Source organism: Paenibacillus xylanexedens (assembly GCF_017874615.1).
Classification (GTDB): domain Bacteria; phylum Bacillota; class Bacilli; order Paenibacillales; family Paenibacillaceae; genus Paenibacillus; species Paenibacillus xylanexedens.
Window position 1 is genome coordinate 57,672 of the sequence record NZ_JAGIKV010000003.1, and the last position, 57,671, is coordinate 115,342.

General features: G+C 46.2%; 57 protein-coding genes (2 of these 57 cut by a window edge). 44 read left to right on the top strand and 13 right to left on the bottom strand.

What is annotated here, in order from left to right; genetic code table 11:
- From J2Z28_RS04735 to J2Z28_RS04775, 9 genes are all read left to right on the top strand, one after another.
- Nucleotides 1-75 carry the final stretch of a carbohydrate ABC transporter permease gene (locus tag J2Z28_RS04735; RefSeq protein WP_211081405.1) on the top strand. Its footprint begins 807 nt before the window's first position, so 75 of the gene's 882 nt are visible here — the last part of the coding sequence; the start codon falls outside the window, past its left edge; its stop codon occupies nucleotides 73-75.
- A 17-nt stretch (nucleotides 76-92) separates the two neighbouring features.
- Nucleotides 93-989: a carbohydrate ABC transporter permease gene (locus tag J2Z28_RS04740; protein WP_235200745.1), complete on the top strand. Its 897-nt coding sequence runs from the start codon at nucleotides 93-95 to the stop codon at nucleotides 987-989.
- A 179-nt stretch (nucleotides 990-1,168) separates the two neighbouring features.
- Entirely contained in the window at nucleotides 1,169-1,639 is a 471-nt protein-coding gene (locus J2Z28_RS04745; protein WP_211081406.1) for a hypothetical protein, read from the top strand.
- 140 nt (nucleotides 1,640-1,779) lie between these two features.
- Complete coding sequence (locus J2Z28_RS04750; RefSeq protein WP_211081407.1) at nucleotides 1,780-2,328, top strand: glutathione peroxidase; 549 nt, start codon at nucleotides 1,780-1,782, stop codon at nucleotides 2,326-2,328.
- A 65-nt stretch (nucleotides 2,329-2,393) separates the two neighbouring features.
- Nucleotides 2,394-3,257 (top strand): AraC family transcriptional regulator, encoded by an 864-nt coding sequence (locus J2Z28_RS04755; RefSeq protein WP_036609035.1) that lies wholly within the window; start codon nucleotides 2,394-2,396, stop codon nucleotides 3,255-3,257.
- A 136-nt stretch (nucleotides 3,258-3,393) separates the two neighbouring features.
- Nucleotides 3,394-3,648, top strand: coding sequence for a hypothetical protein (locus tag J2Z28_RS04760; RefSeq protein WP_211081408.1), 255 nt, complete (start codon nucleotides 3,394-3,396; stop codon nucleotides 3,646-3,648).
- A gap of 146 nt (nucleotides 3,649-3,794) precedes the next feature.
- The gene (locus J2Z28_RS04765; protein WP_211081409.1) at nucleotides 3,795-4,394 is read left to right on the top strand and encodes a nitroreductase family protein; all 600 of its coding nucleotides are present in this window, start codon (nucleotides 3,795-3,797) and stop codon (nucleotides 4,392-4,394) included.
- A gap of 94 nt (nucleotides 4,395-4,488) precedes the next feature.
- Nucleotides 4,489-6,120, top strand: a complete 1,632-nt coding sequence (locus J2Z28_RS04770) for an S-layer homology domain-containing protein (RefSeq protein ID WP_342357473.1) — start codon at nucleotides 4,489-4,491, stop codon at nucleotides 6,118-6,120.
- A gap of 181 nt (nucleotides 6,121-6,301) precedes the next feature.
- Nucleotides 6,302-7,219 carry an NAD(P)/FAD-dependent oxidoreductase gene (locus J2Z28_RS04775; RefSeq protein WP_211081410.1) on the top strand — a complete coding sequence of 306 codons (918 nt, stop codon included), beginning with the start codon at nucleotides 6,302-6,304 and terminating at the stop codon, nucleotides 7,217-7,219.
- A gap of 116 nt (nucleotides 7,220-7,335) precedes the next feature.
- Here the strand turns inward: J2Z28_RS04775 and J2Z28_RS04780 are convergent, their stop codons facing one another.
- Nucleotides 7,336-7,551 (bottom strand): hypothetical protein, encoded by a 216-nt coding sequence (locus J2Z28_RS04780; RefSeq protein WP_036670540.1) that lies wholly within the window; start codon nucleotides 7,549-7,551, stop codon nucleotides 7,336-7,338.
- Between the two features lie 244 nt (nucleotides 7,552-7,795).
- Between J2Z28_RS04780 and J2Z28_RS04785 the strand changes: the two genes are divergently transcribed.
- The 5 genes from J2Z28_RS04785 (at nucleotide 7,796) to J2Z28_RS04805 (ending at nucleotide 11,260) form a co-directional block, all read left to right on the top strand.
- Nucleotides 7,796-8,149 carry a DUF3243 domain-containing protein gene (locus J2Z28_RS04785; protein ID WP_211081411.1) on the top strand — a complete coding sequence of 118 codons (354 nt, stop codon included), beginning with the start codon at nucleotides 7,796-7,798 and terminating at the stop codon, nucleotides 8,147-8,149.
- A gap of 612 nt (nucleotides 8,150-8,761) precedes the next feature.
- Nucleotides 8,762-9,328: a hypothetical protein gene (locus tag J2Z28_RS04790; protein ID WP_036609022.1), complete on the top strand. Its 567-nt coding sequence runs from the start codon at nucleotides 8,762-8,764 to the stop codon at nucleotides 9,326-9,328.
- A 157-nt stretch (nucleotides 9,329-9,485) separates the two neighbouring features.
- On the top strand, nucleotides 9,486-10,343 hold the full coding sequence (gene cyoE, locus J2Z28_RS04795) for a heme o synthase (protein WP_047842615.1): 858 nt from the start codon (nucleotides 9,486-9,488) through the stop codon (nucleotides 10,341-10,343).
- A gap of 195 nt (nucleotides 10,344-10,538) precedes the next feature.
- A complete protein-coding gene (locus tag J2Z28_RS04800) occupies nucleotides 10,539-11,021 on the top strand; it encodes a tetratricopeptide repeat protein (RefSeq protein ID WP_211081412.1) in 483 nt (160 codons plus the stop codon).
- Nucleotides 11,022-11,053: 32 nt separating this feature from the next.
- Complete coding sequence (locus tag J2Z28_RS04805) at nucleotides 11,054-11,260, top strand: hypothetical protein (protein WP_211081413.1); 207 nt, start codon at nucleotides 11,054-11,056, stop codon at nucleotides 11,258-11,260.
- Nucleotides 11,261-11,300: 40 nt separating this feature from the next.
- Here J2Z28_RS04805 and J2Z28_RS04810 read toward each other — a convergent pair whose 3' ends face one another.
- The gene (locus tag J2Z28_RS04810; protein WP_211081414.1) at nucleotides 11,301-12,176 is read right to left on the bottom strand and encodes a LysR family transcriptional regulator; all 876 of its coding nucleotides are present in this window, start codon (nucleotides 12,174-12,176) and stop codon (nucleotides 11,301-11,303) included.
- Nucleotides 12,177-12,341: 165 nt separating this feature from the next.
- On the opposite strand from J2Z28_RS04810, the gene J2Z28_RS04815 reads away from it, so the two are divergent.
- From J2Z28_RS04815 to J2Z28_RS04860, 10 genes are all read left to right on the top strand, one after another.
- Nucleotides 12,342-13,289: a DMT family transporter gene (locus J2Z28_RS04815; RefSeq protein WP_211081415.1), complete on the top strand. Its 948-nt coding sequence runs from the start codon at nucleotides 12,342-12,344 to the stop codon at nucleotides 13,287-13,289.
- 189 nt (nucleotides 13,290-13,478) lie between these two features.
- Nucleotides 13,479-14,510: a LacI family DNA-binding transcriptional regulator gene (locus tag J2Z28_RS04820; protein ID WP_211081416.1), complete on the top strand. Its 1,032-nt coding sequence runs from the start codon at nucleotides 13,479-13,481 to the stop codon at nucleotides 14,508-14,510.
- 247 nt (nucleotides 14,511-14,757) lie between these two features.
- Nucleotides 14,758-17,307, top strand: a complete 2,550-nt coding sequence (locus tag J2Z28_RS04825; RefSeq protein ID WP_211081417.1) for a beta-mannosidase — start codon at nucleotides 14,758-14,760, stop codon at nucleotides 17,305-17,307.
- 166 nt (nucleotides 17,308-17,473) lie between these two features.
- Entirely contained in the window at nucleotides 17,474-18,007 is a 534-nt protein-coding gene (locus tag J2Z28_RS04830) for a hypothetical protein (RefSeq protein WP_211081418.1), read from the top strand.
- 77 nt (nucleotides 18,008-18,084) lie between these two features.
- The gene (locus J2Z28_RS04835) at nucleotides 18,085-18,789 is read left to right on the top strand and encodes a response regulator transcription factor (RefSeq protein WP_074094715.1); all 705 of its coding nucleotides are present in this window, start codon (nucleotides 18,085-18,087) and stop codon (nucleotides 18,787-18,789) included.
- On the top strand, nucleotides 18,786-19,826 hold the full coding sequence (locus J2Z28_RS04840; RefSeq protein ID WP_017688949.1) for a sensor histidine kinase: 1,041 nt from the start codon (nucleotides 18,786-18,788) through the stop codon (nucleotides 19,824-19,826). Before J2Z28_RS04835 ends, J2Z28_RS04840 begins: the two co-directional genes overlap by 4 nt.
- A gap of 34 nt (nucleotides 19,827-19,860) precedes the next feature.
- Nucleotides 19,861-20,586 (top strand): cytochrome c biogenesis CcdA family protein, encoded by a 726-nt coding sequence (locus J2Z28_RS04845; RefSeq protein WP_342357477.1) that lies wholly within the window; start codon nucleotides 19,861-19,863, stop codon nucleotides 20,584-20,586.
- 18 nt (nucleotides 20,587-20,604) lie between these two features.
- On the top strand, nucleotides 20,605-21,174 hold the full coding sequence (locus J2Z28_RS04850) for a redoxin family protein (protein ID WP_211081420.1): 570 nt from the start codon (nucleotides 20,605-20,607) through the stop codon (nucleotides 21,172-21,174).
- 16 nt (nucleotides 21,175-21,190) lie between these two features.
- Nucleotides 21,191-22,279, top strand: a complete 1,089-nt coding sequence (gene msrB, locus J2Z28_RS04855) for a peptide-methionine (R)-S-oxide reductase MsrB (protein WP_211081421.1) — start codon at nucleotides 21,191-21,193, stop codon at nucleotides 22,277-22,279.
- Nucleotides 22,280-22,515: 236 nt separating this feature from the next.
- Nucleotides 22,516-24,426 (top strand): AraC family transcriptional regulator, encoded by a 1,911-nt coding sequence (locus tag J2Z28_RS04860; RefSeq protein WP_211081422.1) that lies wholly within the window; start codon nucleotides 22,516-22,518, stop codon nucleotides 24,424-24,426.
- A 138-nt stretch (nucleotides 24,427-24,564) separates the two neighbouring features.
- Here the strand turns inward: J2Z28_RS04860 and J2Z28_RS04865 are convergent, their stop codons facing one another.
- The gene (locus J2Z28_RS04865) at nucleotides 24,565-25,236 is read right to left on the bottom strand and encodes a hypothetical protein (RefSeq protein WP_211081423.1); all 672 of its coding nucleotides are present in this window, start codon (nucleotides 25,234-25,236) and stop codon (nucleotides 24,565-24,567) included.
- 44 nt (nucleotides 25,237-25,280) lie between these two features.
- Nucleotides 25,281-25,802, bottom strand: coding sequence for a zinc metalloprotease (locus tag J2Z28_RS04870; protein WP_211081424.1), 522 nt, complete (start codon nucleotides 25,800-25,802; stop codon nucleotides 25,281-25,283).
- Nucleotides 25,803-26,030: 228 nt separating this feature from the next.
- On the opposite strand from J2Z28_RS04870, the gene J2Z28_RS04875 reads away from it, so the two are divergent.
- The 5 genes from J2Z28_RS04875 (at nucleotide 26,031) to J2Z28_RS04895 (ending at nucleotide 30,059) form a co-directional block, all read left to right on the top strand.
- Nucleotides 26,031-26,708 carry an SOS response-associated peptidase gene (locus tag J2Z28_RS04875; RefSeq protein WP_211081425.1) on the top strand — a complete coding sequence of 226 codons (678 nt, stop codon included), beginning with the start codon at nucleotides 26,031-26,033 and terminating at the stop codon, nucleotides 26,706-26,708.
- Nucleotides 26,709-26,895: 187 nt separating this feature from the next.
- Entirely contained in the window at nucleotides 26,896-28,026 is a 1,131-nt protein-coding gene (locus tag J2Z28_RS04880; RefSeq protein WP_211081426.1) for an NADH-dependent flavin oxidoreductase, read from the top strand.
- 137 nt (nucleotides 28,027-28,163) lie between these two features.
- Nucleotides 28,164-28,931, top strand: coding sequence for a DeoR/GlpR family DNA-binding transcription regulator (locus tag J2Z28_RS04885; protein ID WP_036608860.1), 768 nt, complete (start codon nucleotides 28,164-28,166; stop codon nucleotides 28,929-28,931).
- 20 nt (nucleotides 28,932-28,951) lie between these two features.
- The gene (locus J2Z28_RS04890; protein WP_211081427.1) at nucleotides 28,952-29,410 is read left to right on the top strand and encodes an OsmC family protein; all 459 of its coding nucleotides are present in this window, start codon (nucleotides 28,952-28,954) and stop codon (nucleotides 29,408-29,410) included.
- A gap of 58 nt (nucleotides 29,411-29,468) precedes the next feature.
- The gene (locus tag J2Z28_RS04895; RefSeq protein ID WP_211081428.1) at nucleotides 29,469-30,059 is read left to right on the top strand and encodes a DUF2062 domain-containing protein; all 591 of its coding nucleotides are present in this window, start codon (nucleotides 29,469-29,471) and stop codon (nucleotides 30,057-30,059) included.
- Here J2Z28_RS04895 and J2Z28_RS04900 read toward each other — a convergent pair.
- On the bottom strand, nucleotides 30,037-30,966 hold the full coding sequence (locus tag J2Z28_RS04900) for an AEC family transporter (protein WP_211081429.1): 930 nt from the start codon (nucleotides 30,964-30,966) through the stop codon (nucleotides 30,037-30,039). The two genes, J2Z28_RS04895 and J2Z28_RS04900, sit on opposite strands and share 23 nt — an antisense overlap.
- A gap of 214 nt (nucleotides 30,967-31,180) precedes the next feature.
- Here J2Z28_RS04900 and J2Z28_RS04905 point away from each other — a divergent pair, with 214 nt between their 5' ends.
- Together J2Z28_RS04905 and J2Z28_RS31755 are read left to right on the top strand one after the other, a co-directional pair.
- On the top strand, nucleotides 31,181-32,263 hold the full coding sequence (locus J2Z28_RS04905) for a lactonase family protein (RefSeq protein ID WP_211081430.1): 1,083 nt from the start codon (nucleotides 31,181-31,183) through the stop codon (nucleotides 32,261-32,263).
- 254 nt (nucleotides 32,264-32,517) lie between these two features.
- Nucleotides 32,518-32,712, top strand: coding sequence for a DUF6199 family natural product biosynthesis protein (locus J2Z28_RS31755; RefSeq protein ID WP_415841532.1), 195 nt, complete (start codon nucleotides 32,518-32,520; stop codon nucleotides 32,710-32,712).
- Nucleotides 32,713-32,964: 252 nt separating this feature from the next.
- On the opposite strand, the gene J2Z28_RS04910 is transcribed toward J2Z28_RS31755, so the two are convergent.
- Nucleotides 32,965-33,858: a hypothetical protein gene (locus J2Z28_RS04910; protein WP_211081431.1), complete on the bottom strand. Its 894-nt coding sequence runs from the start codon at nucleotides 33,856-33,858 to the stop codon at nucleotides 32,965-32,967.
- A gap of 377 nt (nucleotides 33,859-34,235) precedes the next feature.
- On the opposite strand from J2Z28_RS04910, the gene hxlA reads away from it, so the two are divergent.
- The 12 genes from hxlA to J2Z28_RS04970 all read left to right on the top strand — a co-directional run bounded on the left by hxlA (nucleotide 34,236) and on the right by J2Z28_RS04970 (nucleotide 48,827).
- Nucleotides 34,236-34,868 carry a 3-hexulose-6-phosphate synthase gene (hxlA, locus tag J2Z28_RS04915; protein WP_036670570.1) on the top strand — a complete coding sequence of 211 codons (633 nt, stop codon included), beginning with the start codon at nucleotides 34,236-34,238 and terminating at the stop codon, nucleotides 34,866-34,868.
- A 4-nt stretch (nucleotides 34,869-34,872) separates the two neighbouring features.
- Nucleotides 34,873-35,436 carry a 6-phospho-3-hexuloisomerase gene (gene hxlB / locus J2Z28_RS04920; RefSeq protein ID WP_047842632.1) on the top strand — a complete coding sequence of 188 codons (564 nt, stop codon included), beginning with the start codon at nucleotides 34,873-34,875 and terminating at the stop codon, nucleotides 35,434-35,436.
- A 267-nt stretch (nucleotides 35,437-35,703) separates the two neighbouring features.
- On the top strand, nucleotides 35,704-36,063 hold the full coding sequence (locus tag J2Z28_RS04925; protein ID WP_062833989.1) for a winged helix-turn-helix transcriptional regulator: 360 nt from the start codon (nucleotides 35,704-35,706) through the stop codon (nucleotides 36,061-36,063).
- 527 nt (nucleotides 36,064-36,590) lie between these two features.
- Complete coding sequence (pepF, locus tag J2Z28_RS04930; RefSeq protein WP_211081432.1) at nucleotides 36,591-38,393, top strand: oligoendopeptidase F; 1,803 nt, start codon at nucleotides 36,591-36,593, stop codon at nucleotides 38,391-38,393.
- A 110-nt stretch (nucleotides 38,394-38,503) separates the two neighbouring features.
- Nucleotides 38,504-39,019, top strand: coding sequence for a DUF2500 domain-containing protein (locus tag J2Z28_RS04935; RefSeq protein WP_244988124.1), 516 nt, complete (start codon nucleotides 38,504-38,506; stop codon nucleotides 39,017-39,019).
- Nucleotides 39,020-39,254: 235 nt separating this feature from the next.
- Nucleotides 39,255-40,748: a rhamnulokinase gene (locus J2Z28_RS04940; RefSeq protein ID WP_211081433.1), complete on the top strand. Its 1,494-nt coding sequence runs from the start codon at nucleotides 39,255-39,257 to the stop codon at nucleotides 40,746-40,748.
- A gap of 1 nt (nucleotide 40,749) precedes the next feature.
- Nucleotides 40,750-41,511, top strand: a complete 762-nt coding sequence (locus tag J2Z28_RS04945) for a DeoR/GlpR family DNA-binding transcription regulator (RefSeq protein WP_211081434.1) — start codon at nucleotides 40,750-40,752, stop codon at nucleotides 41,509-41,511.
- 113 nt (nucleotides 41,512-41,624) lie between these two features.
- The gene (locus J2Z28_RS04950; protein ID WP_211081435.1) at nucleotides 41,625-42,353 is read left to right on the top strand and encodes a (Fe-S)-binding protein; all 729 of its coding nucleotides are present in this window, start codon (nucleotides 41,625-41,627) and stop codon (nucleotides 42,351-42,353) included.
- Nucleotides 42,350-43,870 carry a LutB/LldF family L-lactate oxidation iron-sulfur protein gene (locus J2Z28_RS04955; protein ID WP_211081436.1) on the top strand — a complete coding sequence of 507 codons (1,521 nt, stop codon included), beginning with the start codon at nucleotides 42,350-42,352 and terminating at the stop codon, nucleotides 43,868-43,870. The genes J2Z28_RS04950 and J2Z28_RS04955 overlap by 4 nt, the downstream gene beginning before the upstream one ends.
- Nucleotides 43,860-44,585, top strand: coding sequence for a LutC/YkgG family protein (locus tag J2Z28_RS04960; RefSeq protein ID WP_211081437.1), 726 nt, complete (start codon nucleotides 43,860-43,862; stop codon nucleotides 44,583-44,585). Before J2Z28_RS04955 ends, J2Z28_RS04960 begins: the two co-directional genes overlap by 11 nt.
- 214 nt (nucleotides 44,586-44,799) lie before the next feature.
- Nucleotides 44,800-45,354: a glutathione peroxidase gene (locus tag J2Z28_RS04965; protein ID WP_211081438.1), complete on the top strand. Its 555-nt coding sequence runs from the start codon at nucleotides 44,800-44,802 to the stop codon at nucleotides 45,352-45,354.
- Between the two features lie 299 nt (nucleotides 45,355-45,653).
- Nucleotides 45,654-48,827 carry a bifunctional cytochrome P450/NADPH--P450 reductase gene (locus tag J2Z28_RS04970; protein WP_211081439.1) on the top strand — a complete coding sequence of 1,058 codons (3,174 nt, stop codon included), beginning with the start codon at nucleotides 45,654-45,656 and terminating at the stop codon, nucleotides 48,825-48,827.
- 199 nt (nucleotides 48,828-49,026) lie between these two features.
- On the opposite strand, the gene J2Z28_RS04975 is transcribed toward J2Z28_RS04970, so the two are convergent.
- Complete coding sequence (locus J2Z28_RS04975) at nucleotides 49,027-49,449, bottom strand: hypothetical protein (RefSeq protein WP_211081440.1); 423 nt, start codon at nucleotides 49,447-49,449, stop codon at nucleotides 49,027-49,029.
- Nucleotides 49,450-49,572: 123 nt separating this feature from the next.
- On the opposite strand from J2Z28_RS04975, the gene J2Z28_RS04980 reads away from it, so the two are divergent.
- Complete coding sequence (locus J2Z28_RS04980; protein WP_211081441.1) at nucleotides 49,573-49,917, top strand: hypothetical protein; 345 nt, start codon at nucleotides 49,573-49,575, stop codon at nucleotides 49,915-49,917.
- A 73-nt stretch (nucleotides 49,918-49,990) separates the two neighbouring features.
- Here the strand turns inward: J2Z28_RS04980 and J2Z28_RS04985 are convergent, their stop codons facing one another.
- The 6 genes from J2Z28_RS04985 to J2Z28_RS05010 all read right to left on the bottom strand — a co-directional run.
- Complete coding sequence (locus tag J2Z28_RS04985) at nucleotides 49,991-51,646, bottom strand: MGH1-like glycoside hydrolase domain-containing protein (RefSeq protein ID WP_211081442.1); 1,656 nt, start codon at nucleotides 51,644-51,646, stop codon at nucleotides 49,991-49,993.
- Between the two features lie 30 nt (nucleotides 51,647-51,676).
- A complete protein-coding gene (locus J2Z28_RS04990) occupies nucleotides 51,677-53,005 on the bottom strand; it encodes an ABC transporter substrate-binding protein (protein ID WP_211081443.1) in 1,329 nt (442 codons plus the stop codon).
- A 38-nt stretch (nucleotides 53,006-53,043) separates the two neighbouring features.
- Nucleotides 53,044-53,883 carry a carbohydrate ABC transporter permease gene (locus tag J2Z28_RS04995; protein WP_169482835.1) on the bottom strand — a complete coding sequence of 280 codons (840 nt, stop codon included), beginning with the start codon at nucleotides 53,881-53,883 and terminating at the stop codon, nucleotides 53,044-53,046.
- Nucleotides 53,884-53,888: 5 nt separating this feature from the next.
- Nucleotides 53,889-54,803: a carbohydrate ABC transporter permease gene (locus tag J2Z28_RS05000; RefSeq protein ID WP_211081596.1), complete on the bottom strand. Its 915-nt coding sequence runs from the start codon at nucleotides 54,801-54,803 to the stop codon at nucleotides 53,889-53,891.
- A 116-nt stretch (nucleotides 54,804-54,919) separates the two neighbouring features.
- Nucleotides 54,920-56,476: a response regulator gene (locus tag J2Z28_RS05005; RefSeq protein WP_211081444.1), complete on the bottom strand. Its 1,557-nt coding sequence runs from the start codon at nucleotides 56,474-56,476 to the stop codon at nucleotides 54,920-54,922.
- Nucleotides 56,451-57,671, bottom strand: the 3' portion of a protein-coding gene (locus tag J2Z28_RS05010) for a sensor histidine kinase (protein WP_211081445.1). It continues 597 nt past the right edge of the window; 1,221 of the gene's 1,818 nt are visible here — the last part of the coding sequence; its start codon lies beyond the right edge, outside the window — the gene reads right to left on this strand; the stop codon is at nucleotides 56,451-56,453. The genes J2Z28_RS05005 and J2Z28_RS05010 overlap by 26 nt, the downstream gene beginning before the upstream one ends.

Below are 57,671 nucleotides of genomic sequence, written 5' to 3' on the forward strand. Positions count from 1 at the left end.
TGGGCACTCTTTGCCATCATCATGATATTCACTGTTTTGCAGTGGCTCGGTCAGAAACGTTGGGTTCACTATTAAGGAGGGGAGGGATCGTTATGGAGAAACAAATTGCCGCGAATGCGAAGCCCACAGCTCCACATTCACCTAAAGTTAAAGTCCGCATGGAGTCCTTGAGCCAGATTCGAAAAATCATACTGACAATTCTGATGTCCGGGTTTGCCCTGCTGATGATTATGCCGTTCATCTGGATGATCAGCACGTCGTTCAAATCTCCTGCGGACGTATTCACCTATCCCATCCAGTGGATACCCTCCAGCCTGAACTGGGAGCATCATATTAAGGTCTGGAGCGGAGCGGATACTTTTGCGACATATTATCTGAACTCGTTGAAAATATCGCTAATTAGCACGATCGGAGCTGTATTTCTCTCGGCTTTTGCAGCCTATGGCTTCGCACGGATTCAATTCAAAGGCCGGGAGACACTGTTCCTGATCTATCTCTCGATGATGATGGTGCCTCCGCAGGTGCTCTTTGTACCGAAGTTTCTGATGTTTGAGTGGGTCGGCATATATAATACGCATTGGGCATTGATCCTGCCCGGAATGTTCACAATCTTTGGCGTGTTTATGCTGCGACAATTTTTCCTGTCCGTGCCATCAGAGATATCGGAAGCGGCGTTCATCGACGGTGCCGGTCACCTGCGCATATTCTTCAGGCTGATTCTGCCCTTGGCGAAGCCTGCGCTGGCTACGCTGGCGATCATCGATTTCTCCTGGCACTGGAATGACTATGAAAATGCGCTTGTGTTCCTGATCGACAAAGACTTGTACACCGTTCCGCTCGGACTGCAGAACTTTATTCTGGAGAACAATGTGGATTACAACGGCATGATGGCCGCTGCCACGGCAGGCATTATTCCGATGATCATCGTTTTCCTGGTAGGTCAGCATTATATTATCCAGGGCGTGGCCGGAAGTGCTGTGAAGGGCTGAAGCTGCTGTCACTGTGATCCCATATAATAACCCTTTTGCTGAACGAAGAGATTTTCGCGGCAGAAGGGTTTTCTGTTGAAAGGGAGAATTAATCCATGATCTGAGTTTATCCATTGGAGGCGATTCTTTATCGGGATTCATGGGACATATTTAAATGAAGGAAGAGGATGTTGTTGAAGATGAGTATAATCATATTTATTGTTTTTATATTGGTTGGTGTTTCTTCGTTCTTTCTAACCTTTTTTCCTAGTTGGATCTTTTTAAATTTGATTGGAGCAGCCATGGCAGTATTTACACTTGGTATGGGGTTGTTTCATGGCATGAAGCAGATAAAAAACATCGTAAAACGAATATCTTTCAAGTGTTGCTGCATCATTTTTGGTATCGGCTTGATATTACTTTTTGCTCCTAAGATAGTGTCGGGTATCCAGGATATAGGTCCTTATCTCTCCCGAGATTACGAAACAGTAACAGGTAAACCGAACTACATAGGATCCATGGGCAAGAAATGGAGGGAACAAACCATCGAAATAAATCAAATGGAATTGATTAACACTCGGGATATTGCCTGGGAAAATCGAGATAAAACGCTGGAAATAAAGTATCTGCCCAGAACCAAATATGTTATGAGTATTAGAGCAGTTGAGTAATCGATATATTTTCAAATATCTCTGAGTCTAATCTGAACGATCAATATCTTCTCCAATACAATAGTTCAAACTTCGTATATAATTAACAATGACATATGATGCTGTATGACTACATAACTATCGCGAGGTGCACTAGACTTATGCCAACCATCTACGACTTTACCGTAACCAGAACCAGTGGAGAGCGTTTCCCACTCTATCAATATGAAGGAAAACCTGTGCTCATCGTAAACACGGCAAGTAAATGTAAATATACGCACCAGTTCGATGACATGCAGAAGCTGTATGACCAGTACAAGGATCAAGGGCTTCAGATTATTGGTTTCCCGTGTAACCAGTTTGCAGAGCAAGAGCCTGGAAGCAGTTCGGAAGCGGAATCGTTTTGTCAGATTAACTATGGTGTGAAATTTCCGATGTTCTCCAAACTGGATGTGAATGGAGAAGCGGCGCACCCGCTTTACGACTTTTTGAAAAGATCAGGGCCTTTTGCCGGCTTTGATGAAACAGATATACAGGCCAAATTATTGAAATTAATGGTGGCTGAGAAGGCACCGGAATGGTTACACGGCGATGCAATCAAGTGGAATTTCACTAAATTCCTGATTGATGCAGAGGGTCGTGTGGTCAGACGCTTCGAACCTGTCGACTCCATCGAAGAGATTCAAGAAAGTATTAAACAGCTTCTATAATTTCACTTTCATATATCCTACAGGGGCATGATACAAATCGTTTCCCTCTTCCGAACAGGAGGTGCATGAATGTGCCGAGTATGATGCAATTTAGTGCTTCACTGGAGTATAGTTACCGATCCACCAGCACGTTTAACCCAGGCAAGTCAGATGGATTCCATTCACATCCACATTATGAGATTTATTATTTTCATGATGGAGAATGTACCTATATCATAGGAGACCGGGTATATAACCTGGAGCCGGGTGATCTGGTGTTAATGCATGGCTTGACCCTTCATCGACCACATCCGAAGCCAGGCAGTGCTTATGAGCGAAGCACACTGCATTTTGATCCGTCTGCAATCCGCAGCAGCCTGCATCCGGACCGTATGGCTGAGGTCCTGAGACCATTTGAAGAACTCAGAAACTGTCGGGTCAATCTGAAGGGAGATAACCGCTCTGAATTCGAAGCTCTATTGCATGATCTTCATCGTCTGTCTCAAAGTCAGAGCAATTTCAGGCAAGAGCGAATGAATGTCAGACTGTGTGATCTGTTGTATTTTGTAGCAGAGATCTGCCAGGGTGATGTCCAGGAACAACTTCCTTCATCGGAGAGGGAGCGGCATGTCCAACACATCATTCGTTATGTGGATACCCATTATATGAAGGACATTGGTCTGGATGATCTGGCACTGGAATTACATCTGTCCAAGCCATATCTGGCAGGCATGTTTAAGGAAATGACAGGTTTGACGATATTCAAATACCTGTATGACCGCCGTATCAATCAGGCGAAGCTTTTGTTTCAGTTTCAGCCTGAGATCACCGTGACAGAAGCAAGTCGATTGTCCGGTTTCAAACGCCTTTCGCATTTTAGTCGCATGTTCAAACAAAGTGTGGGATGTTCGCCTGATCTGTACCGTACCCAATTGCATCGCCAATCATAGAAGTTGTCTTTGAGCTGACCAGCTTGTCTGGTTGGCTTTTTTTGTTGATTTTCGTTTGAGGAATGCATACCACTGTGTTTAGAGGACACGCAGAACAGGTAAAGAAAGGTAATGAACCCAGAGGAGGCGAATATGAATGAAACAGCGCACACCGGATCAGAATAACAACGATACCCATCAGGAACAATCCCATGACAATCCTGAACAATATAAGACAGAGCACGAAAGTCTGCTTGACCGACATGAAGAAGAACAGACTGTAGATCCAATTCCGATGGAAGATCTGAATATGGAAGCTCAGGAAGAGAAGAATAAAGATCAGACAAAAAGTAACTCGTCTACGGAAGAGAAATACCGGGCGGATTATCGCAAAAAGACGGGCGAAGGATAATTCCAATTGCTGTATTGGGCAAACTTGTTGAATTATTTTCGGTGAATGTATATTTAGTGAAAATAAATTAGTTTGTTGACTAATGTAGGTTACTATATTATAGTTACTATGTTGGCAATTGAAAAAAATTTTGGAGGCGAATAAGAATGACAACTTTTTTTGATGCATTGAAAAACAGAAGATCTTATTATGGAATCAGCAAAGAATCTACAATTTCGGATGCTAAAATCCAGGAAATCGTAGAAGAAGCGGTGAAATATACACCAACTTCCTTTAACTCACAAACATCCCGTGCCGTTGTCTTGCTCGGTGAACAACATGATAAATTGTGGAATCACACAGAAGAAATTTTGCGTGAAGTGGTAGGTAATGAAGAAGCCTTCAAATCCACAGCAGAAAAAATGACTGGATTCCGCAGCGGATATGGTACGGTTCTCTTCTTCGAAGATAACAATGCGATCGCACAGCTGCAACAAAATTTTGCAGCTTATGCAGATAACTTCCCAATCTGGGCTAACCAATCCAACGGTATGTTGCAACTGGTAATCTGGACTGCTCTGGAACAAGAAGGTCTGGGTGCATCTTTGCAGCACTACAACCCGTTGATTGACGAGAAAGTGAAGCAAGAATGGAGCATTCCTGAGAACTGGAGATTGATCGCTCAAATGCCATTTGGTAAACCAACGTCAGCACCGGGTGAGAAAGAATTCCAACCCATTGAAGAGCGCGTAAAAGTACACAAGTAAGCTTCGCATTTCCCAACATTTAACCACATACGGCCTCGCTTCAATTTGATACGATGATAGTTGATCGTAATCCAATGAAGCGAGGCTTTTTGATGTGAATAATAGATTAAAAGACATAACGAACCAACGGATATGGAAAATGGTTTTATGCGGGTTATTAACACTTGGATCGGTGGCTGGATACAGCTCTACCGTTCAGGCTGCAACAGTCCAGCAACAGTTTCAGGATACGCGTACCAGTTATGCCAAGGATGCCATTACACATCTGGTGGACAAAGGCATTGCTGCCGGTACGTCAGAGACTACGTTTGAACCGAAGAAAGCCGTTACTCGTGCAGAATTTGCGACGTTTGCAGTGAGATTGCTAGGTTTGAAGCCCGTAAAAAATAATATAAATCCCTATCAGGATATAAGCATGAATGCTTGGTATTACGGCAATGTTGCCGCCATGACGAATCTTTTTATTTTGGAGGGTAAGGGTCAGGGAACGTTCCAACCTAATGCTTCCATTACGCGTGAAGAAGCGGCTGCCCTTCTTGTTCGAATGTTAAAACAACAACCCGTAGAGACATCACTCTTATCTTCGACGTATTTTGACGCAGCGGATATCTCGGATTGGGCACGTCCTTATGTTCAGACGGTATATCAACTTGGACTAATGCGGGGAAGCGGAGGCGTGTTCCGACCACATGGCGAGGTAACGCGAGAAGAAGCAGCCGTAATGCTCGATGCCATTTTACAAAAGAAAACATGGTCTGAGCAGTTACAACGTGGGGATGAACTTGGCGTTCAGCTGGGCTGGCAATATAACTCCACTACAGCTGAATTCAAGAAGCAAGTGGAACAATCTGAGGTCAATACGCTCGTCCCACGCTGGTTTTTCCTGAACAGCAGTATGAAAGTAACAGATCACGCGGACCCTGCATTGATCTCCTGGGCATCCGCCACCGACAGGCAGCTATGGCCATTGCTTGGTAATCGTTCGGATTCGGCAATTACACATCAGATGTTATCCAGTTCGGCCAACCGAGCGGCAGTGATCTCACAGGTAGCTGCTTATGTCAAAACCTATAAACTGGACGGCATTAATGTGGACTTCGAGAATGTTGATCCAGCGGATCGTGAAGGGCTAACGACATTTGTGACCTCTTTGACGGCTACGTTGCACGCACTTGGTGCTGTGGTGTCCGTGGACGTTTCTCCAGACCTGGGTACTGATTGGACGGATGCATTTGATTATGCCAAACTGGGCGCTGTATCGGATTATATGGTGCTGATGGGATACGAGGAACACTGGTACGGTGATCCGAAAGCAGGATCAGTGGCGTCTCTTTCATGGGTGGAAAAGGCTTTGGATACCATGCTCTCCGAGGTGGTACGTGCCAAAACAATTTTGGCCCTTCCATTGTATACACGAGACTGGTCTTCCCTGAATCCAGCAACCAGTTCTTGGGACATTACACTTTCAGACCAGGGAATGCGTGCGCATGCTACGGGATCTGTAAGACGATGGGATGCAAGTCTGGTTCAATATATTATCGGGTACAACAATAACGGTAAGCCAAGATATATATGGGCAGAGGACAGTCGTTCTTTATCAGCCAAAGTGTTAATGAGTGAGCAACGGCAAATCGCTGGACTGGCTTACTGGTATATGGGCGGCGAAACAGCGGATGTATGGAACGCCATCTCAAATGCTTCGCGATTTGAATCTTATAACTTCTAAGGCAATCATAAATCTTATAGACCCAAACTCACCGTGATTCCAGCGGATGGTTTGGGTCTGTTTATTTTGGTATAAGATAAGCAATAAGAGGACGCGTTAAGTTTGACTGAACGGTTTAATGTATATAAGGACAAACTGTTTAATTAAATTAGATAAATGGAAGTTCAGGAGGAGAAGGAGCATGCGAGAGGTTGATTGCATAATCGTAGGTGGAGGGCTCGCAGGGCTTCAGGCAGCCATTCAGCTTGGACGTTATTCGGCCCATCAGGTGTTGGTGATCGATGCGGGAGAGGGCAGATCGACGTTGTGTCGGACGTATCATAATATTCTTGGGTTCCCCGATGGGGTGTCCGGTGAAGAACTCCGTGACCGAGGCAGGTTGCAGGCAGAACGAACCGGTGTATCTTTTGAGAAAGACCGTATCGTTAAAGCGGGCCGTCAGGGTGAGAAGATTCAATTATTCGGTACTTCCGGATCTGAATATAGGAGTAAAACCGTGCTACTAGCAACAGGGCTCTCGGATAGAGTTCCGGACATTCCGGGATTAACCCCTACGCTTGGCCGAACGGTCTATGTCTGCCCTGATTGCGACGGCTATGAGATCCAGGATCAACGTACAGTTCTGTTGGGATCTGGTGAAGCAGGTGCCAATATGGCGATGATTTTAATTCAACGTACGAATGATCTGTTATATATCAATCATGAGCAGGCGCCCATATCTGCAGAGCTTCATCGCAGCATGAAAGAGGCGGGCGTTCGTTATCTGGAAGCAGCGGTTCAGGAAGTACAGCAGATCGAGGACGGCCATATCACTGGTGTTCTGACCGAAGATGGACAGATTTTTGAGTCGGAGCGTGGATTTATCGCATTTGGAGGCAACCGGGTACACTATGAACTGGCGGAGCAACTTGGAGCTGTAATCGCAGATAATAAACATGTGGAAGCCGATCCGCGCAGCTTGCAGGCAGCGACTAATGTGTGGATTGCCGGGGATCTGGGCCTGCACGCAGAACAAGCAACCGTTGCGATGGGTGAAGGTTCCATTGCCGCGATCTGGATTCATAAGGCGTTACAGCAGATGACCAAGGATTCACGATGAATTTCACCTCCAACTATGAGGTTGATTATTCCATTGTTCATTACCAAAAAAGTCCTCCCAAGCCATGCATGTGGCAGGAGGACTTTTTGAGCTATCTTTTGCTAGGGAGAAAAGGATTACGCTTGTTTATCCGATGAATCCGTTGACTTGGAAGAAGAACTCTTGTCCTTCGAGTTATGTGAGAAATCTTTGCGAATGTTGTCCACGATATCACCAACCACGCCTTCGATCATATCGGTTGGTCCGGGATTATTTTTGTCTGGATGGATAACGGTATTCACTCCTGGTTCAAGTTCATCGTTTGTCTTCTCATGTTTGGTTTTATCACGCATGGGAAATCCCTCCTGGTTCGATATTGTATAAGGTGTTCATTAACATATCCAAACACCGTTACGTATATGTAAACGATTAACCGCTGTAGTTCTTTTGAAACGTGTACTTGCTCATATATAGAAGATATATACAGAATTGAACGTACTGATTAAACTTCAGCAATACGTTTATATTATAGATAACCTGAGTATTAAGTTTAAAGCTTGAAACCAATAAACAACTATTATGGAGGAGGTTATTCAAATGAATGAAGAAAATCATGTAATCCATAAAGATGGCCGAGTATCAACTGACAAGGTGGACAATGCAATTGAGAAGATTGCGCCGGAAGAAAGAGAACAGATTTTACAGAACTTTGATGCGTTCAAAGAATACCTGGGTAAGCGAATTGCCATGGGAGAATCGATTGGACTAAGTGAGGAGCAGATGGCCAAAATTGCCGAGAAAGTAGCGGATTATCTGGCAGCTCGGGAGGAACCCCGTAATCGTGAAGAAAAACTGCTGCAGGAGCTGTGGAATGTTGGCAAGGAAGATGAACGTCACATGCTGGCTCATATGCTCGTTCGTTTGGCACAAAGCTCCACACCAAATCATTAAGATTAGCGTCTATGCGTAAGCATAAGAAATACTTTGAGCAGGTCTTCAAACCTGCCAAAAACCTGCCAAAAGCTGGAGCGTAACTCTGAACGTGTCTGGAGCAGGGCATAGAGCGGGGAGCGCTAACGAACCTGTGACGTCTTATTCAAGGGTTTGAAAGTCCCGCAGCAATCTAAGGAATCTGACACACGTTATATTGGTATAAACAGCCGTTAATAGCGTATTTTCAGGGGGGGGTGGCAAATAACGTGTCTCATGTTCCTTACAAAATAAAAGGGGCGCCAGATGGCCAAATAAGATGTCCTCGATTCTTTAGTTATCTGGACACAGACATCCTTCAACGTATCACTTGACTGAGTTTAAAAGACAGACCCTAGTAAATAACCTCTAAATGGCGATGCCTTCAGGGGTTATTGCCGTTTACGGAGACTACAGAAAGGAGTGATGACGCACATTGTAACTATTTTTAATCTGGCTGATACTTTTATAATCCCTGTTCCAAGTATGATAGGAAAAGAAAGAACGTTGGAATCGATAGTTCACATGAGCGTTTGAGAAGCAAGACTTCCGGTTAAGGAATAGTAACGTTCATATTAAGGAGAGATGTTACCTATGAAGAACGCGACAAAACAATGGAAACTAGGAATGATCGGTGCAGTTGTTGCTTTACTTGGTATGATTGTGCTGACTACATATTTACTTACCCCTGCGAATGCTCAAGGTAGTACGGACGCTCAACAACCTTCTGCGAAAGAAGCTCAAGTTGCAAACTCCGAGATGTTTACAGCCTATGTTGAAGGTATGCATATAGAAGACGGCAAATTGTTTATGACAGTAGACAAGATTGGCTGGTATCAGGGTGAAGAAGCCGATGCGATTTTTGCACAGCGTAATCCGGAAGCTGGTATAGACGGTGCTCCAGATGGTTACTATATTGTCAATGACAGCAAAGAGCAGGAGCAGGTTGAGGTAAGTGCCAATGCTGAAGTATTGATGCAGTTGTATGATCGGGATGGTACGATGCAGGGCGCAGACATTCAGTGGAATGAACCTGTGACATTATCCAAGTTCGAATCGTTGTATGAGAATACCCGTATTCTTGATCTGTCCGTATTCCCGTATCATCTGACGGTGCAGGACGGAAAAGTTACTAAAATTGTGCAACAATACATCCCATAAAATAAGATGAAATTCATCATCCAAGCATTCCTCCTGTTCATTGGAACGGTGAGGGATGCTTTTTGGTTATGACAAATTCATGAAAGCGATTGTAATTAATGGTAGGTACATGTATCATTATTGGAATGGCGTTTTTACATAGTTCAGGAGGAGCCTCATGCTTAAAGACATGATTGCATTAACTAAGCCCGGACTTCTAAGGTTAAATGTGTTTGCGGTGGCGGTAGGATTCTGGGTAGCTTCAAAATGGGATATCAACTGGTTATCTCTGCTCATGGTCGTGATTGGATCAACTTTGGTTATTGCTTCAGCTTGTGTTATCAACAATTATTGGGATCGTGAATTGGACCAAAAGATGGAGCGCACCAAAAAAAGGATGGATTACATTAACCATCTGAAGCCAGGGTTTGTACTTGGCTATGGCATTATCCTTGGTGTTGTGGGACTAGCAGTACTGTATCTCCTGGTGAATCCGTTATCAGGGTGGATGGCACTGCTTGGATGGTTCGCTTACATTGTGATTTACACGATGTGGTTGAAACGCAGTTCAACGTGGAGCACGTCGCTGGGTGGAATTGCCGGAGCGATGCCGCCTGTCATCGGTTATACGTCTGTAACCAATGAAATTGATGCAGGTGCCTGGTTGCTGTTTGCACTATTATTCTTGTGGCAACCACCACACTTCTGGTCATTGGGTATTCGCCGGGTAGAGGAGTATCGTGCTGCTGGCTTCCCGTTGTTGCCAGTGGTTAAAGGGGTGAAGCGCACCAAGTTTCAGATGATTCCTTATGTTTTTCTGCTGCTTCCTGCTGTATTCCTGTTGTATTATTACGACTACGTAGGTCTGGTATTTCTGATTGTATCTCTGGTCGGTGGACTGATCTGGTTCGTGCATACACTTAGCGGACTGAAGACACAGGATGATGAGAAATGGGCAAAAGTGAACTTTCTGATCTCGGTGAACTATCTGATGCTCGTCTTTATTGTTATGGTAGCGAATACGGTATGGTCATAATTAGACGATGAACAGAAATTTTCAGAGAGATTTCAGCTTAAACTAGCTGGCTGCATCGAATGAAAAAGCACACGATGGAATAGCGTTTGGACAACCTTGAGTTGTTACAACATATTCTCCAGTGTGTTTTTTTGGTATAATAAAACAATTGAATCATATAAGTGGAATTTATAATGCAAGATGGGAAGTGACAGCATGAGTAATTTGGAACAGGCCGTGGGATGGAGACAAGAAGGCAAGGTGCAGGAAGCGATTGAACTACTGCAAGAGATTACAGTCCAGGAACCCGAGAATGCCAATGTCTGGTATCAGCTGGCTTGGGCACATGATTCGCTTGGATTGGAGCGGGAAGCTGTTCCGCATTATGAGAAGGCACTGAGTCTTGGACTTTCTGGCGAGGACAGGGCAGGTGCAATACTCGGACTAGGCAGTACATATCGAACGCTTGGACAGTATGAGCAGGCAAAGGCTTGGTTTGAAACGGGCTTGACAGAATTCCCGGCGTACCGGGAATTTGAAGTTTTTTATGCCATGGTGCTCTACAATCTGGGTGAACATGCAGAAGCGATGCAACGACTGCTCGTGCAACTTGCGGACACATCAAGTGACAAGAGAATCAATGACTATAACAGAGCAATCCGTTACTACGCAGATCAGCTCGATCGGGTGTGGGAATAGATCGAAAACACAGAAAAGGGAGAGATGGATGAATGAACTCCAATCAAGATCTGAAACAGGTAAATGAAAGGTTGGATCAAATTGAGCAGAAGCTGGATAGCCTGGGACATAACCAGCAGAACAAACGCTCACCTGGCATGCGCTTCCTAATTGGTTTTGGCATCACGATTGCTGTTATATTTGTACTGCTGCTGACCCTCGGTGTTATACAATTTGTGAGTAACGTGAGTAACGGATAGAAAAAGTCGATCATGGCTACAGGTAGTGAGTTCTCCAAAGTTACATAGCCTGGCCGAGCCACTGTTGCACCTCTTCAATGAACCGCCGCGTAGCGGGCGATAGATTGCCCAAAGACGGGCAGGCCATGCCAATCGTACGATAAGGATCTCCAGTGAGTGGCACGAGCGCGAGTGAATCGGTATGATTTTGAAGAACCATTTCCGGAAGCAGGCTGATGCCGAGTCCATTACGGACCATCGCCATGATGGCTTGATCTTCGGCTACTTCATAGACGACATTAAGCTTGGCCGCATGCTGCCGGATCAGTCGTTCAATCTCGTTATCTCCGCCCCACTTGGGCAGAATAAAGGGTTGCTCCAACAGAATATCAAACGAAACAGACTCCTCTGAGGCGAGAGGATGATCCAGAGGCAGGATACACATCATCCTGTCTTTTTGCAATGGGATCGTCTCAAAAGGTGATGAATCGCCGAGGGACAGAAATCCGAGATCGATGGCACCTCCAGCCAACCAGCCCTCAATCTCAGCATAATCGCCCTCCCACAGCTTGATCTCAATTCCGGGATGACGCAGACGAAATTGTTTCAGGATGCCCGGCAACCATTGTGTGGAGACACTTGCGAAGGTACCAATACGCACCGTACCAATCTCCGCGCCGCGAATGAGGGAGATTTCCTGGTTCATCAGTTCCGTCCAGCGCAGAATCTCACGTGTGTATCCCAGAATGCGTTCCCCTTCAGCGGTAACCCGCACACCGGAGCGGCTGCGATGGAGCAGGGAAAAACCACATTCTGTCTCCAGACTGGCGATGGCATGGCTGACTGCGGATTGGGTGATGTTCAACGCTTCTGCCGCTTTGGTGAGACTGCCATATTCCACAACGGTATTCAATATTTCGTATTTGATCAGTGACATGAATGGTTCCGTTCCTTCCCATTTTTGATGCATGAATTTATTTCATATAATCCATTATAAATATTCATTTTTATAATGCAAAGAGATCGTTTATACTTGCCAAGGCGAGTTAGTTTGACGCACGATCACACAGATCAGAATACATAGAATGAAGGTTGAAGCAAGATGAATGGTGTACAGGTTAATCAAGGTCAGACAACAAGAAGAGCGGACATACAGATGCTGCTCGCAACGGTTATATGGGGATCTTCCTATCTGTTTATGAAATCGGGTCTGGAGTCCATGCAAGAATTGAATCTGGTCGCATTTCGTTTTGGAATTGCCTTTATTGCGGCAGGACTTCTTTTTCATCGGCGGTTGTTTAACATGGATCGCAGAACACTTGTGGCAGGCGCTATTATGGGGACAGCTTTATTCGCTGCATTTGTGTTCATCACCTATGGTGTGCAACGAACCACGACATCCCAAGCGGGATTCCTAATAAGTTTGGCCGTTATTTTTGTACCGATCCTGACGACGATCCAGCATCGTCGTATGCCGGATAAACGATTGACACTCAGTATCCTGGTTGCCGTTACCGGGCTTGGCTTGCTGACGCTTCAGCATCAGCTTAGTCTGCACACGGGGGATATTCTCTGCATACTAGCAGCACTTGTGTATGCCATCTATATAATGATTGCTGGCAAGTTCACACCGAAGCATGATCCACTAACATTGGGGACAGTTCAATTGGGTGTTGCAGCGGTGTGGGGAATTGCAGCTACATTTATGCTAGAAACGCCACGTATGCCCGATACGGCTGAATCCTGGGCAGCCATTCTTGGCTTAGGTGTTTTGTGTAGCGGCTTGGGGTACATTCTGCAGACACTCGCGCAGCGCCATGCCTCTCCCACAAGAACAAGTCTGATTTTTTCACTCGAACCACTGTTTGCGGCAGCCTTTGCATTTACCTTTCAAGGGGAATCGCTAACGTTGCAAGGATATGCAGGAGCAGCTTTGATGTTGGTTGGTGTTCTGATCACAGAGATCAAACTTCCACAGCCAATCTTCTGGCGCAGAAAACGCTCGGTTTTACAGTCGGAACTCGGCGATCAGGGAGCACCAGGCGTATAATTGGCGGACAAAGGGTCCTTTCGTCATCTTCTATGGAAGGTGGGGAGAGGGCCTTTTTTGGTTATGTCGCACACCTTGTGAAACAGATAAACAACTACCTAACAAAAACAGAATAACATAACCTTGTTTTGTTGATTTTTGTTTTTTATGCTACACTGAATGGAAAATTAGGAAAAACGGGTGAGTAGGATGGCCAAAAGAGTAACGATGCAGCAAATTGCGGATGCTGCGGGGGTGTCCAAATTCGCAGTCTCCCGTGCGCTGACAGGCAAGCCTGGTGTGAGTGAGCATACACGCGAGATGATTGTTAGAACGGCGGGGCAGCTTGGGTATTTCAGAACTGAGCCTAAGCGTTATCCGGGGGAGACACAGATATCAACGGAGATGAAGCCAGAAGCGGAGCGACAAGGCACCATATTGATTTTGTTTCCCAACATTCGTTCTCAGAATCGAGCTTCCTTATACTGGGGGCCTGTGTTTGATGGCATTTCTGAGAGGTTGAATGAGAAGGGGATGGATATTTTAACGCTGACAGAACCCTCTTCAGATCGGATGTTCTCGGTCCTTAATCCCGAAGCAATCAGCGGAGTCATAACCGTGGGCACCATCTCGACATCGGTATTGCTGGAGATTTACAGACTGCGTATTCCGCTTGTCATGGTAGATCATGAAGACCCTGCCATATACGCAGACTCGGTTTTTACGGACAATATGAAATGTATGAAAGAACTGGTTCTCATGCTCGTTGGTAAAGGGTATAGAAGGTTCCAGTTTGCCGGACAACTGCCCGATGCAGCAAGTTTTAGAGAACGCTGGCTTGGATATCGTATGGTGCTGGAAGAGAAACAGTTGGAAGGGGAACAACAAGAAGGCTTGCTGGGACCCGAGTATGATCAGATCCGGAGATCCATTGCTGAAATGGAGCTGGAGGATATCCCTGAAGTTATCGTGTGTGCAAATGACCATACAGCTGTTATTGTCATTCAGGCACTCCAAAGTCGAGGCATTCAGGTGCCCGAACGTTGTGCCGTAACCGGATTTGACAATACGCAGACGGATGAACCCATTCTTGCTTCGGTACATATTAACAAAGAGAATCTGGGAACGAGAGCAGTAGATCAGCTATTGTGGCGGATCAAACACCTGGATGAACCTTATGAACGCAAGCTGATCTATTCGGAATTAATTATTCGTGATGAATATAACGCCAGTATACTGTAATGGGATATGAATTTACGGGCTCATTTTAACAATGATCATACGGGTAAATGAAATCAGGTGAAAGACATGGAGAGGTTAGAGCTTCATGTCTTTTTGTTATGCAGAGATTGTTTAACAAATTAAATCACAAAACAGATTGACTATAAGAAGCATATCGTGTTAATTTTGTTTTGTAAGTTATTTGTTTTTATAATAACAAAACCTAACAAAATAATATTTACCAACTCTAACAACAATGGAGGCTGTCATGAGCACAATACAATCACATGTTTTTCAGAATTGGACGTTCAAGGCTTGCGAAGATCAAGAGTGGATGCCGGCTCAGGTGCCCGGCTGTGTGCATACAGATTTGCTGAAGCTGGGTAAGATTCCAGATCCTTTTTATGGAACAAACGAGAAGGAAGTACAATGGATTGATAAGATAGATTGGGAATATCAGACGGAATTTGACGTTGCCGAAACGTTGTTCTCGCAGGAACATCTGGAACTGGTGTTTGATGGTCTGGATACATATGCTGATGTGTATGTGAATGAGGTGCATGTGTTATCAGCAGATAATATGTTCCGGGTATGGAAGGCAGATGTAAAGTCTGTATTGAAGGGGAACGGCAACATTCTTCGAATACGTTTTCGGTCGCCAATTCAGGAAGATCTGCCTAAGCTTGAGAAGCTCGGATATGCATTACCTGCATCGAATGATCAGTCCGATGTTGGCGGACTTGGCGACAAGAGAGTAAGTATTTTTGCACGTAAAGCCCCGTATCACTATGGTTGGGACTGGGGTCCGCGTTTTGTAACCAGTGGGATCTGGCGTGAAGCACGTCTTGAAGGTTGGACACAGGTACGAATCAATGATGTGTATATCCAGCAAAATGAAGTAAGCGCTACCTCAGCTTCATTAACTGCTGTTGTGGAAGTCGAGACATCACAAGCGGTAGATACGATTATTCGTATCGGCGCAGATGGACAGAGATGGGAAAGATCCGTATCACTACAACCCGGAACTCAGACTGTGGAGATTCCAATCTCTATTGATGAACCGAAACTGTGGTGGAGCCGTGGACTTGGTGATCCGCATATGTACAACTTCCTTACCGAAGTGCTTCAAGGTGAGCGAGCTGTGGCTGAATCTACAGTGAAGACTGGGCTTCGTTCCATTCGGCTGGTACGTGACAAAGATGAAGCAGGAGCATCCTTTTACTTTGAACTAAATGGTGTTGCGGTCTTTGCCAAAGGGGCCAATCACATTCCAAATGATAGCTTCATCACTGAAATTACTCATGAACGTTATCGTCATGAGATCGTATCCGCAGCCGAGTCTAATATGAATATGCTACGCGTGTGGGGTGGCGGAATCTATGAGCAGGAAGTGTTCTACGAACTGTGTGATGAATACGGAATCCTGGTATGGCAAGACTTCATGTTTGCATGCAGCATGTATCCAGGAGATGAAGCGTTCCTGAACAGTGTGAGACATGAGGCGATTGATAATGTGAAACGTCTGCGCAACCATCCAAGTATTGCACTCTGGTGTGGGAATAACGAGATTGATTCGGCTTGGGCTCACTATGTTGAGAATGGTGGCTGGGGTTGGAAAAAGGAATTTACTGCCGAGCAGCGTGAGAGCATCTGGGCCGATTACGAAGCCATCTTCCATGATTTGCTGCCAGAAGTGGTTGAAGCGTATTCGCCAGGTGTGGATTACTGGCCTTCCTCACCACTGGTATCACTGACAGGGGATGAGACGCAACATGCGCACCCATCTACAGCTGAAGGGGATATCCACTACTGGGGCGTGTGGCACAATGTAGAACCGTTCGAGAACTACAACGTGCATGTGGGTCGTTTCATGAGTGAATACGGATTCCAGTCTTTCCCGGAGTACAAGTCAGTACGCACTTACGCGGAAGAAGAAGATCTGGCTCTGGAGTCGGAAGTCATGCTGGCTCATCAAAAGAATGGAGCAGGCAATCGTCTGATCAAACAGTACATGGATATGTACATGCATGAATCGAAGGACTTCCCATCGTTCCTGTATATGAGCCAGGTGCTTCAAGCGGAAGCGATGAAGACAGCCATTGAAGCGCACCGTCGCCGCAAACCATTCTGCATGGGCACACTTTACTGGCAAATGAATGACTGTTGGCCGGTGGCTTCATGGGCAGGTATGGACTACCTTGGTCGCTGGAAAGCATTGCAATATTATGCGAAACGCAGCTTCAGCGATGTGTTGGTATCGGTAGATGGAACAAAAGAAGATACAACAGATATATATATCATCTCGGATCAATTACAACCTGTTAAAGGGCAGTTACAGATTCGTTTGCTCGGGTTCGATGGAACGGTGCATCGTGATGAAACACATGACGTGACCTTGGCACCTAATACAGGTGATCGAGTGCTGTCATTACGTAACGTGGAATGGCTTGAAGGTCATGATACAGCTAACACGCTGCTGCGCCTGGATCTGAAACAGGAAGGTGCTGCGAATATCGTACAGGAACACTATTTTGTACCGTCCAAAGACCTTGCTCTGCAGCCTGCAAACATCAATGTAAGCGGAGGAGCGGATGAGAACGGCGTTCATCTGGTACTGGAAAGTGACGTGCTTGCTAAACAGGTATGGCTATCTTCGGATGTGGAGGGTGTCTTCTCAGATAACTTCTTCGACTTGATTCCTGGCATTCCGGTGAAGGTGCAGTTCACTTCCAGAGAGGGATTGCAGTCTAATGATGTGATATCAAATCCGGGACCGATCGAGGTTCGATCCATGATTGATTTTATTCGTTTGACCTAGAAGAAACGGTTGGAGTCTCTCATAAGAGAGAATTCAACCGTTTTTTTATTGAAAACTGACCTCATTTATATATCGTAATGGTTTCGTAATACTTCGCTTAGAGAATCGTAAGCTGTCTTGCTTATTGTAATCCATGTAAGTAATAAACGAATGGAGAGTGATAAGAATGATGAAAACAAATAAGAGCAAAAAAGCGATGGTAGCAGCGGTATTGATGATGTCTATGGCCTTTTCTGGATTGGCAAGTGCTGCAGATATGAAAACGATTAAAAAGGATGGCATGGATCTTGTTCAATTGAGACAGGCGGCGAAAATGTATGATTACAGCATTATGTGGGACAGCAAGGACAGATCTGTAACTTTGATGTATATGGGCAAAATGGACGACCAGATGATGAAAGACGACAAAATGATGGAAGATGACATGATGATGAAAGACGACAAAATGATGGAAGACGACATGAAGATGAAAGATGACAAGATGATGAAAGACGACAAAATGATGAAAGATGACATGATGATGGAAGAAACGATGATGCCTGCGGGGAAAACGATTAAATTGTGGATTGGATCGAAAAAAATTATGGTAGACGGTATGCAAGTTAACTTGAAATCGATGCCTGTCATCCATGAAGGGAATTCGTATGCGGCTGAGTCTGTAATTAAACAATACATGATGCCCGCCATGGGAATGAAGTAATTTAAGGGCTAAGCATCGCCATCACCATATGATATGATTGGCTCAAATGTATTTTCTGGAATATGGGGTGGGTTCGTTTGAATGAATGTGTACTTGTTGCTGATGATGATACAAATATTACGGACGTTTGTCGCAGGTATCTGGAACGGGAAGGTTATCTTGTCGTGACGGCTAAGGACGGTTTGGAGGCTATTGAGCTGTGGCACAGCCAAACGCCAAGCTTGATTGTGCTCGACCTGATGATGCCACATAAGAATGGCTGGGAAGTTTGCAACGAGATTCGGCAAACTGAGGATGTACCCATTGTAATGCTGACGGCCCGTGGTGAGGAACAGGACCGTCTGATGGGACTGACGATGGGGGCGGATGATTATCTGACCAAACCATTCAGTCCAAGAGAACTCGTTTTGCGTGTGAAGGCAATCCTGCGGAGAATGCGAACTGCGCAGGCATCACCTGTAACAACATCTGAATATACGATCAATTATGAAGGGCTTACCATTGATTTTACCAAGCGTGAAGTGCACATCAGCGGGCAGGCCATTGAATTGACCGTTACAGAGTTTGAGATGTTGTATTTGCTGGCAAGTCACCCGGGTCAGGTGTTCTCCCGTAACCAGATGTTAAGCAAGATTTGGGATTTTAGCTATGAGGGAGATACAACAACGGTGACTGTACATGTTCGGAGATTACGAGAGAAGATCGAACAGAATCCTTCTGATCCAAAATATATTAAAACAGTTTGGGGTATAGGCTACAAGTTTGCGGGTGGCAGTTCATGAAACTTCGCACATACTTGGTGTTGTCCAGTCTCACAGGCATTGGCGTATTATTAATTTGTTTGTTCATCAGTTATTCCAAAATGCTGCTTACGATCGAACAATTGTATTGGTTATCGGCTATAACGGCAGGGGTAGGCTTACTTTCGTTTATTCTTCAATATTTGCTGACTAAGCCATTAGAGAAATCAATTGCGCGAATTACACAGCAGACGATACGAATTGCCGAAGGGGATTTCCATACGGAAGTCCCTCTCATCGGTACGCAGGAATTTAAGCTCCTGGCACAGCAATTTAATGAAATGAGTTCCAAGCTGAAGGAAAGCTTTGATCATCTGCATCACTCAGAAACTGCCAGACGAGAGTTGATCGCCAATGTTTCCCATGATTTACGGACTCCCTTGGCATCCATTCAGTCATTCGTCGAAGCGTTGGAGGATGATGTCATTAAGGATAAAGAAACCTTTCAACGTTACCTGAACACGATACGACTTGAAACGAAGCGTTTGGGAGGGCTTATTCAAGATTTGTTCGAATTATCCAGCCTGGAAGCGCAAGGGGAGGTATTTGACCCTCAGCCTTGTCACGTTGATGAGTTGCTGCTCAGTACGTTGGAGAGTTTTTCGTTTCATCTCGCCGAGAAAACGCTGAACGTTGAAATCGATTTGCCCGATAAATTACCAGCCGCGGTCATGATGCCTGCACAAATGAAGCGGGTCCTTTCCAATTTGCTGCAAAATGCCATTCAATACTCTCCTATTGAAGGAAAAATCATTCTGGCTGCCGAAGAGAAGGGGCCGTTTATACGAATTTCAGTTACGGATGAAGGGGAAGGCATTGAAGCTGAGGAAACTTCGCGTATATTTGAACGTTTTTATCGAATTGACAAATCACGTAGCAAGAGTAATGGTGGGGCCGGGCTTGGCCTTGCCATCGCTCAATCGATTGTGGAACTCCATGGTGGCGAGATCGGGGTTCAGAGTACAAAAGGAGAAGGAAGCTGCTTCTGGTTCACGCTTCCGATCTACGTCAGTCGTTAACCTTGGTTAATTAAGCGTAGTATTTATTCAGGTGGTGAATGACTTGACCAGTGATTTAGTATTCCTTTTCGGCGTTTTTGGTGCAGGATTGTTATCGTTTTTTGCGCCATGTATTCTGCCGCTGATCCCGGTATACGTGTCTTATCTGTCCGGAAGCATGGTCAACGGTACGAATCAGCAGCAGTCCGACACCCATTCGGTTCGGTTGCGGTCCACACTTGTTTTGCGGACTTTTTTATTTGTTCTTGGGCTGTCCCTGGTATTTGTTTTACTCGGTTTTGGTTCCGGCATCGTTGGTAATTTGATCTCAAGTCCTGTGTTTATTGCGATCTGCGGAGCCATCGTGGTGCTTTTTGGGATTTATCAAACCGGGTTGATCCGACTATCCTGGCTGGAACGGGAGAGAAAGCTGTCAAACGATCATGCCAGACGAGGAGGGTATGTCGGAGCGTTCCTGCTGGGTCTGACGTTTAGTTTTGGCTGGACGCCTTGTATCGGGCCTGTGCTGGCGGCCATTCTGGGTATCGCCGCAGGAGAAGGCTCTCCACTGTATGGCGGGTTTCTCATGTTCCTGTATACCCTTGGGTTAGCGATTCCTTTTCTGATTCTGTCCGTTTTTTCGGAATATGTTATGAAGCGGATACGTCGTTTATACAGGTACATGGGTGTCATCAAAATAACTTCCGGCTGTATTCTTATTGTCATGGGACTATTGTTAATGACAGACCGACTAAACAGCTTGGTGACCTGGTTTCAATAATCATTGGAGGAATTTGGTATGAAGATGGTACGGAAATGGATGGTATCTGTAATCGTATTTGCTGGAGTCCTGTCGATCTTGAGCGCATGTGGATCACAGCAAACTGAATCAAAACAAACGGGGTCATCATCAACATCCGATATGAGTTCGTCAACCATGATGAACAAGGGAGAGACGGCTCCTGAATTTTCATTGCGTGATCTGAAAGGAAACACGGTTGGACTTTCTGATGTTCAAGGTAAGAAAGTGTATGTGAAATACTGGGCTTCCTGGTGTTCCATCTGCCTTGCGGGTTTGGAAGACCTGAACAATCTGGCTGGTCAAAACAATGATTTTCAAGTCATTACGATTGTGACGCCAGACTACAAAGGAGAGAAATCCTCCCAAGCGTTTACCAAATGGTTTGAACAACAGCCATATGATAACATAACTGTTCTTTTGGATGAGAAAGGTGTATGGGCCAAGGAATTTGGCGTAAGAGCATATCCTAGTTCCTTTTATATTGGCTCTGATGGTATTTTAACGAAATCGCAGCCAGGGCATGCATCCAATGAACAGATCATGGAATCATTACAAGAGATTTTGTGAGAAAGGAGGAAGTGTCATGAAAAGGACGCTGATGGGCCTGTGCCTCCTTGTTATAGCGATAGTTGTGTCTGCTTGTGGAAACAGGGCTGAGAGCCATTCAGCTTCATCTTCGATATCCACTCAACCTGTCAAGGCATCGAGTGTCTCCGAGGAAAACCTGAGTAACCTGTACTTGGCAGGAGGCTGTTTCTGGGGTGTGGAGGCATATATGGCTCGTATTCCGGGGGTTCAGGATGTGACTTCCGGTTATGCCAACGGTGAAGGAGAGAATCCAACCTATGAGGATGTTATTCGCGGGGAGCAGGGGTTTGCGGAGACTGTTCATGTAAAATATGATCCGCAGCAAGTATCTTTGCAGAAATTGCTGGAATCTTATTTTCGAGTTATTGATCCTACGAGCTTGAATAAGCAGGGCAATGATCGTGGCATTCAGTATCGGACTGGAATATATTATACGTTGCCTGAAGATGTCAAAATTATCGAGCAGGCTGTAGAGGCAGAGCAAGAAAAATATGACCAACCCATTGTAACGGAAGTAATGCCTCTGCAGAATTATTATTTGGCGGAGGAGTACCATCAGGATTATTTGGAAAAAAATCCGAACGGATATTGTCACATTGATATGACTGTCCTGGATGACCTGGAGATTGGAATTGATCCCGCTCAATATCCACGTCCAACAGATGAACAATTAAAGGAACGATTAACAGACGAACAGTATGCGGTCACGGTAAACAATGATACGGAGCATGCGTTCAGTAACGAATACTGGGATAATGAGGAGCCCGGTCTGTATGTGGATATTGCAACGGGAGAGCCGTTATTCACCAGCCGGGATAAGTACGATTCCGGTTGCGGGTGGCCGAGTTTTACAAAGCCGATTGTACCTGAGGTTGTTACCTATACAACGGATACGAGCTTTGGGATGGAACGCACGGAGGTACGAAGCCGGGCAGGTGACATCCACCTCGGTCATGTGTTCGATGATGGTCCCGAAGATCGCGGCGGCAAACGTTACTGTATTAACAGTGCATCGATCCGGTTTATTCCGTTAGACAAGATGGAGGAAGAACGGTACGGGTATTTATTGTCATTTGTCGAGTAGAGAAGGGCAGCTGACTTTATCAAACGGTAATAAGGCCATAATTTTAGAACGGTTGAGATCTCTCTATGAGGGATTTCGACCGTTTTTTATTTCTCGGCATCTAACAAAAACGGAGGTAGGCTTCTAAGATGGTTCCATCATTGTTATAATTGATAATCATTATCAATTATAGGTAGATTTTTAGTCACAATGCTAAGGTATTGTGTGTGTTTGATCGCTTAGGAAAGGGAGTTCATATGGGAATTCAGAATGACATCAAGCTGTGGGATCAGGTACAGGTTCGCGTGCTTGATGTGCGTCTTATATCACTCGCAACACACGAGTTCATACGCAATTATGTGTTACCGACCAGTGCATTTGTGTATGTTCAAGGCAGGGGGCAGGTCTGGCTGGATGAAGAGGTATGGACGACAAGCCAGTTCTTGCTGCTGCATGGAGGAAAAGGAAGACGTCTGACACTTGAAGCGACAGGGGTTATGGAGGTACATCTGATTTTGTACAAATCAACCTTGCCCTCCAACGTGCTTGTGGAGTACCGAATGATGTTGAACCAGCGTAATCCGTTTGAAGAGTCCTGGGCGACAGTGCCTGATCATACACTTGAGCTACGTGAGCTTGTGCGGAATATACATGAATGCTGGTCAGGGCAGGAGCGAGTGGGCAAAATTCAGGTCAAAGTGTATTTTTTTCAACTGGTACAGCTTGTATTGTTACAGCGGAGTCGCATATTTAACGAAGTTCAACAGCCTTCGCTTACCGATCAGGTTTTGCGATATATCAAAGCTCATTACCGGGAATCGATCTCACTTGATTCGCTTGCCCAGTCCTTGAGTTACAGTCCGCAATATTTATCACGCAAATTCAAGGAACAGACGGGATGTACACCGACAGAATATGTGATTCGGTTACGAATGGGTGAGGCAAGGAGTCTGCTTGCGTCTACAGAAGCTTCATTACAGGAGATTGCTGCGTATGTGGGTTATATGGACCCGTTTTATTTCAATCGTATATTCAAAAAAGAGACTGGTATCACACCGGGACAATATCGATTGAAGCAGCAGGGAAACTCGAAATTAGTTTCAAAAAGTACATTAAATGCAACAAATGAATCCATTGTAACAGGAGGAGAGGAACGTTATCCTTTAATTGATGATGATAATCATTATCAATATACGAGAGATGAGGAAATCAACATGTTTAACCATTTTAAATCAGCGATTATGTCGCTTGCGCTTGTACTCACATTGAGTGCTTGTGGAACAGCCCAGCAGGGGGCAGAAACATCCGAAGTTGCGGCTGAACCAGAACAACCGGCAGTCGTGGAAACCCAAATGGTAAATACGACCTTTGGTGAGGTAGAGATTCCTGCACATCCGGAGCGAGTTGCTGCCATAGATTATCTGGGAACGGTGCTTGCTCTTGGTGTCAAACCGATTGGTGGAGGCCAATTTCTGATGAACAGCCCTTATCTCGAAGGCCACTTGGATGGTCTTGAAACCATAGGAGATTCCGTTGAACAATTGATGGAGCTGGAACCTGATCTTATTATTACATTGAATCCGGACAAGGCGGCTTATGAGAAATATAGCAAGATTGCTCCAACCGTTTCGATCGCATCCATCACTTTTCCGACACTGAAGGACGAAGTAAACTATTTCGGTAAAGTCCTTGGCAAAGAAACGGAAGCAGAGAAGTGGCTGGCTGATTTTGATGAGGAGATTGCCAAAATCAAGCAGGAGGTGCAGAGTGTTGTTCCAGCTGATGCTACATTCTCCGTTATGCAGGAATATGATCGCCAAGTCTTCATTTTTGGCAATCAGTCGGGCCGGGGAGGGCGTAACATCTACGAATTGCTTGGTTTGCAAGCACCAAAGAACATTCCATCCGAGTTGATGCAGGGCGCCTATCATGAATTCTCTATAGAACTGCTCTCCAAATATGCCGGAGATTACATTGTGCTGACCAGCAAGTCTCAGTTGAAAGACCTTCAGGCAGATCCGATCTGGGGTTCATTACCTGCAATCAAAAATGGAAATGTGTACATATGGACGGAAGAACAATCCTGGTTCCGTGACCCTATCGCCTTGTTGAAACAGACACAGGATCTGGCTGAATGGATTATTGGACTTAATACACCGTCTAAATAAGGAACTTCAAAAAACCGTGCTACCCAGTTTGCTGAGCAGCACGGTTTTCATATTCGTATGTATGACTGAACAGTAGGAGGGGATTATCTGCCTGTACGGAGATGAAATAACAGTGTGGTGTGATTACCGTATAAGAGTTTATTCGCTCTTTTGTTCGTTCTGAATTTCTTGCAGATCCTCCAGTTGCAGTGTGAGGTCATTCTCGGGGTTTGCGCTCACAATGTCTTCTGACTGTGATTGTTGCTGACCTGGCTGATTCGACTTGGCGGCAGGTTTGATCACGTAGAGACTTTGAACGGAGTTGAGCAGGCTGGCAGGGGTGTCTTCATACGTTTCCAGGAAGAGTACATAGTCTTTGGTAGGAATCAGCTTGAGGTTGTCATCATTAATAATCTCGGTGTTGCCAAGTTGTCCGCCAAGTTGCTTCACTTCAAGTTTTTCCCCGGCAGTGTAACCGCCTTTATAGGATTCAGCGACCTGAATCGTGTGGATCGTATAGATTTTGTCAAAAGAAGCTGGCTCTCCGCCCGGATCGGACGCAGGGTTTAACTCGTTTTCATTGGCAGCATCAGTAACTTGTACAATATCGTTTAAAGCTTCCACACGAGTCTCAACAACACTACCTTTTACAATGGCATTTGCTCTCTCGGACAGGTCGCCAATGCTGCCATAACTCGGGTAATCTTCAGAAGCAATAATGGTCATGGGTGCATCGGATGGGGACGCGGTAGGTGTAACAGAAGAACATCCAGCAGCAGATAAAATGAAAATGGAAGAGAGAAGCAGCGTTAATACTCGATTTTTGTTCATGGACAGGAATCCTCCTTGGATTTTTGGGATAAGTTCGTAGCGGATTAGTACTTGGATTTTACGTTATTGATATCAAAAGTTTGGGGTTGGGTCATGGAATTGCGGTTACGGGAGTAAGACATAATGGAAGGACTGCTTGTTGTTGGATTGTCACCGAGCCAGATGGAGTGTCCGAGTTCGTGGACAAATACGCTTTGAATGAAGTTGGATAAGTTGGTTGCGTCAGGGGTGATCGTGGATGTATTGAGTTCAATGCGGAAGCTTACGACTTGACTGCCGGAGACGGAGGCGTAGTTGACACCATATGCTGTATTATTGAAGTTTCCTGCGGTGATGGTGTTTGGGGAGTTACTTGTTTTGGTGAATTTAACTTTGGCACCTGCATTGTTCCACTTGGTAAGGGAAGCGTCCATGGGAGTCTGCCATGCGGAGGCGTAATTATACGTACGAATGGGGATGGTGGTGCCGGCATAACCGTAGGTCAGAAAGGTTGCCGCATAGATGGTACTGCCAAACATCGCAATCGCTGAGAACAACATGATGCTCATTAAAAACTTCCTTTTCATACTTAAAACCTCCAATAAATGTATTTTATTCTCTATTATAGTAACAAGTAATATTGGAGTTGAAATGAGTCCGAGGTCGTTATTTTTGTCGTGAAAAACATGAAATATATCTTGATCCGACCCTAATGGTGTCAAAATAAGTCATTTTCTGTTCGATATGCATGCATAATTTCCCTGAAATAACAAACAATACGTTCAACTTCTCACAGGGAAAGGTAGTGCTTGAGCATGTGCAACCGTTTTTCATTGGCAGCCGATTTGGACGAAGTCAGAGATCATTTCAAGGTTCAACGAGTGATGTATTATTACAAAAACCGATACAATATCAGCCCAACCCAGCATACGCCGATTATTTTGCATCAGGATGGTGAGCGTGTATTGGATGAGTTCCGGTGGGGGTTCATTCCATTCTGGGGTCGTGATGCCGTTAACGCAAATCTCATGACGGTACATGAGAATCCTTCCTATTACAAACTGGTAGAGACCAAGCGCTGCGTCATTCCCTGCAATGGATTGTATTACTGGCGGCAAGAGGGCAAAAAAAGTTATGCAGTTCGTGTTGTCATGCCGGATCGCGGTCTGTTCGGAATTGCCGGGTTATACGAGGTGTGGAGAGATACACGGAAAGAGCCGCTTCGTACCTGCACGATGCTTATGACAGGCGCCAATATGGTTACACGCGAATTTGGCAGTAAAATGCCAGCCATTCTTTCCGAAGAAGAGATCAACACCTGGCTGGACCCGGCTAATACACGGGTGACTCAGTTGTTACCGCTATTGAAATCGTATAACAGTACAGAGATGAATCTGTATCCAGTCACCCCAATGGTCGCTAACGATGAACACGATTGTTACGAATGCGTAGAAGAGATGGATCAGAAGCTGGCTTACGTTCGGAGTTTCTGAGTATCTTTTGGATGATGTGAAGAAAATGAAGAGGGCTGAGAGTCTGGAGACACTCTGCTCTTTTTTTCCTTTCTGAAAATGAAAAGTTGCAATTGCAGCGAAACGTAACTATAATCATTACAGTAAGTGAACGCATATATTCATATATCTATTAAAAGAGATATTTAGTATCAGGAGGGAACCACGAATGAATCCAAAGTTTAACCAGATGTTTGAACAAGTTTCACTACCGACTGGCATTACACTGAAAAACCGAATCGTGCTCGCTCCCATGACTCATATGTCCTCGAATGCTGATGGTACAATATCCGACGCTGAACTTGCTTATTATGCACGTCGCACCGGTGGTGCGGGCATGTCAATTACGGCTGTAGGGCATGTAACAGAGACAGGCATTGGTTTCCCAGCTCAATTTGGTGTTTATGACGACCGCTTCATTCCTGGTCTGAAAAAATTGGCTGAGACCATTAAACAACAAGGCTCCGTAGCTGTATTGCAAATTTTCCATGCGGGCCGTCTGACGCCTGAACAAGCTGTACCTGCGGGTCAAGTGGTTGCTCCTAGTGCGGTTGCAAGTGAGCGTCCAGGATCTCCTGAACCCAGAGAATTGACGGATGCCGAGATTACTTCGATTATCAAAGACTTTGGTGAAGCGACACGTCGTGCAATCGAAGCCGGATTTGATGGTGTTGAGATTCACGGTGCTAATGGTTATCTGATTCAGCAATTCTTCTCCCCGCATTCCAACCGACGTGAAGATCGTTGGGGCGGAAGTGTAGAGAAACGTCTGACATTCCCACTTGCTGTAGTGGATGAGATTCAGAAAGTGGTTGCCGAACATACCAAACTGCCGTTCATCATTGGTTACCGTTTCTCTCCGGAAGAACCGGAAACACCGGGACTCACAATGGAAGATACGTACCTACTAGTGGATGCGCTGAAAGATAAAAACTTGGATTACCTTCATGTCTCTGTGAACGAGTTCTGGTCCAAGCCAAGACGTGGCGAAGCAGACACGCGTTCGAGAATGGAATTCATCCTGGATCGTGTGAACGGCAAATTGCCTGTGATCGGCGTAGGTTCGATTCATACGGCTGATCAGGCTGTAGAGGCGCTCCAAACGGGAGTACCTCTGCTAGCCATTGGACGTGAGCTGATTATAGAACCGGATTGGGTTGAGAAAATCGAGAGCGGACGGGAAGAAGATATTGAGACGATTCTGACCAAATCGGATCAGGAACGTCTGGTTATCCCTGACGGGTTGTGGAATGCAATCATCCACACACCGGGCTGGTTCCCTATGGCAGAAGATAAATAAGATACACTTCAGAACTGGAATGGAGGGGGCGAAAGCTCCCTCTTTTTGCACATGGTCCAAATTCTCCTTGTCATCGCTCTGTGGTATGATGGATGAACAGGATCAACTGGATAATCAACGGTTTGGAGTGAAGGAATATGCTCGTAGCTGAACGGTATGAGAAAATAGTGGAATGGGTGGATACGCAAGGTAGCATGCGTGTGACCGAACTTAGTGAGCGCTGCGGGGTGACGGAAGAGACGATTCGTCGTGATCTGGACAAGCTCGAACAGGCGGGCAGGCTCAGACGGTCCCATGGCGGGGCGGTCAGCGTGAAATATAAGGATGAGTTACAGTCGGAGATTCCATATCCGGAACGGGCTGTAGCCCATGCAGAAGAGAAGCGTAGAATTGCAAGCGAAGCGGTGAAAATGGTGGAATCCGGCGACCGGATCGCCCTGGATGCAAGTACAACGGCGTGGTATATGGCGGCAGGATTGCCAAACATTCCACTGACGGTATTAACCAACTCGATTAAGGTCGCCGCAGAGCTGAGTAACAAGGAGCAGATTCGTGTGATTGCCACAGGTGGGCAACTGGCTTCGAAGTCACTGTCTTTTGTAGGACCGCTGGCGGAACGTTCGCTTGATGCCTATCATGTGGATAAAGTATTTCTGTCTTGCAAAGGAGTGCATCTGACCAAAGGCATCAGTGAATCCAATGAATTACAGGCCTTGGTGAAGCAGAAAATGATTCATATTGCGGATGAGGTCATTTTACTTGCAGATTCCAGCAAATTTAACATACAGGCGTTTACCAGAGTTGCTGAGATGAGCAGTGTGGGGAAAGTGATTACAGATCAGGGTGTAGACGAAGAGCACGTTAGCGCATTGATTGAGCAGAATATTACGTGTATACGTGTGTAAACAAGAAAGGAATGAATGTCATGAAACATCCTTTTCATCTGAAAGCGGTATGGAATGGTGGGCGTAACAGTGAGGGAACAATCGATGCAGGTGGATTAAAAACGGTCATATCGATTCCGCAGGAGATGGGCGGACCCGGTACGGGAACCAACCCGGACGAGATGCTGCTGGGTGCAGCCTCCACTTGTTACCTGATCACGCTGGCAGCGATGCTGGAGCGTTCGGACATTACGCCGGATGAATTAACGCTTGAATCGGAAGCAACGGTAGATGTTACGAATAACGTATTTACGTACGAACGGATCGTACATAGACCCCGGATTGTACTCAGCCAAGATGCCTCTGAGGCGGATCTGACCAAGGCTGAGCGCCTGGCGCATAAGGCTGAATCCTCCTGCATGATCTCCCGAGCGGTGGCAGGTAATGTCCAGATGGAGACACAGCCGGTCGTTGTTACTACAGGTGCTAACGCGGTGTGATATACTGAAGAATAGACGATTCAAGTTGTCATTTGTGTAAAATAAGGAGTAATTCGGTATGAACACACAGAAGCGCAAGACTAACCGCTGGGTACGTTTAACACGTGCTATGAAGCTGAATTTTCTCAAATTGTTACGTGCTCCCGGAGGTGCCCATAAAGTATCTACCGGATTTGCCATAGGGTTCGGACTGGAACTGATCGTGATCTCGACCGCTTCCCTGATATATCTCGTATTTTATCCGATTGTGCGACTGTCTGGGGGTTCGATGCCAGCAGCGATTGTTGGCAATGTGATCGGGAAACTTACGTTTTTACCTATTATTCTGATGCCGCTCGCCAAACAAATTGGCTCATGGATATTGCCTGCTCACAGCATGGGACAGGGACTGGTACATGAGAGTGCATTCATGGAGCTATTTCGTGGGAACTGGGCGGCCGTGAGTGAATTGTTGCTTGGTGGACTGGATATTCTGGCAGGCATGTCTGTGTTCGGTGTCATTCTGGGTGTGATTTCGTACTTTGTCGTAAAATTCTTCTACGTCAGAGCGCTCAACCGGCGTTATGAACGCCGGCTGGAGAAACGCCGACAAGCGGATATCGCTTCGGTATCACCTCCGGTATTAATCAGGAAGCCATCACAATCATAATGGGCAGCATCAACATGGATGCAGCGGTGGTCCACAGAATGCAGCGGGATACAAACTGCGGAGAAGCATTGAACTGTTCAGCCAAAATAACGGCGTTCACTGCGGTCGGCATCGATGCGAGGATCAGCAGCACACTGAACAACGTACCTTCGACCTGAAGAGCGGTCAGTATCAGCCAGGACAAGATTGGCGCAGCTGCGAGACGGACTACAAGCCCGGTCCAGAAAGCTCGGCGTACATTGGGCAGCCAAGGCACCATTGCACCTTTGGGTCTGAGCATCTGTGCTCCCAGAATGGCGAGAACAACAGGCGAGTAGCCCGCAGCCAGCATGGAGATCCCTCCATCCAGCGCGTCAGGCAGGCTAAGATTGGACGCGCGCAGTGCAATGGCGATACCAGCAGCATAGATGGATGGCATGCGGAAAACGGACAAAATCGCTTCTTTCACCGTGAATTCGGATCGCGCGGCAAAAAAGATACCTACCGTATTAACAATGATCATCTGTCCAATGACGTAGACGGAAGCCTTGTCGAGCCCAAGCTGACCAAAGGCAAGCAGTACAAGCGGGAGCCCGTAATTCACGCAGTTTGTAAACGTGGAGACGAGGGTGAGACCCGCTTTTTCGCTTGCACCCAGACGGAACACCCGGCTTAACAGCTCGGCGAGGGCCCACAGAGCAATTAGATTAATAATAGAGAACCAGAACGTGCTGGTAACGTCGGTCCAGGTAATCTCTGCATGCAGCAATGTATTGAAGATGAGCGCAGGGCTCAAAATATAAAGGGAAAAGGTCGAGAGCGACCGGGTATCCCAATTCTTGAAGCGTTTTAACAAAATACCTCCAATCACGGGAAGTGATATCGGCAGGAATACATGGTATAACGTGAGTAAAAATGAGTGAAGCAATGCAATTCAGTCCCTTCTGGATGAAAAACCTATCTTATCATAGCAGAAGATGCATCCCATATGAATGGATTTCAGTATGATGATGTGTAGTAATCGCCTTGCTTAACTAAGGATTTCCCTGATGGGCAGCGACAGCGGATTGCTATTTTGATATGGCAGATTTATTATAGAAGAGGTGCAACAAGATTACATACACATAGAGGAGGAAACTGTAATGAGTGAATCAAAACGCTTGCTCGTACTGGCTGGCTCTTACGCTGAAGCGGAAAATGAGGGCATTTATGCATATGAATTGAATGAGGATACAGGCAGCTTGTCCAAGCTTGACGGCATCGCTGGTGTGAAAAACCCAACGTTTGTCAACGTGGATGCTGAAGGAAACAAACTGTATGCGATTGGTGAAACAGCGTCAGCTGAAGGCAACAAAATGTCTGAAGCGGTAGCTCTGAGCATTGATCCTTCTACAGGAAAATTAACGTTGCTGAACCGGAATGACTCCATTTCAGCTCCACCATGTCATATTCAGCGTGATCCTTCCGGCAAATACTTGATCCTGTCCAGCTACCACGGTGGCCTGGTAGGTCTGCAAGCCTTGACGGATAACGGTGAAGTTGGAGCGCTTCTGGACGAGAAGAAACATAAAGGACAAGGTGCGCATCCTGAACGTCAGGACAAGCCACATGTTCACTCCGCATTCTTCAGCCCAGATGGTAAATACATGATGGTACAGGATCTGGGCGCAGATAACATCGCGATCTATTCCATTGATGCAGACAAAAATGAACTTGTGCTGCACAGTGAAACCAAAACACATCCGGGAGCAGGCCCACGTCACTTGGCGTTCCACCCGAATGGTCAATTCGCTTATGTCATCAATGAAGTGGATTCTTCCATTACTTCGTTCCAATATGATGCAGCAGCGGGCACGTTGACTGAATTGTCTACAGTATCCACACTACCTGATGGATATGATGGCAAAGAGAATACAACAGCAGAAATCACAGTTTCCAATGATGGACGTTATGTATATGGTTCTAACCGTGGACATGACAGTATCGTTGTATTTGCAGTAGATGCAGACAAAGGTCACCTGACACTGGTTGAGCATGTATCTGCAGAAGGTGAGCACCCGCGTCACTTTGCGCTGACACCTAACGGCAAACTGTTGATCGCAGCTAACCGCGATACGAACAACCTTGTGACATTCACGGTAGATCAGGAGAGCGGACGTCTGAAATACACTGGTCACAGCACAGGTGTATCCAAGCCGGTATGCGTGAAACCAGTATATCTGTAAGACTTACATCACACGGTAAAGCACGAATTTTGTAAGACCCTCCTGAATGGCAGAGTCTTTATAAAAGAGACCACTTTCTTTCTCTTTCAAGAGGATAAGTGGTCTCTTTTTAATCATGAGTTAGTTAAAGGAAGATCATGTTTGAATATTAATTGTATACAATTATTTACTTTATTATTCTAAAATGTATACGCTTACTATATAATGTGTGATAAGAACGTTTCGTGAATATATCTCTTGGGGGGTAACATTCAATGTGGATTTTTGTTATTGTTTTTAACTTAATGGGACTCATTTCTGTTTTTAGTCCCCGAACTTCTTGGTTTTTATCCAACTGGTGGCGTTTTGAGGGTGACGCAGAACCGAGTAGCGTTTCTCTCCTATTTTACCGGATCGGTGGAGTTGTTTTCTTGATCGTGGGTATCTCATTACTTTTTAGAGAGATATGAAATAACTTTCTGGAACGATTCAGGCTGTCGAGAAAGTCCTTGACAGCTTTTTAATGTCTCTGTTGTCTGAAAATTGCGTGAATATTTACGTAACAGAGCATGGATTGCAATTCAAGGCTTAATATGAATACAGAGAATAGGTAACCGATCGTTTCCCCGATGTACATATACTTGAACACATAAAAAAACCCAAGGCAGTAATATGACTTGGGTATCACTGAACATTTTGTAGCCGTTTAATAGTCTTATACTTTATCGAATATTAGCTGTATCATAGATTGTCCACATCAGAGGAACGAGTTTTACAATAGCACTAACTGTAGTTTCTGCTGCGAATTTACCTTTAGTAGCATCAATAATCCATTCTCCTCCTACATTCTGTTGTCCAGCAGACGGCCAAGCCGGTGAGTGATATGCCTGATTACTGTTTAAGTAATCATACCATAATGATACGCCATCAGAAGGCCAGTTATAAGCGATACTGTATCTTAAATTAGTAAGTTTGAAAAATTGTTGAGTTTGATAACTAGAATATACCCAGCCTTCTGAGAAACCACCGCTGATTAAAAATGGAACACTTAGTCCACTTGCCAGTACATGCAAATCAGCAGCCATGGGGCGAACATCAGTTAGAGACAATTCTTGGTGAGGCAGGGAATTGATATTTTGTATAGATTTTTTTAGAGTTATGCTATGTTCAGATTGTACTTGATTTAGTGTTTGCTTCAGTGCAGTTTGATCCGCACTTTTAGAGATAACAAATCCAAAGGCATCCTCAATGGTTTGATTTATAGGAGAAACCTTGGTGTTTACTGCTACACCCGTAATATTACCATTGGATTCAAGTAGATTGAACGAAATACCGTCTTCACGTTCCTTTGTCGCATATTTATTTCCGTTTTCATCTTTGCCGAAGTTAACGGCCTCAATTTCAATAATCTTCCCATTAAGTTCAAAACTGACTTCTAGATTTCCTTCATCTTGGGAGAACTTAATGTTCTCTAAGCTAGCAAACTCATTCAAATCGGCCTTGTTATAAGCAATCCCCTCAAAAGCTTGTGGTTTAGATGCATCTGCAAAAACATTTGGCCCAATAGATAATAGAGCCGCCACCAAAAAACCGGAAACTAAGGACTTGAATTTCATAATGATTCCTCCTTCAAATTTGGTTGTTTTATTTAGAATAATTTTCCATATTCATATATAGTGAAACACATATGATATTTTTTTGTCAAATAATTACAACCGTTTTTATTGGCTTAATTATAAAATGAGTAAATTCAAGAGGGGATAGATCTAGATTACATATTCACCTAACAACGAATAATTATCATTAGTATCGTGCAAGTAACTACCCCACTTCAAAGTGCGTACTTCCTGAATGGATAGTCAGGGTCTACAATGAGTGAGTAGCCAAAACAAACACTGCATGCATCTGAACAGACCAATTGGTGCAGGCTAAATATCTGATTATTATTTTTATAGGAACGAATCATACTTGAACAACAAAGGAGAAATAAATGATGAAATTGCAATTGGCGCTTGACTTGGTAAATATCCCTGAAGGTATCGCATTGGTTAAAGAGGTTGAACAATATATTGATATCGTTGAGATTGGTACTCCAATCGTTATTAATGAAGGTTTGCACGCGGTAAAAGCGATGAAAGAAGCATTCCCTAATCTGCAAGTTCTTGCAGACCTTAAAATCATGGATGCTGGTGGTTATGAAATCATGAAAGCAGCTGAGGCTGGTGCAGATCTGATCACTGTGCTTGGGGCAACCAATGACAGTACGATCAAAGGTGCAGTAGCAGAAGCGAAGAAACAAAACAAACAAGTTCTTGTGGACATGATCAACGTGCCTAACCTTGAACAACGTGCTCGTGAAATTGATGCGCTTGGCGTAGATTACATCTGTGTACACACAGGTTATGATCTGCAAGCTGAAGGACAAAGCCCGTTCGAAGATCTGCAAACGATCAAAGCTGCTGTGAAAAATGCTAAAACGGCTGTTGCTGGTGGAATCAAGCTGGAAACATTGCCAGAAGTAATCAAAGCACAACCGGATCTGGTTATTGTAGGCGGCGGTATCACAGGACAAGCAGACAAAGCGGCAGTTGCAGCTGAAATGCAACGTCTCGTTAAACAAGGGTAAGCAGATGAGCAAAACACAGTACGCAGCTGACATCTTGAAGGAGCTGGAACGTACCTTAAGCCAGATCGACGATGCAGAGATGCAAGCGATGGCTGAGCACATTCTGGCTGCGGAACAGATTTTTGTAGCAGGAGCAGGCCGGTCAGGACTTATGGGAAAGGCTTTTGCCATGAGACTGATGCAGATGGGGCTTCGTGTATATGTGGTGGGCGAGACCGTAACACCTGGGATCAGCTCTAAGGATTTCCTCTTGCTGTGCTCTGGCTCAGGAGAGACAGGCAGTCTGGTAGCCATGGCTCAAAAGGCTAGTCAAGCTGGTGCGCCTGTAGGTCTCATTACAATTAAGCCAGAGTCCACGATTGGGAAATTGGCAACTACGGTAGTGCGTCTCCCGGCTTCAGCCAAAGAGGACACAGCAACTTCCGGAGCGGCAGTAACCATTCAGCCGATGGGTTCGTTGTTCGAACAAGGACTGTTAATCGGCATGGATGCTCTCATTCTTACGATGATGGAAATGAAGGGTATGACTGGAGCGGATATGTTTGGCCGTCACGCGAACCTGGAATAGTGAATAGATGAAAGACCGGAATCCTTTGATTATGAAGGGTTCTGGTCTTTTCTGCGATACATAATCATTCATCTGTATAGGTTTTATCCGTGATTTACAGTTAAACTTTGCATCCCGACCAGGCTGTAGTAGAATTAATAGATAGCTGTATCGAATGAATGTACTTATTACATCATGCATGGAGCGGAAAGCTTACCTCGTGTGAAGTGTCCCCGTGATATGTGTAATATACGCGATATAAGATTGAAGATGAGGGGGCTCGGAGCCATGGCAGCCGAAGTCAAGGAACGGATTAATCTGAAAGAAATCAACTGTGAGAAGGAATTGACCCTTGCGGTGATCGGTGGCAAGTGGAAACTGATTATTTTGTGGCATTTGGGTCTGGAAGGCACCAAACGTTTCAGTGAGCTGAAACGCCTAATCCCTCATATTACCCAGAAGATGCTGACCAACCAGCTTCGTGAGCTGGAGGAAGACAAACTGATTGAGCGCAAGGTGTATGCAGAAGTCCCTCCACGTGTGGAATATACATTGACAGATCACGGTCAAAGCCTGATGCCCGTCCTGCACGCGATGTATAACTGGGGTAAAAACTATGGTGAAAATGTAATCTGGAAAGAAAGCTAAATAAGTAAGTTCTAAGAAGCTAAATAAGTAAGTTCTATAATGAACCGCCGGGTAAATGGATTCTTCCATTACCCGGCGGTTTTTTTAGTTACTTTCAGACCATGGTCACATGAGCAAAAGTTTATACGAAACGTAGAGGACAGAAATAGTTTGAAGAAGCGTAGCTAAAAGCTTTCTGAAAGAAAGCTACATCGCAAGCATATACTGGCCTTTATCCTAAATACCCCTTTTATATAGATGGAACTAAACATTCACACGAGAACGTAGAGGACAGAAAGAACCTGAAGAAGTGGAGCTAAAAGCTTTCTGAAAGAAAGCTACATCGGAAGCATACGCTGCGCCTTTATCCCCGGATTTTCACCTTTGAAAAAGGGGAATCAAAAAATCTGGGGATAACAGCGATCGGAAGGTTGTTCTGTCATCGAAGTGGTAAGTGTGAATAATCTTTAGTCCAATCTATACTCCCTTGAACTGGAATATGATACGATGAGAGATATTGGAAAATGCAAGGAGGATGACAACTAAAGATGGAAAAAATACGTACACGTGCTGAAGTAAACCCAGAAACGACTTGGGATCTGAAAGACTTGTTTGTAACCGATGTAGAGTGGGAGCAGGAGCTTCGATCACTTCCTCAGGCTGCTGCCCAGATCGAAACGTTCAAAGGACGTCTGGGCGAAGGCGCTGAACAGTTACTGGCTTGTCTGGATGCACGTGAAGCTTTGCAGGAGCGGATCGGCAAGACGGCTTCTTATGCCCGCTTGAAGCAGTCAGAGGACAGCACCAATCCGGTGAATATTGAGAATTCAGCCAAGGCAGGAGATATCCTATCGAATCTGTCGTCGTCCTTGTCTTTTGTCAATTCGGAGATCGTTGATCTGCCGGAGGGAACCGTTGAACGTTACCTTGAAGAACTTCCGGGATTGGAGCCGTATGCGCGCAGTTTGGAGCGTTTGATTCGAGAAAAAGCACATCGGCTTACGCCTGAGACCGAAAAGGTACTCGCTTCATTAGGAGAGGTACTGGATTCGCCATACCGTATCTATCTGCGCGGTAAACTGGCAGACATGACGTTTGACGATGCTCTTGATGGAGAGGACAATAATCGTCCGTTATCCTGGTCATTCTATGAAAATAATTATGAGATGTCGTCTGATACAAAGCTGCGCCGTTCTGCTTATGCTGCATTCAGCTCGAAATTAAATGATTACAAAAATACGTTTGCAGAAGGTTATGCAACCGAAGTGAAGAAACAGGTTGTTTTATCCAGGCTGCGTGGTTACGACGATGTTACAGATATGCTTCTCAGCCCACAGCAAGTGAGCAAAGAGATGTACAATAATATTCTGGATATTATCCAGCAGGAACTCGCACCTCATATGCGCAGACTGGCGGCTCTTAAGAAACGTGAGCTGGGTCTGGACAAACTGATGTTTTGTGATCTGAAGGCGCCGCTTGATCCTGAATTTAGCCCTGCCATTACATATGATGAGGCGTGCATACTCATTCGAGAAGCACTTGATGTGCTTGGGCCGGAATACGGCGAGATCGTAGAGCGCGCATTCAGTGATCGCTGGGTGGATTACGCAGATAACGCAGGCAAATCCACAGGGGCATTTTGCTCCTCTATATATGGTTCACACTCCTATATCTTAATTTCATGGGCAAACAATATGCGCGGAGCATTTACACTTGCCCATGAAGTGGGGCATGCGGGCCACTTCATGCTTGCGGGACGTTACCAACGTCTCACGAATACACGGCCATCTCTTTATTTCATTGAGGCACCATCGACGATGAATGAAATGCTGCTGGCCGATCATCTATTGAAGCGTTCCGATAATCCGAGAATGCGTCGCTGGGTCATTTTGCAACTGTTGAACACGTATTACCATAACTTCGTTACACATCTGCTGGAAGGTGAATTACAGCGCAGGGTGTATGCACGCGCAACCAAAGATGAGCCCATTACGGCGAAGGCGTTAAGTCAGCTCAAAGGAGACATCCTTTCCGAATTCTGGGGACCTGATCTGGTAATTGATGAAGGGGCCAAGCTCACGTGGATGAGACAACCTCATTATTATATGGGACTATATCCATATACCTATGCAGCAGGCTTGACGGCTTCCACAGCGGCAGCACAGCAGATTCGGGAAGAAGGACAGCCTGCGGTAGATCGCTGGCTTGATGCACTCAAAGCTGGTGGAAGTCTCACCCCACAGGAGTTAATGAAGCTTGCGGGTGTGGATATGTCCGGACCTGAGCCGATTCGCTCTGCGGTTGCTTATGTCGGCAGTCTGGTCGACGAACTTGAACGTCTGTATTCCTGATCTGGTTCATATAGTATATGGACAAGGCAGAACGGGTTGTCTGCATGCACCGCCTTCCTTGCGTGGGGGCGGTGCATCTTATTTTTGCAAGGGGAAAGGAACGATGATGAATGGCGTTAACGAGCGTGTCCTCATCGATGGGCCGATTAAGCGTAGACGGCTTTGGTGTGTTTGACGACATGAATGGAGTACCGGGTTTTGAAGGCAATCAAGGTGGTTTTTTTTCGGGATTTAATGAGTTTGCTACAATGAATGCATTTGCTTCGATTTTCATTGGCGGCATATTTCTCATCATTGCGGGAGTTATTGTTTTTGTTATAATTTCAGGGGTACGCACGTGGTCATCGAATAACGCAGCGGCCTTGTTAACCCTGCACTCAACGGTGGTGGCCAAACGAACGGAAGTCTCAGGTGGCAGCGGCGATAGCAGTGCGACTACCCGGTATTATGTTACATTTGAATTCGACAATGGGGAGCGCACTGAACTAATTGTTGGCGGAAACCATTATGGCATGATGGTGGAAAATGATCGAGGGATGCTGACGTATCAGGGGACACGTTTCAAGCATTTTGAGAGAGATGTACAACCCCAGTCGGGGGTAAGCAAAGGTCAATTTTATACGTGAAAAAAGAACTGCGGCTCCTCCCAGGTGGGAGAGAGTCGTTTTTGGTATACCCAAAAGAAAGAAAAACCGAAGGGTATTCAAACGCTTACAATGGTGATATACTCGTTAAATAAAGTTAAACAGTATTAAACAAAAACAAACAAACAATAAATACAGAATAAAGTACAGGGTTACGGACTGAATCAAGGGATACCGTTTGGAAAATAGGATGGGTTCGAAAGGTTGGTGAAGCGCGGTGAGTGTGCTGGCTTATGATTTGGGCGCTGGGAGCGGGAGAGCGTTACTGGGACATCTGAATGATCGAGGGATCGAAACGAGCGAAATCCATCGGTTCAAGAATGAACCAGTGAAGGTTGGCGAGCGGATGCACTGGGATATTCTGCGATTACATCATGAATTGTTGCAAGGACTTACCCTTGTGAAGCAGCAAGGGGAACAGCCGGAGAGCCTGGGGATCGATTCCTGGGGCGTTGATTTTGGTTTGCTTGGCAGTAATGGTGAGTTGCTTGGTAACCCGTATCATTACCGTGATACACAGTTTAACGGCATGATGGATCAGGTACGCCAAGAGCTGAGCTCTCAGCGAATCTTCGAACGTACAGGGATACAGTTTCTTGGCTTTAATACCCTGTATCAATTGGCGACGCTTCAACGCAGCGGTTCCCCGTTACTTCATGAAGCAGAGCGTTTTCTCATGATTCCGGACTTGCTACGTTATTTCCTGACAGGGGAAGCGGTGAATGAGTTCACCAATGCAACCACAACACAATTATACAATCCATCAGCGGGGCAGTGGGATAGTGAGTTGCTGGCGCATATTCGTATTTCGGAGAAACTGTTTGGTGAAGCCGTGCTGCCAGGTACCCGTGTTGGACAATTGCGAAGCAGTATCTGTAACGATCTGGGATTGTCCCCGATCCCCGTGATTGCTGTTGCGGAGCATGATACGGGTTCAGCCGTTGTGGCTGTTCCTGCAACGGAACGTTCATTTGCTTATCTGAGTTGTGGAACCTGGTCCCTGATGGGTACGGAGATAGATCATCCTGCGATAAGTAGCCAGAGTCTGGCCTTGAACTTCACGAATGAAGGCGGGGCGGGCGGAACATTCCGTCTGCTGAAGAACATTATGGGTTTATGGATTTTGCAGGAAAGCATGCGGGAGTGGGACCGCCAAGGGCAGGGAATTAGCTATGATGCGTTATTGGCGCAGGCGGAACAGGCACCTCCATTTGCCAGTTTGTTTGATCCCGATGATGAACTGTTCATGCCAGCAGGAGATATGACGACGCGTATACGTCAGTATTGCCGTGATACAGGGCAAGTGGTACCAGAGGAACAGGGGGCTATTGCCCGGGCAATTCTGGAGAGTCTGGCATTGAAGTATAGAAGAGTTCTGGAATGGACGGAGCAATTGTCGGGTCAGGCGTTCAACGGATTGCATATGGTCGGTGGAGGCATCCAGAACCGCCTGTTATGTCAGTGGACTGCAAATTCCATTGGTAAGCCGGTATGGGCAGGTCCAGCAGAGGGAAGTGCCATCGGAAATATGGCTGTGCAATGGATAGCGAGCGGAGCTTTTAAAGATATCTGGGAAGCTCGTAAGGCCATTCGTGATTCATTTCCGGTAACTGCGTATGAACCGCAGGACAGGTCAATCTGGGAAGATGCTTATGGCAGATTTCTGCGTGTGACGGCTTCATCTAATTCACAAGCGGGGAGTGAGGTGTAACATGCTGGCAGCCGAGCGGTATGACCGAATTGTGGAGATGGTGAATGTAAAGGGCAGTATGCGTGTATCCGAGCTTAGTGAGCGCTGCCGGGTGACGGAGGAAACCATCCGGCGGGATTTGGATCGGCTGGAACAGGCAGGCCGACTGCGCCGATCTCACGGTGGTGCAGTGAGTGTGAAGGAAGATCAACCGGAGATTCCTTACCGGATCAGGGAGACAACCCATGCGGAAGAGAAAAAGCGGATTGCACAAGCGGCTCTGGCGATGATTAATCCGGGTGATCGCATTCTGTTGGATGCGAGCACAACGGCAGGTTATATGGCAGCGAATATGCCGGATTTCCCGCTGACGGTCTTAACCAACTCGATCCAAATCGCAACTGAACTCAGCAGCCGTGACAAGGTTGAGGTCATCTCAACAGGGGGCCAGCTGGCATCTCGCTCGTTGTCTTTTGTTGGGCCGCTCGCGGAGCGTTCTTTGGAAACGTATCACGTGGATAAAATGTTCATGTCGTGCAAAGGTGTACATCTCGAAGGTGGCGGAATCAGTGAGTCCAATGAACTCCAGGCAAGGCTGAAGCAGAAGATGGTTGGCATATCCGATCAGGTCATCTTACTTGCAGATGCCAGTAAATTTGGTGTTCGTGCTTTTGCCCGAGTATCCGGGTTAAATGCAGTCCATATGATCGTTACCAATCAGCCATTGGAGGCTGAACAGACAGAACGTTTGAGCGGATACGATATTGGTATCATCACGGTTTAATCTTTCAGATTTTATCTATATAAATTGAACTAAACATTTACACGAAACGGAGTGTCCAGTGTAAATATTCTTAGTTAATTCATCTACTAATCAGTTAATAGGAGCGTGTAATTATGAAGGTCTCCTTATTCATTACCTGCCTCAGCGATGCCATCTATCCCCGAGTAGGGGAGGCCATGGTCAGATTGCTCGCCGCTCATGGCGTTCGGCTGGATTTTCCGCCAGTGCAGACCTGCTGCGGTCAGCCTTCCTACAATAGCGGGTACTGGGATGAGACTCGGGTAGCGGCCAAAACTATTCTTGAAGCATTTGACGACAGTGATTTTGTGGTATGTCCTTCGGGATCGTGTACGTATATGATTCATCATTATCCCGAGCTGTTCGCGGATGAACCAGTATGGTTAGAGAAGGCAAAACGATTGGAAGCCAAAGCCTATGAGTTTACTCAATTCCTTGTTCAGGTACTCGGGATAACCGATCTGGGCGCACATTTTCCGCACAAAGTAACCTATCATCCATCCTGCCACGGCAGCCGTCTGCTGGGTGTAAAGGATGAGCCGATGGCGCTGCTCTCTCAGGTGAAAGGACTGGAATTGGTTCCACTTCCTTTCGCTGAGGATTGCTGCGGGTTCGGGGGTACGTTTGCCATTAAAATGTCCGATATTTCAGGAGCGATGGTGACGGAGAAGGTCGATCATATCAAAGAGACACAAGCCGAAGTATTGGTGGGGCTGGACATGGCCTGTCTGATGAATATCGCAGGTAATCTGCGTTATCGGAATGAACCGGTGCGTGTAATGCATTTGGCGGAACTACTATATGAGGGGGTGCGAACAGGATGAGCCAACCGGGAGTCATGGATACTACGGTCAAAGAACGTGCCGGACTGGCCTTGAATGATGATTTTCTGCGTAAAGCGGTCAAATTCACGACAGAACGATTGCGTAACGGGAAGAAGTCTGCCTCAGAAGAACATGGAAATTGGGATGAATGGCGGGAACGTGGCCGTCAGATTCGTTTGCATACGATTGCGTATCTGGATTATTATCTGAATGAATTTGTGAATAACGCCCGTGCGAACGGGGTTCATATTCATTTTGCAGATACATCGGTGGAAGCAGCGGCGATTGCGCTGGATATTGCGGCGCACAAGCAGGCTTCTACGGTGGTGAAGTCCAAATCGATGGTGTCGGAGGAAGTACATCTGAATCATGTGTTGGAGTCGGCGGGCATTGAAGCCATCGAGACTGACCTGGGTGAATATATCATTCAGTTGGCGGGCGAAGCCCCATCTCATATTGTCATTCCAGCGATCCATAAGAACCGCTACCAGATTGCAGAGTTGTTAACGAAGGAAGCGGGTGAAATTCTGGAGCCGGACACAACGGTACTTGCCGGATTTGTACGCAAAAAGTTGCGCGAGAAGTTCCTCGAAGCAGATATCGGCATGACCGGCTGCAATTTTGCGATTGCAGAGACGGGTTCCATGGTTTTGTTTGAAAATGAAGGTAATGCCCGTATGGTATCTACTGTTCCAAAAACGCAGATTACACTGATGGGCATGGAGCGGATTATCCCGTCGTGGACAGATCTGGAGGTCATGGCAACCTTGTTGCCACGCTCTGCAACAGGTCAGAAACTAACGATGTACATGTCAGGCATCACAGGTCCTCGCCGTACAGCGGATGCCGATGGACCGGATGAAATGCACATTATTATCGTGGACAACGGTCGATCCTTACAGCTCGGTGATCCTGAATTCCAGGAGTTGCTGAATTGTATTCGCTGTGGTGCTTGTCTGAATGCTTGCCCGGTATATCGTCATATTGGAGGTCATGCCTATGGCGGAACCTATAGTGGTCCGATTGGCGCGGTACTGACACCTGCACTCAATGGCAACATTGATGAATGGAACGATATTGCGGGTGCTTCGAGTCTGTGCGGAGCCTGTTATGAAGCATGCCCAGTTAAAATTCCATTGCATGATATGCTCGTTTATCTACGTAGGCGTAAAGTGGAAGACGGCCATGGAAACAAAATGGAAAGCATGGGTATGAAGGGATTTGCCGCCGTTGTTTCCAATTCCAAACGTTTCAGTGCGGCCATACGTCTGGGACAGATCGGGCAGAAGGCAGTTGTACGCAACAACGGCATTACTCTCAAGTTGGGTCCACTCAAAGGCTGGAACAAGTATCGGGTTGCGCCAAGCCTCGCCAAGAAATCCTTCCGGCAGCAATGGAACAAGCTGGATCAGGAACTGAACCAGGAGCAACCGGCCATGGATCCTTCCGTTCGCAGCCGCATGGAGCAGATTATTCGTGAGCGAGAAGAAGGGGAGGGTACTAAGCATGGTTACTGAACATCAGCAATGGCTTGCACAATTGGAGAAGAAGTCCATTGAGAAACAGGAGCAGTTCATGAATGACATTGCTTCGAAATTGAGGAGACCAAGGCAACGCCATGCGCCGACCCAACCCTTTCGGGGAGCACCCGACTTTTGGACTGAACTGGAATGGGATGAAGAGAAGCGTATCCAAGCATTTACCGATAACTTTGTGAGTGTAGGCGCACACATTGCCCGGGTTCAGAACATGGAAGAAGTATCTCAATTTATAGCCAACAAATCTCATGAACTGAGTGCCAGGTATATCATTCGCCAGAATGAACAGGCGTTACAGGAACTCGGATTGGAAGAGCAGCTTCCGGACGTACAGATCTCAGTGTGGAATAGTCAGGCGGATGAGAACTGGAAGGCTCGGGCAGCTGAGGCTGATATCGGTGTGGTCATGGCGGATTATGCAACAGCATACACAGGCTCAGTCACTGTACTTTCTTCACCGGAAAAAGGTCGTTCAGTCAGTCTCTTACCTACGGTACTCATCATCATTATTCCAGTAGATCGACTGTACACCAGACTGGGTGAGACGCTGGATCGATTTGACGAAGCGGGAAGAGAGAATCTTCCCGCAGGCATTCACTTTATTTCAGGGCCAAGCCGATCTTCCGATATTGAAAATGATTTAACCATTGGAGTACACGGACCAGGCATTGTATATGGTTTAATTATGGGTTAACGATGTGTTGAGCGTGATAGCGCATCATGATTTTGATAACTGTCCGAGATGCAGTGTTTGACTGCTGAGGACAGTTTTTTGTTCACGATTTATAGTTAAAAGCTATTAAAATTATATTAATTATATATTTCACCTATTAATGATGGGGGTGTATAATCCATCTCAAGAGAGAATTCATATGAGATACAAAAGATAAAGAGGAGGATGAATACAGATGAGTATATTTTCTTACCAAGTTCCGTTTATGGATAGACACAAGGGTGATTTTTCTGCTTTTAAAGGGAAGGTGCTACTTATTGTGAATACAGCAAGCCGGTGTGGCTACTCCCGCCAATTCAATGAACTTCAGCAGATGTATGAGAACTATCGTGATCAGGGGCTGGAAATTCTGGCGTTCCCGTGCAACCAGTTTAACGACAAAGAACCTGGGAGTAACACGGAAATAGCCGAGTATTGCAGAAGTCAGTTCCAGATATCCTTTCCGATTTTGGAGAAGGTTGAGGTCGTTGGGCAATCGATGCATCCTGTGTTCCGTTATCTGATTGAAGAAGCGCCATTTCAAGGTTATGATCTGGCCACAAAGGAAGGAGAGTGGATGGACACCTTTGTGAAGGAAAAGTATCCAGAGTTGTACCAAGGAGACGGAATCAAATGGAATTTCACCAAATTCCTGATTGACCGTAATGGGGACGTCCATGGCCGTTATGAAACGACAATAGCTCCATTAGAGATGGAGTCGGTTATCCAGAATTTGTTAAAGAAATCATAGGTATATCGCAATCCCTGTCCTGAGGTCCTATGACTTTGGGACTGTTGAAGATTAGAACTGGAAATGTTAGGGTAAAAGAAGATAACGAAGTGCTCCATTTTTTTTAATCAAAAATGACCAATATACCATTCCGGTCAGTTAGTTCTTTGATGGTTTTATCGTTATCTGGATGAAATATGAAAATGTGCAAAAAATAACTTGAATCTGTTGATCTGAAGAGTAAGTGTAATCGCGTCTGTAAATCAAGTCATTATTTTTTAGTTGTAGAACTCTTAACTTGGAAAGAAGGAGTGAGTGTCATGCCACCAATTTCAGTGCCTCAACCGAAAACCTTTGGCCCACTGGGCAACTTGCCGCAATTAAACTTTGATGAGCCGGTGCAATCCCTGGTGAAACTGGCTGAAGAATATGGACCGATCTTTCGTATGGAATACCCGGGGCGGAGTGAACTGTATATTTCCGGTCACGAACTAGTCGCCGAGGTAACAGATGAATCCAAATTCGACAAACGTGTGTGGGCACCCCTTGCGAAGGTTCGTGCTTTTGCAGGAGATGGACTATTTACGAGTTGGACCGAGGAGCCGAATTGGAAAAAAGCCCATAACGTACTGCTGCCAAGTTTCAGTCAACGTGCCATGCAGGGATATCACAACAAAATGATTGATCTGGCTGTGCAGCTGGTTCAGAAATGGTCACGGTTGAACCCGGATGAGACGGTTAACGTTCCGGATGATATGACACGCCTTACGCTCGACACGATTGGCCTATGTGGGTTCAACTATCGGTTTAACAGCTTCTATCGGGAAGAACCACATCCATTCATTACGAGCATGGTTCGTGCGTTGGACGAATCCATGAGTTCATTGCAGCGACTCCGTCTGCAAGACAAGCTGATGATCACCAAAAAGAAACAGTTTGAACAGGATATCCGTTCCATGTTCTCTTTGGTGGATCACATTATTGCCGAGCGCAAAGAGAAACCGCAGGAAGGGGCAGATGATCTGTTGTCCCACATGCTCAGCGGCAAGGACCCGGAGACAGGAGAAACGCTGGATGATGAGAACATCCGTTATCAGATTATTACATTCCTGATTGCTGGACATGAGACCACAAGTGGACTGTTATCCTTCGCCGTTTATTATCTGATGAAGAATCCGGATACGCTGGCTAAAGCCCAAGCTGAGGTGGATCAGATTCTGAAAGATCCGGTTCCCACGTACAATCAGGTTCGCAATCTGAAGTACGTCCGCATGGTTTTGAACGAAGCATTGCGGTTATGGCCAACGGCCCCGGCATTTTCCCTGTATGCAAAAGAGGACACGGTACTTGCGGGTCAATATCCTTTGCAAAAAGGAGACAGCGTCAGTGTACTTATTCCCAAGCTGCATCGCGACCGCGAAGCATGGGGAGATGACGTAGAGGAATTCCGTCCGGAACGGTTCGAAGATCCGAGCAAGGTGCCGCATGATGCCTATAAACCTTTTGGTAACGGTCAACGGGCCTGCATTGGTCAGCAGTTTGCACTTCAGGAAGCAACGCTGGTACTGGGCATGGTGTTGAAGCATTTTGACTTCATAGATCATTCTGATTATCAGTTAAAAGTGAAAGAAACGCTGACGCTCAAACCGGATAACTTCACAATTCGTGTACGTGCGCGTGGCGGGCAGCCAGTCATGGCCGTTCCGGGTGTAGCGGTAGAAGAACCAAAGCCAGTTGCCAAAAGAACGGAGCCGGATGCAGCAAATGCCCACCACACACCGATGCTTGTTCTGTACGGTTCCAATCTGGGTACCGCTGAAGGCATTGCACGTGAAATTGCGGATACCGCCAGATATCAGGGTTTCCGGAGTGAGGTTGCTACGCTGGATGATCGTGTTGGCAAACTGCCAAAGGAGGGTGCCGTCATTATTGTCAGTGCATCCTATAATGGTCAGCCGCCAAGTAATGCCAAGATGTTTGTCGAGTGGATAGAACATGCAGATGCGAATGAATTCAAAGGTGTGCGTTTCGCCGTTCTTGGATGCGGTGACCACAACTGGGCCACCACCTATCAGCGTATTCCGCGTTTAATAGATGAACAGTTATCTTCCAGAGGAGCAGAGCGGTTATCACCGCTGGGTGAGTCAGATGCCAGTGGAGATTTCGAGAAACAGGTGGGGGATTGGACAGAGCAATTATGGCCAGATCTCGCACGAACGATGGGACTGAAACTGAACACAAGCTCCAATAGCGAACGCAGTTCCCTATCTGTACAGTTTGTCAGTGGGCTCGCCGTAACACCGCTTGCGGATACGTATGATGCCCATGTGGCAGAAGTACTTGAGAACAGGGAGCTTCACGACGCGGGCAGTGAACGAAGCACACGTCACCTGGAGATTAAATTGCCTGAAGGCATAACCTACAAGGAAGGGGATCATCTGGGCATTCTGCCACAGAATCCACCGGAACTTGTGGAACGTGTATTGCGTCGTTATGGATTCACAGGAACGGAGCATCTTGTTCTGGATGCATCCGGTCGGAGTGCCGCGCATCTGCCGCTGCATCAACCGGTGAACCTGTATGATCTGCTCAGTCATAGCGTTGAGCTTCAGGAGGCGGCAACTCGTGCGCAGTTGAGAGAAATGGCAGCATACACAGTATGTCCACCGCATAAGAAAGAACTTGAAGCGCTGCTTGATGAATCTGTGTATATGGATGAAGTTCGGAACAAACGGATCTCCATGCTGGATTATCTGGTGAAATATGAGGCATGTGAACTGCCGTTTGAGCGTTTCCTTGAATTATTGCCTTCACTAAAAGCCAGATATTATTCGATCTCCAGTTCACCGCGTGTTCAGCCCGATCAAGCGAGTATTACGGTCAGTGTTGTGCGCGCCCCAGCATGGAGTGGACAGGGAGAATACAAAGGCATTGCGTCCAACTATCTGGCTAACCTGAAACCGGGTGACGAGATCGTCATGTTCACGCGGACACCGGAATCCGGCTTCCAACTGCCGGAGGATGCACAGGTTCCCGTTATCATGGTAGGTCCGGGTACAGGTGTTGCTCCATTCCGAGGTTTCTTGCAGGCAAGGCACGTATTGAAGGAACAAGGTCGTGAGGTTGGCGAAGCCCACCTGTACTTTGGATGCCGGAATCCCGAGCATGATTATCTGTACAAAAATGAATTGGAAGCAGCCCAGCAAGAAGGGCTTGTGAAACTTCATACGGCCTTCTCCCGTGTAGATGGGGAGGAGAAATGTTATGTACAGCATCTGATGAGAGACGATGCCCGTCACCTGATTCCTTTGTTTGAAGAGGGTGCGCATCTGTATATCTGCGGTGATGGCAGCAAGATGGCACCTGATGTGGAAGCTACACTCCAGCAGGCATACGCTGATATTCATGGCAAATCCGCGAAGGAAGCAGAAGATTGGCTTAATCAGCTTCAGCAGGAAGGTCGTTATGCCAAGGACGTATGGACAGGCATCTGATGTACACATGTGAAGGGTCAGCTTGATCCGTAACTGGCTGAGCGGTGAGATACAGAAGCAGTTCTGTTCTCACCGCTTTTTGACATAAAATGATTCTTCAGCAGATGAGTGGGTGCATGGGTTATAATTATATATTGGAAGGGAGCACCCGTATGCAGACATTTGGGAACCATTGTATGGCTTGCGAAAAGAACCAGCTTTACTTCCACCTACAAGGTCGTTTCAGATTTTTTCTTCCGGCGGTTGGCCGATAGATCGACTCGACGCTGGAGAGAGGAAATAAAATACGGGAAGGGACTCTGCCTTTTCCCTGGAGTTCAAGATAATCCAGTCCCACGCCCACAAGTCTGATATTGTTAAATGCATTCTTGGAAGGGAACGTCGTGCGGATTCCCACTCTGACGCCTCGCCGTGTTCGAGGAATATCGAATACCCGAATGGAATTCAGACTAAGTGGAATGAATAACTGTCGGTTTACTTTGATAAACTGCCTTGGATAGACACGACGAATACGTCCCGGTTCCAACCCGGAGAGTGGAGTATTCAGTTCTGCAAGGTGCCCCTGGAGTTCTGCCAGACGCTGCTGAAGTGTTTTTCCAGTATGGAGATGCTGCCAGCTCATAAGTATTCCTCCGTTCGCCATTTGTACCTAGTATATGAAGGAGCGGGGGCGGAAGGTGTACGTTTGATAGCCCATGTTCGTTAAGGCTAACGGGGTTTCTTTTATAATAGAGGAGTGATTCACATGATCGTAGAGATGTATAAAGACCTCATTAAGGATGAGCGTGGCAATTATTATCTAGCAGTGCAGATCGAGGGCAATGAGCTTACGCTCGTTAATGCATTCGTCGAAGCGGCATTCACGCCTGAACTGATCTACAATGAAGACTTTCGTACCAAGCATAAGGAGATGGAAGGCGGGTTTGTAGGCAAAATTGCGATGGACCTGCTTCGCCATGATGTGGTCATGGGTATAAAGCAAATCGACCGCAAACTGTTGAACTTGTCGGATGTGGAACAGCAGTTCAAGGTGAATTATATTGATACGATTGAATTTTATCGTCACCCGGCGTGGAACCGGAAGGTGTAGAAATAAAGAAATTAAAAAGCGCAAGTGCAGGTGCAGTGAGCCTCCGCAACTTGCGCTTTTTGCATACAAACAATTAACGATACGTAGGATGGATGATGCCAATATCGCGTTCAGTTTTTAAATTTCCATCAGCGTAACGTTGCATTTCATTGCCTTTAACCCGAATCGGAATGCGCTCTCCTTGATAGAAAAGTTCTCCCTCGACGGTGCGGACGGTCATTCCGATGACTGCCTCCAGATGTCCACTATGATCCGTCACCAGTCGAATCCCTGACGGGCCGTCCAGATGAACCTTGCCTTCCAGATATACCGTCATGCGATCAGGCGTGTTGACCAATTCATATCCTACTCCGTTGACTTTTCGGCTATAAGCCGTGTTGCCAGATACGATCTCACCATGATCCATGTCGATGGGGAGCAGTCCGGTAAACCAGAGCTGATTCGATCCAACAGGCATAATTCCGCATAATCGCTCCACATAATCGAGGAGACAGAGGATGGAGGGGGAGTACGTCTCGGTAAAACCTTGTTCTCCGGTCCACGGGCTTAGTACCTGACCAAATCGCTTATCTTTGGATAGAGCGGACAAGATTGGCTGCATTACCCAGGTTAGCTCCACATATCGATGATGATACTCGAATGCGTGTGGTGCCCGGATCAAACTCAGGAAATTGGATGCCCCTCCCCAGCTGTTATAGGAGGAAAAGGGATCAAATCTGGGATCATCCATTGAAATCGATGTAAACGGGTATTTAGCGAAAAACTTGCTTGTATTCAACAGGTACCGACGCAGTAGGTTATCGAACAATTCACGGTCGCCCACCTCGCAGGCCATCACGCGAAGCAGCACATCGGATTGGACTCTGACCGTTTCGTCATTGCGGTCCCGATCATAGAAGAACATATCCTGTTCGTCGTAACAATAACGGAAGAGACTTTCCAGGCTGGACTCGGCTTTTGCTTTCCAATCCGTACCTGATTCCCCCAGCTCCTCAGCCATGCGCGACAGATACAAGCGCTGACAATAGATATTGGCAGTCAGATCTGGTGCCAGAAAAGGCAGAATCGGAGAATCCGGGTGATAGGCAGAAGCATCATTCATATAAGGTGTATCCGGAATATGCCAGAAACGCGGGGATAAGTCATGTCCGGTGTCAAACGTACTGAAGGCCTCTACACAGCCGGTACTTCGGGTATTACGGTTGCGTGCAATCCACTCATCGTAACGAACCATAGCCTTATACATGGTGTTCAGGAAAGACGAGTGCTTGCCATGATTGCTATGAAGCTGATAGTGGTTCCATACACTGCGTGCCAGAGGAGTTACCAACTGGATTTGCCGGAAAGAGGGCCCGTTTGCCGTGAGTTTATACGGGAGCAATCCATCATCTCTTTGCTGCTTGGCAAATGCGAGGTACGTTGTTTCGGACACAGATGGAAGCAGGCGAGACAGCAGCTCCGCATTGATGGTACCTGTACTCTCTAACCAACAACCCAGATAGATGCCACCTTCTTGTAAAATAGGATTGCTGTCTCCCATGGGCAGGATACAAGCAAGCAATTTCTCCGCGGCTGCATAATACGTAGCTTCCAGTTGTCCGCCCGATGCCGCAAACCGGATACCCGACGCATGCCATTCCTGTAATAACTGCTGATCTTCCGGTTTAACTGGCTGAACTTGATCCATAATCGAAATGTTGCGCAGCCGATTTAATATCTCTTCTGTCATATGTTCCTCCTCACAGTGTCTGGTTTCTGGTTATTGATTCGATTCAAAGATACGAACGGTCCCGTTATAGAAGTCGGAGACAGCTTGCTCCACACTTTTTCGTCCAAATCCGATCTCCTGATTTGTCGTCTGAGCTAACTTGTAGAACTCTGCAAATCCAGGAGGGTTGTAACTCACGTCAAAAGGTTCAGTCTTCGTTGCTTCAGAGACAAGATTTGTATAGTTATAGACAATCTCCTCCACAGGGCCTGCACCTTCCTGAAGAAGATTTCGATTGGCTTCCGTAACGGGCACGCCGCGGTCATTACCAAGGATTTTGGCTGCTTCCGGATCATGAATCCAGAAATCCATTAACGTTGCCACTTCCTTCGGATGTTTGGTATTGGCATAACCTGATAATCCCTGACTCGACTCAAATACAACTCCCGTTCCCTTAGGACCTCGTGGTACAGGGAGAAGTACTAGTGGGTCTTCCGTCAAGCTCTGGAACGCAGCCAGCTGGTTGGATGGCAGGAGGGTCATGGCTGCTTTGCCTGTGATCAACAGGGACTTACTGGTGTCATCATGCGGGTTGGATACCTGCAATTCCGGTGTAACTACACCCCCGGATGCCGAAGTCTTTTCCCAATACTGGAACCATTCCAGAATGTCTTCTTTGGCGAATCCAAGTGTGCCATTTTTCATGTCATACAGTTGTTTACCCCTCTGTTTTAGATAAATATCCATCCCGTCGACGGTAAAATTGTACGTTCCATAGAAGCCGTCTCCGAGCTTGTCGGACAACTCTTTGCTGATGGCGGCATAGTCCGCCCAGTCCCAATCGGAAGCTGGCAAAGGCACGTCGGCTTTCTCAAAGAGTGACTTGTTAACAACAATTCCTCGTGCGTTCGCACCGGCAGAAATATGTTGCAGCTTCCCGTCGAGACGTCCGTATTCGATCATAGTTTCATCCATACCGTCCAAATTCAGTTCGTTGCCAACATACGGGTCCAGATTGAGCAGGACATCTTTTTTGGCATAGTCCACGACATTTCCGCCAAGGAAAAAGATATCTGGTGCTGTGCCTGATGCCAGCTGGGTATTCAGCTTGTCGAAATATCCGGAGGAGGGTGCAAATTCACCTACAATTTTAATATCCGGATGTTTTGCCTGAAAGATCTTCAGGGCTTCATTCGTAATATCTGCCCGTTTCTGGTCACCCCACCACATGATGCGAAGTTCGACCTGTCCGCCCTCGGTAGTTCCATTATCATTACCACTGCCTGCATTATCATTAGCCCCTGTATGGTCTGTTCCAGAGCAAGCTGTTACGAGTAACAAAAGTGAAGTAATCATACCAATCATGAAACGTTTGAACATGGTAAATCCCCCTGTCTATTGATATGAGAAACGTGTTGTTACTTCAGACCTGTTGTTGCAATGCCCTCAAGGAAATATCGCTGAAACAATAAAAAGATGATGGTCACAGGAAGCAGTGACAGGGTGGACATGGCAAGTAATGCACCCCAATCGGATTGTCCTGATGGATCAAAGAGAGAACGAATGCCCAGCTGCACGGTGAACAGATCAATTTTGCTCAGATAGATCATCTGACTGAAAAAATCATCCCAGCTCCACAGGAAGGTAAAGATCGCTGTTGTAATTAGTGCTGGAACGAGCAGTGGCACTACGATTCGGAAAAAGATCTGTGATTGCCCGCAACCGTCAATGGTTGCACTCTCGTCCAGCTCTCGCGGTATACCGCGTATGAATTGAACCATGAGCAAGATGAAGAAGGAATCCTGCGCGAGCCACTTAGGCAGAATCAGCGGGAAATACGTATTAATCCATTGAAGCTCATTATAGAGAATGTACTGGGGCACCAGAGTAACATGGTAAGGCAACATAATTGTGACCAACATCATGCTGAACCACAGGCCTTTGAATCTAAACTTCAATCTGGAGAAGGCGAAGGCTGCAAGGGAGCAGGAGATCACATTGCCAAGCACACTCATGACTGAGATCAGCACGGAGTTGCCGAAGAAACGGCCGAAGGAGATGCCCTGCAGACCTTTCCAACCATTAATATAGTGCTCCAGCGTGAAGCTGGTTGGGAAAAGACTGCCGCTGGTGAAAATGAGATGGTTTGGTTTAAACGAACTGAGAATTAACCATAGTACTGGATATAACATCAGCAGACCGAGGAGTATAATGGCGGCATGCCTCCCGGCCTGAACCAGTTGTCGTTTGATTGGCATATGCATTACCCCCCCTCCTGATTGTCCCCGTAGAATACCCAAAATCGGGATGTAACAAAGACGATTGCGGTGAATACCCCGATAATGACCAACATGATCCAAGCCAGAGCCGAAGCATAACCCATATCAAAGAACGAAAAACCTTTCAGATACAGATACAAGGTATAGAACATTGTTGCGTCGAGTGGACCCCCGCGGCCATCTCCTATCACGTAAGCTGGTGTAAACGCCTGGAATGAATTGATCATGCTCATGATCAGGTTAAAAAAGATAACGGGGGAGAGCATGGGCAGGGTGATTCCGAAAAATTGACGTATCTTTCCCGCTCCATCGACATCGGAAGCTTCATATAAGTCTGCCGGGATCTGTTTCAGGCCCGCAAGAAAGATGACCATGGCAGACCCGAATTGCCACACGGATAGCGTGATGATGGTATAGACCACATAATCCGGATGCGCAATCCAGGATGGACCTGAGATACCAAACCAGCTTAAAAACTGGTTAACCAGTCCGTTCCCCTCAAAAAGTTGCCGCCAGACGATTGCAATCGCGACGCTGCCGCCCAAGAGGGAAGGGATGTAATATACAGTCCGATAGATGCCAAGGGCTCGAATACCTTTGTTCAGCGCCATCGCCACCAGTAAAGCAAAGGCGAGCCTTAGGGGAACAGATAGAAAAACATAATAAAACGTCAGCCCAAGGGACCTGCGAAAGGTATCGTCCTCGGTAAAGATGTGAACATAGTTGCTCAGTCCAGTCCAAGTCGGTGATGACAGTAGATTGAATTTGGTCATGGATAAGTATAGGGACGCAACCATCGGTCCCAGTGTCAGACAGAAGAGTCCGATCAGCCAGGGCAGAAGAAACAAGTACGCTGTGGTATTGTGCTGACCGTATAAGGGTTTGGTCTGTTTTTTCATCATGTGCCTCCCTTCTGAATGGGTAAAAATAATAGTCACCAATTATGAATCCGCTTACAACATGCGGCGTTCTCTTGGTTACCACATCATACCGGGGAAGGGCAGAAGCTTGAATCTTATTTCTTCGGATCATGGCTATCGATTTTTTCGGAATGTTGCAAGCGATAATCAGAAGGACTCATGTTGAACATTCTTTTGAATTTCGAACTGAAATAACTTGGCGAACTGAAGCCGGTCAGTTCCGTAATATCCCACACGGTTAATTGGGTTTCCTTCAGCAGTTGCAAGGCGTGTTTCATCCGAACACCCGTCACATACTGAATAAAAGAGGTCCCTGCACCTTCCTTAAACAGTTCGGAGAAATAGGTAGGATAATAGTTAAATCGTTCAGCGAGTAACGTCAACGTTAGCTCCTGCATGTAGTTCTCCTCAATATATCGCTTGGCTAACTCTATAACCGTCCCATCCCCATCTTCTGAAGGAAGTTGTCGACCCAGGAAGTCTTGAAACCATTGCATTAATAAGCGTTCTGCTTGATCTGGCGTCTTAAGCCACAGTATCCATTCCGGGGTCATAGGAAAATCCATCAACAGTGAAATTTGAAAAATGCTTCGTGTCATTCGGGAGGGAGAAAGCTGGAATGCCTCGTGAAGTTCCTTGCGGATGATGCTGCGGAAGGAGTCCAGTTCCCCTCGAATGAGGTAACGATGCAGCTTGCGTGTCGTTTCTTCAGGTAGTATTGGACTATAGTCTGTTCCTGCCTGAGGATTCGGACCGCTGCCAGCCCGTTCAGCTGAATTCCATGCCAGAAGGGAATGGATATAACCTTCTTTCCAGTGCTCAAGTCCGGAACCAGAAAGCCCCACCCCAATCTTGAGTTCCATGGAAAAAACGGATGCCGTATGTTCCGTAAGCTGTTGGATGAATTCATGCTGCATACCATCTTGCACTATGAAATGCATGATCCCTGCGTGTGCCGAATCATGAAAAACCTGGACATTGTCTGAATCAGACTGGGCGATTTCATAACATACCATCTCGAAAGGAAGATGCATCTGCTCGGGTAATCGATCTTTTCGAATATCTTGCTTGTCCGAGTGACTTATACTGGCGGTCATGAAACAGACCTTCTGATCCTGCCATGATTCGAGATGGAACAATCTGAGCCGTTCTGGCATGGAGGAAGGCGGTAGGCGATTGCCTTTGACGAGATCAAAAAGGAAACGTTCCTTCATTTCCCGGTAATACTGAGAGAGTCGCCATTGCATCAATTCGGAATTGCCTCGAACTTTACGTTGTTCATCCAGATCCGCTTTGATTTTGCCTAATGTGGCTTTCAGTTCATCCCGGGTTACAGGCTTCAGTAAATAATCCATGACTTGGCTGCGAACACCCGCTCTGGCATATTGAAAATCTTCATAACCCGTGATAATGATAATCTGAATGGAAGGGTTATAACTGCGGCAGACATCCAGTAATCGGATGCCATCCATGACCGGCATGTTCATATCGGTAATCAGTAAGTCAAAATGTTCAGATTTCAAAAGTTCGTCCGCTTCTATCCCGTTAGAGGCTTCTCCTGTTATAACAAAGCCCATGCTGTGCCAATCAACTTTCAATTTTAATCCTTCGCGAACTTCGATCTCGTCATCTGCGATTAATACGTTGTACATCATATTCCTCCTGTACGGGTAGAATCAGTTCAATACATGCGCCTCCGTTTTCATCGTTCTCCATGTGGACCGTGAACAAGGCACCGTAATGCAGACGGCAACGAGCAATGACATTGCCCAGTCCAATATGCCAGCCTTCATTATGCAATATGGATTCCAATGAGGGGGGAGCAACCGGATGTTGCAACTTGTGGATTATTTCTGTTGGAATACCTGGTCCATTGTCTGAAACACTGATATGCAGACGATCATGCATCCGGTTGATCCGTATCTGGACCTGGGCTGTGGTCTGATGCTGGAAGCTGTATTTCACTGCATTTTCAATAAGTGGTTGAAGAATAAACTTGATGATGACTACGGAGTTCAGTGTACCTTCCAACGTTACCGAAATGTCGAGTTTATGACCGAAACGAGTCTGCAAAATGGAGATATAACGCTGCACATAATCCAGCTCTTCGGTTAGGGAAACACGGTCGTCATTGGTGTTGATAGAAAAGCGTATCATTTTACCCAGATCCTCAATGACCTGAACCGTATCATCCGTTCGGCGCTGAATGGCAAGACTGCTTACCAGCTCCAGAGTATTAAACATAAAATGTGGATTAATCTGTATGAGAAGTGCCTTGTACTCTGCTTGCTGGCGAAGCAGTTTCAGTTCAAATTCATTCTGGATATGCTGGCGTAGCTGGCTGATCATATAACGGAAGGTGAAGATCACATAACTGATCTCGCTCTTTACATTTTTATCTGGAGGCAGAAGTGAATCCGCTTGGTCAAAAGCACCTCGTTGAACCTGTCTCATCGCCAGAACCAGTCTGGTCAAAGGTTTGGTTACGCCATGAGATAGCCATGCAGCAGCCAAGAGGGAGACCAGAATCAGGGCAATCGTCACCACCACAATTGTGCTTTGGAGTTTATGGAAAGAGAGGTACATTTCCTTTTCAGGTGCAAGACCCGCCAACATCCAGCCGGTACGTCCCAGTTTCTTGAATACAAGAATGTCTCGCTGTCCTTCCTGGTTCGTAAGGTATGTCACACCGGATTTGAGTGGGCTTTTTCGAATACGATCGATCTCTGCGGTAGCTACAGCACCCAACGTGTCTACCTGCTGTGACAGAATAGGATTTCCTTGCTCGCCCAGTAGAAAAATAGTGCTACTCTCCGCAAGATGTATGCGCCGGAGCGGCTCCAGAAA

Coding starts and splice junctions, on each gene's coding strand:
- J2Z28_RS04745 (WP_211081406.1), top strand. CDS start 1,169: ATGAGTATAATCATATTTATTGTTTTTATATTGGTTGGTGTTTCTTCG.
- J2Z28_RS04935 (WP_244988124.1), top strand. CDS start 38,504: ATGGCGTTAACGAGCGTGTCCTCATCGATGGGCCGATTAAGCGTAGAC.
- J2Z28_RS04800 (WP_211081412.1), top strand. CDS start 10,539: ATGAGTAATTTGGAACAGGCCGTGGGATGGAGACAAGAAGGCAAGGTG.
- J2Z28_RS04815 (WP_211081415.1), top strand. CDS start 12,342: ATGAATGGTGTACAGGTTAATCAAGGTCAGACAACAAGAAGAGCGGAC.
- J2Z28_RS04885 (WP_036608860.1), top strand. CDS start 28,164: ATGCTCGTAGCTGAACGGTATGAGAAAATAGTGGAATGGGTGGATACG.
- J2Z28_RS04970 (WP_211081439.1), top strand. CDS start 45,654: ATGCCACCAATTTCAGTGCCTCAACCGAAAACCTTTGGCCCACTGGGC.
- J2Z28_RS04825 (WP_211081417.1), top strand. CDS start 14,758: ATGAGCACAATACAATCACATGTTTTTCAGAATTGGACGTTCAAGGCT.
- J2Z28_RS04965 (WP_211081438.1), top strand. CDS start 44,800: ATGAGTATATTTTCTTACCAAGTTCCGTTTATGGATAGACACAAGGGT.
- pepF (WP_211081432.1), top strand. CDS start 36,591: ATGGAAAAAATACGTACACGTGCTGAAGTAAACCCAGAAACGACTTGG.
- J2Z28_RS05005 (WP_211081444.1), bottom strand. CDS start 56,476: ATGTACAACGTATTAATCGCAGATGACGAGATCGAAGTTCGCGAAGGA.
- J2Z28_RS04875 (WP_211081425.1), top strand. CDS start 26,031: ATGTGCAACCGTTTTTCATTGGCAGCCGATTTGGACGAAGTCAGAGAT.
- J2Z28_RS04865 (WP_211081423.1), bottom strand. CDS start 25,236: ATGAACAAAAATCGAGTATTAACGCTGCTTCTCTCTTCCATTTTCATT.
- J2Z28_RS04840 (WP_017688949.1), top strand. CDS start 18,786: ATGAAACTTCGCACATACTTGGTGTTGTCCAGTCTCACAGGCATTGGC.
- cyoE (WP_047842615.1), top strand. CDS start 9,486: ATGCTTAAAGACATGATTGCATTAACTAAGCCCGGACTTCTAAGGTTA.
- J2Z28_RS04990 (WP_211081443.1), bottom strand. CDS start 53,005: ATGTTCAAACGTTTCATGATTGGTATGATTACTTCACTTTTGTTACTC.
- J2Z28_RS04985 (WP_211081442.1), bottom strand. CDS start 51,646: ATGACAGAAGAGATATTAAATCGGCTGCGCAACATTTCGATTATGGAT.
- hxlA (WP_036670570.1), top strand. CDS start 34,236: ATGAAATTGCAATTGGCGCTTGACTTGGTAAATATCCCTGAAGGTATC.
- J2Z28_RS04880 (WP_211081426.1), top strand. CDS start 26,896: ATGAATCCAAAGTTTAACCAGATGTTTGAACAAGTTTCACTACCGACT.
- J2Z28_RS04820 (WP_211081416.1), top strand. CDS start 13,479: ATGGCCAAAAGAGTAACGATGCAGCAAATTGCGGATGCTGCGGGGGTG.
- J2Z28_RS04910 (WP_211081431.1), bottom strand. CDS start 33,858: ATGAAATTCAAGTCCTTAGTTTCCGGTTTTTTGGTGGCGGCTCTATTA.
- J2Z28_RS04750 (WP_211081407.1), top strand. CDS start 1,780: ATGCCAACCATCTACGACTTTACCGTAACCAGAACCAGTGGAGAGCGT.
- J2Z28_RS04980 (WP_211081441.1), top strand. CDS start 49,573: ATGATCGTAGAGATGTATAAAGACCTCATTAAGGATGAGCGTGGCAAT.
- J2Z28_RS04785 (WP_211081411.1), top strand. CDS start 7,796: ATGAATGAAGAAAATCATGTAATCCATAAAGATGGCCGAGTATCAACT.
- J2Z28_RS04895 (WP_211081428.1), top strand. CDS start 29,469: ATGAACACACAGAAGCGCAAGACTAACCGCTGGGTACGTTTAACACGT.
- J2Z28_RS04765 (WP_211081409.1), top strand. CDS start 3,795: ATGACAACTTTTTTTGATGCATTGAAAAACAGAAGATCTTATTATGGA.
- J2Z28_RS04995 (WP_169482835.1), bottom strand. CDS start 53,883: ATGCCAATCAAACGACAACTGGTTCAGGCCGGGAGGCATGCCGCCATT.
- J2Z28_RS04870 (WP_211081424.1), bottom strand. CDS start 25,802: ATGAAAAGGAAGTTTTTAATGAGCATCATGTTGTTCTCAGCGATTGCG.
- J2Z28_RS04950 (WP_211081435.1), top strand. CDS start 41,625: ATGAAGGTCTCCTTATTCATTACCTGCCTCAGCGATGCCATCTATCCC.
- J2Z28_RS04780 (WP_036670540.1), bottom strand. CDS start 7,551: ATGCGTGATAAAACCAAACATGAGAAGACAAACGATGAACTTGAACCA.
- J2Z28_RS04955 (WP_211081436.1), top strand. CDS start 42,350: ATGAGCCAACCGGGAGTCATGGATACTACGGTCAAAGAACGTGCCGGA.
- J2Z28_RS04805 (WP_211081413.1), top strand. CDS start 11,054: ATGAACTCCAATCAAGATCTGAAACAGGTAAATGAAAGGTTGGATCAA.
- J2Z28_RS04905 (WP_211081430.1), top strand. CDS start 31,181: ATGAGTGAATCAAAACGCTTGCTCGTACTGGCTGGCTCTTACGCTGAA.
- J2Z28_RS04740 (WP_235200745.1), top strand. CDS start 93: ATGGAGAAACAAATTGCCGCGAATGCGAAGCCCACAGCTCCACATTCA.
- J2Z28_RS31755 (WP_415841532.1), top strand. CDS start 32,518: ATGTGGATTTTTGTTATTGTTTTTAACTTAATGGGACTCATTTCTGTT.
- J2Z28_RS04925 (WP_062833989.1), top strand. CDS start 35,704: ATGGCAGCCGAAGTCAAGGAACGGATTAATCTGAAAGAAATCAACTGT.
- J2Z28_RS04760 (WP_211081408.1), top strand. CDS start 3,394: ATGAAACAGCGCACACCGGATCAGAATAACAACGATACCCATCAGGAA.
- J2Z28_RS04790 (WP_036609022.1), top strand. CDS start 8,762: ATGAAGAACGCGACAAAACAATGGAAACTAGGAATGATCGGTGCAGTT.
- J2Z28_RS04945 (WP_211081434.1), top strand. CDS start 40,750: ATGCTGGCAGCCGAGCGGTATGACCGAATTGTGGAGATGGTGAATGTA.
- hxlB (WP_047842632.1), top strand. CDS start 34,873: ATGAGCAAAACACAGTACGCAGCTGACATCTTGAAGGAGCTGGAACGT.
- J2Z28_RS04890 (WP_211081427.1), top strand. CDS start 28,952: ATGAAACATCCTTTTCATCTGAAAGCGGTATGGAATGGTGGGCGTAAC.
- J2Z28_RS04775 (WP_211081410.1), top strand. CDS start 6,302: ATGCGAGAGGTTGATTGCATAATCGTAGGTGGAGGGCTCGCAGGGCTT.
- J2Z28_RS04830 (WP_211081418.1), top strand. CDS start 17,474: ATGATGAAAACAAATAAGAGCAAAAAAGCGATGGTAGCAGCGGTATTG.
- J2Z28_RS04810 (WP_211081414.1), bottom strand. CDS start 12,176: ATGTCACTGATCAAATACGAAATATTGAATACCGTTGTGGAATATGGC.
- J2Z28_RS05000 (WP_211081596.1), bottom strand. CDS start 54,803: ATGAAAAAACAGACCAAACCCTTATACGGTCAGCACAATACCACAGCG.
- J2Z28_RS04975 (WP_211081440.1), bottom strand. CDS start 49,449: ATGAGCTGGCAGCATCTCCATACTGGAAAAACACTTCAGCAGCGTCTG.
- J2Z28_RS04755 (WP_036609035.1), top strand. CDS start 2,394: ATGAATGTGCCGAGTATGATGCAATTTAGTGCTTCACTGGAGTATAGT.
- J2Z28_RS04860 (WP_211081422.1), top strand. CDS start 22,516: ATGGGAATTCAGAATGACATCAAGCTGTGGGATCAGGTACAGGTTCGC.
- J2Z28_RS04850 (WP_211081420.1), top strand. CDS start 20,605: ATGAAGATGGTACGGAAATGGATGGTATCTGTAATCGTATTTGCTGGA.
- J2Z28_RS04960 (WP_211081437.1), top strand. CDS start 43,860: ATGGTTACTGAACATCAGCAATGGCTTGCACAATTGGAGAAGAAGTCC.
- msrB (WP_211081421.1), top strand. CDS start 21,191: ATGAAAAGGACGCTGATGGGCCTGTGCCTCCTTGTTATAGCGATAGTT.